Origin of the sequence: Actinoplanes cyaneus, from assembly GCF_016862095.1 — a bacterium.
GTDB lineage: Bacteria > Actinomycetota > Actinomycetes > Mycobacteriales > Micromonosporaceae > Actinoplanes > Actinoplanes cyaneus.
In genome coordinates this window covers 1-57,671 of the sequence record NZ_BOMH01000007.1, presented here as the reverse complement: position 1 = coordinate 57,671, position 57,671 = coordinate 1, and the positions used below count along the sequence as shown (strand labels likewise).

Sequence of the window (57,671 nt, the reverse complement as noted above, 5' to 3'; positions counted from 1 at the left end):
CGCACCGGCACCCCGGCGAGTTCGCCGCGCGGGTGGCCGGCCTGCTGTTCGTCTCGACCACCGCCGAGGGCCACACCCATACGCGGTACGGCCTTCCGGAGAGCCTGGCCGGTGTCCTGCGCGTCGGCGAGACGCTCGGCGCCGGCGTGCTGGCCCGCTCCGGCGCGTGGCGTCCGCACCGGGCCGTGCTGCCCGCCCTGGCCCCGGCGCTGCGCTGGCTGCTCTTCGGCGACCGGTGCGCCGACGAGGCGCTGGGCCTGACGCTGCGCAGCGTGGGCCGTGCGCCGCTGCGCTCGATCGGCGGCTTCCGGGCCTCGATCGGCGCGCAGCAGCGGCTGGACACGCTCGCCTCGATCGGCGACGTGCCGGCCGCGGTGCTGGTCGGCGACCGGGACAGGCTGACCCCGACGGCATGCGCCGAGTCGATCGCGGCCGCCCTGCCGCACGCCGCGCTGACCGTCTGCCCGGGCGCCGGCCACATGTTGCCGCTGGAGCGTCCGGACGAGGTGTCGGCCGCGCTGGTCGAGATCGTCCGCCGCGCGAACCGTGCCACCCGCAAGGCCGGCCGGCGCACGTCGTACCGCAAGGCGGCCTGACACGTCGTACCGCAAGCCGGTTGGGCCCGTCGTGCCGCAAGGTGCTTGGGCACGTCGTACCGCAAGTTGGTTGGGCTCGTCGTGCCGCAGGGCGGCTTGAGCGGAACAACAGCGCGCCCCCGGTCGTTTCTGTAACGCTCGAACGATGCGGTGAAACGGCGGGGGTCTGTCGTGCGGATCGGACACGGGGTCGCGGCGTGGTCCCGGTGACGCCTGGCGCCGGCCGGACACCACCTCCGGATCTCGCCGGAAGTCGCGATCCACGACACAGACCCCGGGCCGCTTCGCCGCTTGTTGCGGGGCAGGAGTAAGTTCGATTGCCCCCTTCGCGTGAGCGCTGGCGGTGCGCATGAAAGGGAGAACGACCGACTTGAGCGACGCCACCGTCCTGCAACAGGAGATCGCGGTCGAGCAGCAGCATGTGGACCGGGTCTACGCCCGTCTCGTCGAGCTGCGCAAGGACGCGTCCCGCGCCGAGAAGGAGGGCTATCAGCTCGCCGGGGTCGGCACGTTCGGCGCTCTGGTCGAGCGCGACGCGATGGTCTTCCACGCGGCCCGCCGCCGGCACGCCCTGGACACCGAGTATGAGGGGCTGGTCTTCGGCCGTCTCGATCAGTTGGACGGCGCCACGCACTACGTGGGCCGCATGGGTATCCGCGACGACATGTCGAAACCGCTGGTCGTCGACTGGCGCGCGCCGGCCGCCGCGGCCTTCTACCGGGCCACCCCGGCCGAGCCGCTGGGTGTCGTCCGGCGCCGGATGATCCAGTCCAGCCGGGAGAAGGTCACCGGCATCGAGGACGATCTGCTCGATCCGGAGGCGGCTCCGCCCGGGATGCGGGTGGTCGGCGACGGCGCTCTGCTGGCCAGCCTGTCGAAGGCGACCGGCCGCGGGATGCGCGACATCGTCGCCACCATCCAGCGCGAGCAGGACGACGCGATCCGCTCCCCCGCGGGTGGCGTGACGATCGTCACCGGCGGCCCCGGCACCGGCAAGACCGCGGTGGCCCTGCACCGTGCGGCCTACCTGCTCTACTCCGACCGCAGCCGCTTCGCCGGCGGCGGCGTCCTGGTCGTCGGGCCGTCCGGCGTCTTCGTGGAGTACATCGCGACCGTGCTGCCCTCGCTCGGCGAGGACACCGCAACGCTGCGCTCGCTCGGCACGCTGGTCCCGGGCTGGGACGCGACCCGGGTGGACTCCGGCGAAGTGGCCGCGATCAAGGGCTCGCTGCGGATGCGCCGGGTGCTGGAGCGCGCCTCGCACGACGCGGTGCCAGGCGCGCCGACCGAGCTGCGCCTGCTCTACCGGGGTGCGCTGCTGCGGCTCGACGCGGCCTCGCTGGACAAGATCCGCCGCTCGGCGCTGCCGCGTGGCGCGCGCCGCAACGAGGTGCGCGGGCACGGCTTCGACCGGGTCTTCGACGCACTCTGGGCGCAGGCGCGCGACCAGAAGCTGTCCGGCCTGCCGGAGAAGCGCGAGTTCGAGGCGGAACTGGCGGACCGCTCCGACTTCCGGGACTTCCTGAGGGCCTGGTGGCCCCGCTTCACCCCGATGCGGGTGCTGCGCTGGCTGGCCGATCGGGGGCGGCTCCGGTCGTACGCCAATGGGGTCCTGTCCCGTGACGAGATCGAGACCCTGCAGGGCTCCTTCGACGGGCTGGACGAGCTCGGGCCGACCATCGCCGACGTGGCGCTGCTGGACGAGCTCGACGAGCTGATGGGCCGCCCGCGCAAGCCGCAGAAGAAGAGCAAGAACCCGTTCCATGTACGGGACGGGGTCCAGGAGGTCAGCACGTTCGCGGACCGTCAGGCGGCCGCGCGCACCGCGCACGCCCAGCGCGAGGACGACTACCGTGACTTCGCGCACGTCGTGGTCGACGAGTCGCAGGACGTGTCACCGATGCAGTGGCGGATGGTCGGCCGCCGCGGGCAGTACGCGTCCTGGACCATCGTGGGCGACCCGGCGCAGACCGCGTGGTCCGGTGACCCGGACGAGCTGGACCGGGCCCGGGAGAAGGCGCTCGGCTCGCGCAAGCGCAACAGTTACGCGCTGACCACGAACTACCGGAACTCGTCGGAGATCTTCGCGGTGGCCGCCGGGGTGATCCGCGCGATCCTGCCGGACCTGCCGCTGCCCTCGGCCGTGCGCTCGACCGGGGTCGACCCGGTGGATCTGGTGGCCGGCGCCGGCGCGCTGCCGGCGACGGTCCGCGAGCTGACCGAGAAGCAGCTCGCCGACGTGGACGGGACGATCGGCGTGATCACCCCGGTGCCGCGCCGCGACGAGATCGCCGGGTGGGTGACCGGCCTGCCGGAGCGGGTCCAGGTGGTCACCGCCCTGGAGGCCAAGGGTATGGAGTACGACGCGGTCGTGCTCGTCGAGCCGGGCGAGATCGCGATCGACCGGGCCGGCGTCCGCACCCTGTACGTCGCGTTGTCCCGCGCCACCCAGCGGCTGACCACGGTGGGCACGAACCCCGACTGGCATCCGTGACGGACCCGGCCGACCGGCTCCCGGGGCTGCCGCGACCCGCTTGAAGCACCCCAGGGAGCCGGCGTCCCGCTGGAAGCCACCTCTGACAGCCACCGTGAACCCGGCGGCGTCGGCGTCGGCGTCGGCGTCGGCGTCGGCGTCGGCGTCGGCGTCGGCGTCGGCGGACAATCGCACGGCTGGGTGATTGTGCTGATCAAGCCGGGCGCCTGGCACGCCACGACGGGCGTGCCCGTTACCGTCACCGCGAGAACGCGGCCGCGCGACCCGCAATCGATTGCACATATTGCGATGTACGCATACCTTAGCGGCGACGCGATCGACGACGGAAGGTGGAGACATGGGAGCCGGTCACGACCACGGCGCCCGGGCACTGCACGCCGGCGCCCGGCACCGCGCCCGGCTGTGGTGGGCGGCCGGGCTGCTCACCGGGTTCATGCTGGTCGAGGCGGCGGCCGCCGGGCTGACCGGCTCGCTCGCGCTGCTCTCCGACGCCGGGCACATGTTCACCGACGTGCTCGCCATCGCGATGACCCTGGCCGCGATCACCGCCGCGGGTCGCGCCGGGTCCGATTCGGCCCGCACGTTCGGGCTCTACCGGCTGGAGGTGCTCGCCGCGCTGGCCAACGCGGCCCTGCTGACCCTGGTCGCCGGGTTCGTGGTGGTCCAGGCGGTGCGCCGGTTCACCGGCCCGCCGGAGGTGCCGGCCGGCGCGATGCTGCTGGTGGCGCTCGGCGGGCTGGCCGCCAACCTGGTCGCGTTCGCGCTGCTGCGGTCGGGCGCGAAGGAGAACATCGGCGTCCGCGGCGCGTACCTGGAGGTGATCGGCGACCTGCTCGGCTCGGCCGGCGTGATCGTGGCCGCGGTGGTGATCTGGCTGACCGGCTGGGCGTACGCGGATCCGATCGTCGCCGTCGGCGTCGCGCTGATGATCCTGCCGAGAACGTTCGCGCTGGGCCGCTCGGCGGTGCGCATCCTGGTCCAGGCCGCTCCGCACCACGTGGACGTGGGCGCGGTCCGCGAGCGGCTGTCCGCCGTCCCGGGTGTCTGTGACGTGCACGACCTGCACGTCTGGACGCTGACCGAGGGCATGGAGGTCGCCTCGGCGCACCTGCGCCTGGAGCCGGCCGCCGAACTCGGCGCGGTCCTGACCGTGGCGCGCGAGGCGCTGCACGACGAGTTCGCCATCGAGCACGCCACGCTCCAGGTGGAACCGGCCGGCGCGGGAGGGCACTGCACCCCCACCGGCTGGTGACGGTATGGCGATCATCACCTCGATCGCGGAGGATCCGGTGATGAGGGTTCGACACCGGCCTCGTGCCGTCGGGAAGGGCCGGGATGCGTCGCTGCTCGCCCATCCGGAGCTGAGCCCGGCGGTCGGCCGGCTCACCGAGCCGCGCCACGTCCCGGAAGCCCGCTGATCGCGCCCGCGCCCGGCCGGCTCGGCGAGACACGGCCTGCCGCCGGGAAACGTCGCTTCTGTTCTTTTTGCGATCCCCCACGCCGGATGCGCAAAAAGATGAGAATGCGAGTCATGAGTGACGGCCGGGTCATGGTCTTCGCGCCGGCTCCCCAGCTGACGGTGACCATCGAGCAACACCACGACGAGCCGGAGCTGCACGTGCACCCGGGTGGCCAGGGCATCTGGCAGACCCGCATGATCACGTCGCTCGGCGCCCAGGTGACGCTCTGCACCGCCGCGGGCGGCGAGGTCGGCCGGGTGCTGGCCCCGCTGATGTCCGAGCTGCCCGGCGTCACGATCCGCCTGGTCCGCCGCGAGAACGGCACCGGCTGGTACGTCCACGACCGCCGCAGCGGCAGCCGCGAGGAGATCGCCGAGCGCCCCGGCGTCCCGCTCTCCCGGCACGAGCTCGACGAGCTCTACAACCTGAGCCTGGCCGAAGGCCTGCGGGCCGGCATCGCGATCCTCAGCGGCCCCGCACACCCCTCGGTGATCAAGCCCGAGGTGTACGGGCGGCTCGCCGCGGATCTGCGCGCGAACGGCTGCCGCGTGATCGCCGACCTGTGCGGGCGCTACCTCGAGGAGGTGCTCACCGTCGGGCTGGACGTCGTCAAGATCAGCCACGAGGAGCTGATCAAGGATGGACTGGCTGCCGACGGATCCACCCGGGAACTCGTGAATGCCCTGGTCAAGCTGAACGCGGACGGAGCCGGGGCGGTCCTGGTCTCGCGCGCCGACGAGGGAGCGCTGGCCCTGATCGACGACGAGATCTACGCGGTCACCCTGCCCCGGCTGACCGCCGCCGAGCACCGCGGCGCCGGCGACTCGATGACCGCCGGAGTCGCCGCCACCCTGGCCGCCGGCGGTTCGATGACCGACGCGGTCCGCACCGGCGCGGCCGCGGGCGCCCTCAACGTCACCCGGCACGGCCTGGGCACCGGGCACGTCGACGCCGTCCGGGTACTGACCGAACGAGTCCGGCTGACCCCGATAAAGAAGGCAACATGACCCCTCGCGACCTGCGCATCCTGATCACCAACGACGACGGCATCGAGGCGCCGGGCATCCGCTGGCTGGCGCGGGCACTCGCGCACGCCGAATACGACGTGGTCGTCGCGGCGCCCCTGAGCGAATCGAGCGGCAGCAGCGCGTCCATGACCGCCGTCGTGCAGGACGGGAAGATCGTCTCCGAGCCGCGGGAGATCCAAGGCGCCAAGAACATTCCCGCGTACGGCGTAGCCGCCTCCCCCGCGTACATCGTCCTGCTCGCCCTGCGGGAGGCGTTCGGCCCGCCGCCCAACCTGGTCGTCTCCGGCATCAACCGGGGTGCGAACGCCGGAGCGGCAGTGGTTCACTCCGGCACCGTCGGCGCCACGCTGACCGCCTCCCACGCCGGGCTGCGCGGCCTGGCGGTCTCCCTGGACGTGCTCACCCCGGCCCAGGCCACCGCGGCCAGCGGAGGAGCCGCCATCGACGCGCTCCACAAGGCCGACGAGGAGAAGCACCACTGGGCCAGCGGCGCCGAGCTCGCCGTCCGGATGCTGCCCACGCTGCTGCACACCCCGCCCGGCACGGTCTTCAACCTGAACGTCCCCGACCTGCACGTGGACGGCATCCGCGGGCTGAAGCAGGCGTCACTGGCCCGTTTCGGCCAGGTCCAGATGAGCATCGCCGAGGCCGGCGACGGTTACGTCCGCACCGCGGTCCAGGCCGCCGAGGAGGAGCTCGACCCGGGCACCGACCTGGCCGCGCTCGCCGACAACTTCGCGGTGGTCACGCCGTTGCGGGCTCCGCACGAGGACACCGCCATCCGCATCAACGTCGACGGCATCCGCATACAGACCCCGGCGATCTGATCCGTCACCGGATCACGGCCCGAGAGCGGCGGCTCACGGCTGCGGGCGGCGGCCTCCGAGCGCCGGGCGGCGGACAGCGCTGGGCCGCGGACAGCGCGCTGAACGACGGGCGGGACGCGGCGGGCAGGCGGGCGGGACGCGGGACCGTGGGCTCCATCACGACGAAGGCCCGGCCCCGCGAGCGGGACCGGGCCGTTCCGAGTCTGGTGCTGCCTCAGGCGCCGGAGAGCGCTGCGTCGTCCTGGTGGGGCTGCGGGTTGCCGAACAGGCCGAGAAGGCCGGTGACCCACAACTGTTTGTGCGCGAATCGGCTGGGCCGGGTCACGACCACCTTGACTCCGCTCACGCCGGCGAGCTGGAAGGCCGCCACGAGGGCACTGATGCCCACGGAGTCGATGAAGGTCACGTGCTGCATGTTGAGCTCGATGCGAGCCGGAATGCCCTCGCCGAGCTGGGCCGCGACGGCCTCACGGATCTCATACGCGTTCTCGACATCGATCTCACCGCGCGGCGAGACCTCGACGGCACCGTCAGCGAGCGTCGACGTCGTTATCGACAGCGTCACGCCTCTTCCCTCCAGCCGCCCGGGCCATCCCGAGCGTTGTTCCTCTGTTCGTGAGTCGTCACGACCACCCTGGATGCAGGGCGGACGGACTACCCCCGGAAGGTTCGGTGAAACTGACCGAAAGGTTAGGCCCCGAACCTGTTAGACACCTGAGTGGCCCGTGTGAGCGTGGTCAACAGTACTGCGGACCGTCAAATCGTTTTGGAAATGTGATGCCGCTGGAACTGTGATGCCGTCCATACCGGACGTTTGCCGTGACCCCTCCCGGGGCACGAATCTTCAGAGCTGGGCGAGCGCAGGAGGTAACCGACGATGTTCGCGACAAGGAAGAGCCAGACCGAACGGACAACCGCGCAGGCCTGGGAATACCTGTCCGCCGCCATGGCGACGGCCGGCGAGGCCGCCCGGGATGCCGGCAAGCAGGCGGCCACCACCGCCGACCGGGCAGGCCGGGGCACCCAGGAACTGGCCGACCGCGCCGCCCGCCGGAGCCGGCGGCTGGCAGATCGTAGCCAGAAACTGGTGGGTGACGTGAGTCACCGCGGGCAGGAACTGGCCGATCGGACGAGCCGGCGCAGCCGCAAGCTCGCCGCCAAGGCGGACAAGCGGAGCCAGAAGCTGGCCCGGAAGGCGAGTAAGAAGGGTCACAAGGTGGCCGGCCGCGCGAGCGGCGTCGCCGACGAGGCCTGGTCACGCGCCAGCGCCGCCGCGAACGCGCTGGCCGGGCAGAAGCCGGGCCGCCCGTGGGGCCTGATCGCCGGTTTCGGCCTGCTGGGGCTGGCCCTCGGCTGGGCCGCGGCCACGACCGCGCGCGCCGCGGTGGAGCGGGAGGCCGAGAACGAGCAGGTCGAGCTGGCTGAGACCGCGCTGGTGGTCACCCCGACGTACGACGGGAAGTAACGCGGAAGAAGGGTGTGGCGATCCTCCCGGGTCGCCACACCCTTTCCCGATGCCGCCGTCGCCCGGCGCATCGACGAACGCGACTCCCGGGCCGCCCCCACTCCGCCACGAGCACAGCGGGTGGCGCGCAAGCAAAAGCAGCGCCGGCGGACCGTGACGGCGTCTTTCCCACGAGCAAGCGGTACCGGCCTGGTCCGGCGCCGCGGAGACCGCCCGCATCCAGGCCGGACCCGCCTCACCGGAGTGGTTCTCAGCACAGTCGCCAGCCGGTCCGTGCCCTGTCACGCGCCGGGTGCCCAGCGCGCAGCGCGTGGACATCCGTGAACACCGTCCTGCCCAGCTCATCGCCGATTCCGCGGCCTGGCGACGGGTGCCGCCGCTGACCTCCCCTTGATCGGTCCGGCTCTGTACTCTTGAGCGGCGTTATGGTCGATCAGAGATCGATCCGAAGTTGATCAAAGATCGATCAGAACTCGTCAGCGGCCCGGCCGCCCGATCAGAAAAGGTCCACCTGGTGCTCAGTGCGGGACATCTCCTGGACAACCGCTACCGGTTGGACGAACGGATCGCGACCGGTGGCATGGGTGACGTGTGGCGTGGCACCGACGTGGTGCTGGGGCGCACCGTCGCGGTGAAGGTGCTGCGCACCGCGATGCTGGACGATCCCGAGTTCGCCGCCCGGTTCTACGGCGAGGCGCGGATGATGGCCGCCTTCCGGCACCCGGGCGTCGTCGAGGTCTACGACTACGCGGAGGCCGGCGACTCCGGCGGGCCGGAGAAGGTCGCCTACCTGGTGATGGCGTTCGTCGAGGGCGAGCCGCTGTCCAACCGGGTGAAGCAGGGCCCGATCCCGGTGGCCGAGACCCTGTCGATCGTGGCGCAGGCCGCCGACGCGCTGCACGCCGCGCACGAGGCCGGCATCGTGCACCGGGACATCAAGCCCGGCAACCTGATCGTGAAGCCGTCCGGCGCGGTCATCCTGATCGACTTCGGCGTCGCCCGGTCAAACGCGCTGACCAGCATGACGGGGCTGAACGCGATCGTCGGCACGGCTCTCTACATGGCTCCCGAGCAGGTCGCCAAGGGCAACCTGACCCCGGGGACGGATGTCTACGCCCTGGGCGCCGTGGCCTATCACTGCATCGCCGGGCGCCCGCCGTTCGACGGGGACAACGCGCTGCAGGTGGCGCTGCGTCACCTGGAGGACGAGCCGGATCCGCTGCCCGACCACGTGCCCTACGAGGTGCGCGAGCTGATCGCCCGGGCGATGGCCAAGCAGCCCGCCGACCGCTACCAGAGCGCAGCCGAGTTCGCCGAGGCGGCGTACGCCACGGTCGGCAGTCCGCAGGACTGGAAGCGGCTCACCGGCACCGCCCTGATCGCGCCGAGGAGCCCGGTGCCGGTCAGCCCGTCACCGGTGCCGGCGCGGACGCCGTCCGGGGCTTATCCGACGATGCCGGTGACCGGCTCGCAGCAGCCGGTGACCCGCCCGCGGATGTCGCCGTCCCCGCCGCCGATGCCGCCCCCGGTCTACACGCCGGAGAAGCCGTTCGCCCAGCGCGGCCTGATGATCGCCGTGGTCGCGCTGTTCATCGTCGCCGGCGGGCTCGGGATCGCCTGGGCCCTGTCCGACAAGGATGAGCCGGCCAAGGCCGGCACCGACGGCGGCGGCAAGGAGAATCCGGCGGTCACGCAGGTGGACCCCACCGACGCGCCGTTCGATCCGCAGAGCGAGGCGCCGGTGGTGGTGCAGTCCAGCCACGCGCCGTCGAGTTCCAAGCGGCCCCCGTCGAAGGCTCCCAGCGCCTCGGCGTCGCCGTCCGTGACGTCGGCGTCGCCCAGCGCCAAACCGTCGTCCTCGGCTCCGTCGTCCGCCCCGCCCAGCAGCGCGACGCCGAGCAGCCCGCCGCCGCCGGAGACGTCGGTCGCCCCACCAGTGGTTCCCGACACGCAGAACTGACCCGCACGCGGGCAGGGTCCACCGGCCCTGTCCGCTCGCCGGCACCGGAAATGCAACTCGCGGCAGCCGAATCCTCAAACGGGCCGGGTCGCGGCCGATGAACCCGGATGGCACGGAACTGCACCCGAGCCGCTACCGGAAAGGCCGCACCATGACCGTCCAGACGCCGCGTGACGAGTACCCCGCCGACTACCCGGTCTCACCGCCGTGGGCGCAGGAGACGGAGACTCCACCGTGGGCGGACGGCCATCACGCCGAGGCCCCGGCCTGGCCGGGCAACCATCAAGCAAGCGGCTACCCCGCCGAGACCCCCGCCTGGCCCGGCCGGCAACAGACGACCGGGCACCAGGCCGAGGCCCCGGCCTGGCCCAGCCAGCAGACGACCGGTCCCCACGCCGAGGTCCCGGCCTGGCTGGCGGGACATGTCCAGGAGGCCGGGACCGAGGAGCTGGAGCCGCTGCCGTTCGGCGGCGCGGTCCCGCCCTACGGTTCCCCGGAGAACCGGCACGGCCAGCTCCTGGTCCGCTTCCCGCACGCGGTGCTCGGCGAGGCCCGCCCGGAGGCCCCGTCCTGGCGCCCGGTCGTGGCCTGGACGTTCTTCCTCAGCGTGCTCGGTGTCGTCCCCGCGATGCGCCGCTCGTCGCGGGCCAGGGCGTACGGGCGGCCCCGCGCCCCATACTGGATCGCCTTCGTGGCCACGCTGGTCGCCGGCGCCGCGTTCTGGTCGTTCCTGATCGCCGACGTGGTGGTGCCGATCCAGCGCAGCAGCGCGGAGAGTGCGGCCACCGAGGCGGTGCAGTCGAAGGTGCTCGGCGACGGCCGGATCGAGGAGGCGGTCGGCACGAAGGTGAAGTCGGGTGGTTGCGCGCCGGCCGGGGTTCGGGACGACGACGGGCTGCGGCCCTACAACTGCACGTTCCAGCTGGCCGACGGGCGGTCCGCGTCCGTGCACATCAAGGCGGACAGCCGCGGCAACTGGGAGACGGTCCGGTGACGTACCCCAGGGGCGCCTCTGACCGAGAAAGGCACCCCTGGGGACGACACATCGTCAGAACGTGACCGGGACGCCCTCGCGGACCAGCTGCCAGTTCTTCACGAAGAAGTCGGCCGGGTCGATCTTGCCCTTGGCCTGCGCCCAGTCGATCAGAAGCTGGCGGATCTCCTTCTGCTCGTTGTAGACCTGGGTCTTCACGATGCCCGGGAACGCGCCGCCACCGGACCGGCGGTAGTTGTTGACCGCGACGACGAACTGCGCGTCGGCGGCCACGTCGGCACCGTTGATCTGCAGCTTCGTGATGCGGCTGCCGATCGGCTTGCTGATGTCGATGTCGTAGTCGACCCCGGAGAGGATGTCGTAGTTGTAGTCCGGGATCGTGGTGTCGCTGATGTCGGCCGCGACGACCGGGGCGCCCGGCGCGAGGGTCTTGAAGAACTTCGCCGAGTACTCCAGGTACGCCTTCACCTCGGCGCCGGTCAGCACGACCGCCTCCAGGGTGTTGTCGTAGATGTAGAGCCCCGCGACGTCCTTGATCTTGACGTCGCCCTTCGGGAACACCGCGGTACGGCTGAACGGCGCGGCGATCGACAGGACCGGCAGGCTCGCGTACTGCGTGCCGGCCAGGGCCTTGGTCACCTCGTCGGTCTGCACCTTGTTGATGTAGTCGAGGATCGGGGTGTCCTCGTACCGCGAGGTCGCGGCGGAGAGCTCCGCGGTGGAGGCGGCCACGACCTGGTTGACGTACGCCACGGTCTTGTTGTGCTGGCTCCTGGTGACGGCCAGCACCTTCGGGTCGGCCTCGACCGTGTTGGTGTTGATCGTCGCCGACGCCTTGGTCGTGATCTTCCAGTGGCCGTGCTCGCGGACCAGGTCGAAGTCCATCTTGGTGACCCGCTGGCCCCACTTCGACGGCTCCGAGGTCAGCACCTGGACACCGGTCTTGGTGTTGGTCACGAACCGCTGCGCGACCTCCGCGTGGGCGTGACCGAAAAGGATCGCGTCGATGCCGGGGACCTGCTGGGCGATCAGCGCGACCGGGTTCTCGTTCGGCAGCTCGGAGCCGTAGCTGGAGACGCCGCTGTCGCCACCGTGCGCCACGACGATCACGATGTCGGCGCCGCGACGCCGGATCTCCGGCACCCACTTCGCCGCGGTCTCGACCATGCCGAGGAAGTTGAGCTTGCCCTCGACGTTGCCCTTGTCCCAGATCGTGACGCCCGGGTTGGTCAGGCCGAGGATGCCGACGCGCAACGTGGGCGCGTGCTTCCCGAGAGAGACCTTCTTGATCACGTACGGCGTGAAGGCGGGCTTGCCGTTCTTCGCGCTCACCGCGTTCGCGGCCAGGGCCGGGAACCCGAGCTGGCGGATCCAGAGGTTCAGCAGCGGCAGGCCGTAGTTGAACTCGTGGTTGCCGAGCACCACCGCGTCGTACTGCAGCACGTTCATCGACTTGGCCATCGGGTGCTTCTCACCGGTGGTGGTGATCGGCTCCTGCTTGGCGTAGTACGTGGCCAGCGGGGTGCCCTGGATCGTGTCGCCGGCGTCGAGCACCAGCGTGCCGCCGGTCGCCTCCTTGCGCAGCTTGTTGATCAGCGCGGCGGCCTTGGCGACGCCGACGTCGTTGTGCGCGGAGTCGTCGTACTCGGCGTCCTTGTAGTAATCCCAGTTGTAGATGTTGCCGTGCAGGTCCGAAGTGCCGAGCACGGTCAGGTGATACGTCTCCGGAGCCGGCGGGGGCTTCGGGTGGCCCTTGCCACCGGCCTGGGCCGCGACCGGGAAGGCGAGCGGTGCCGCGGCCGCGGCCGCCGAGACGGCCAGCACGCCGCGCCGCGACACGCCGTTGGGAAGCGTCATAACGAGCCTTTCGCAGTTATATGCGCGCCTCGTGGGCGCAGCAAACACTGCACCCTAACGGTGGATCAGCCGATGGGTCGATCGACGGAAGATTGCGTGCTTATCAAATTTGCTCAAATCTCCTCCGGAGCCGCGATACCCAGGAGAAACAATCCGGTGTGGAGGGTTCGCGCGGTGAGGGCGGCCAACCCCAGCCGGCTCCCCCGCACGTCCGGTCCGGCCCGCAGCACCGGGCAGCGCTCGTAGAAGACCGAGAACGCCTGGGCCAGATCGTGCAGGTAAACGGCGAGCCGGTGCGGTTCGGCCTGCCCCGCGGCGGCGGTGACGGCGGCCTCGAAGCCGAGCAGCGTGATCGCGAGCGCCCGCTCGGCCGGCTCGACGACGGCCGGCTCGCAACCGGGCCGCGCCACCGTGAGCGCCGGTTCGAGCCGCCCCGCCGTGAGCGCCTGCTCGGTGACGGCCGCCGGGTCCGGCTCGCTGCCCGCCTTCCGGAAGATCGAACAGATCCGGGCGTACGCCATCTGCAGGTACGGACCGGTGTTCCCGGTGATGGCGAGCATCCGGTCGAGGTCGAAGACGTAGTCGCCGCGCCGGTCGCCGGACAGGTCCGCGTACTTGATCGCGCCGATCCCGATGGTCGGCGCGGACGCCCGGAGGACCGCCTCGTCGAGCAGCGCGGCCAGCTTCACCGTGTCGCCGGCCCGGGTCTTGAGCATCTTGCCGTCGGCGCCCAGGATCGAGCCGAACCCGATGTGCTCGGCGCTCACCCCGTCCGGCAGCCAGCCGGCCGCCCGGGCGACGGCGAAGACCATTGCGAAGTGGACCTGCTGCGGGTTGCCCACCACGTAGAGCAACCGCTGCCCGCCGAGCGTCCCGGCCCGGTGCCGGATCGCGGCCAGGTCGGTGGCGGCGTATCCGTACCCGCCGTCGGCCTTGCGCACGATCAACGGCAGCGGCACGCCGTCCCGCCCGGTGAACCCCGCCGGGAACGCGCAGAGCGCGCCGTCGCTCTCGGTCAGCAGCCCCTTCTCCCCGAGCTCGGCCACGATCGCGTCCAGATCGTCCTGATACCGGCTCTCCCCCGCGAAGTCGTCCGGGCCGAGGGTCACGCCGAGCCGCTCGTAGACGTCCAGGAAGTACCGCTCGGACTGCGCCACGAGCGTGCGCCACAACTCCCGCGACCGCGGATCGCCGGACTGCAACGCCACCACCCTCAACCGAGCCCGTGTCCGGAAATCATCATCGGTGTCGAACTTGACGCGTGCCGCCTGATAGAAAGCGGTCAGGTCACTGATCGAGTGCTCGGCATCACCGCCCGAGTCCAGGAGGTGCTCGACCAGCATCCCGAACGGCGTGCCCCAGTCACCCAGGTGATTCACCCGGACCACGTCATGACCCAGCCACGCCAGCATCCGGGCCAGCGCGTCGCCGATGATGGTCGAGCGCAGGTGGCCGACGTGCATCTCCTTCGCCACGTTCGGCCCGGAGTAGTCGATCACCACCCGCCGCGGCGCCGCGGCCACCGGCACGCCGAGCCGCCCATCGATGGCGAGCTCCCGCAGGGACGCCGTCAGCAGCTTGTCGGAAACGGTCAGATTCAGGAAGCCGGGACCGGACACGGCGATCTCGGCGACACCGGCCAGCTCGGCCTCCGCGAGCGCGGCCACCTCCGCGGCGATCTCCCGCGGCGGCCGCCCCAGCTCCCGCGCGAGCGCCAGCGGCGCCCCGGACTGGAAGTCGGCGTGCGGCGACGACCGCACCGCCGGATCGACGGGATGCCCGGCGACCGCTTCCAGCGCGGGCGCCAGCCGATCCTGCAGAAGAGATTCCAGATTCACTGTCACACCCGATTTCCTCGTACGGACGAGGCGGGTCGACCGGAGACACATCCGTCGCCGGCGGGATCGACCCGCCGGCGGAGAGCACAGATCAGCGGCGGCCGTGAAGACGCCGGCGTCGCTCGCTGAACACGCTGTGCATGACCGCGACTATAGCGGGCTCAGTCGTCAGCGGCCTCAGTCATCAGCGGGCTCAGTCGTCAGCGGGCTCAGTCGTCGTGGGCGATGTGCTTCATCTGCGGCCAGAGCGCGATCAGGAAGACCAGCGCGCATATGAACGCGACCCGGAAAGGGGCGGCCACGCCGTACCGGGAAGCCAGCACTCCGCCGAAGGCGGCGCCGATCACGAGACCGCCGTAGACGCAGATGACGTTGACCGCGCCGACCCGGCCCTGGAGCTGGACCGGCACGGCCCGCTGCCGGATCGTGGTCGCGGTGCTGCGCCAGACGAACTCGTGCACCCCGAACAGGAAGAACGTCGGCAACGCCACCCACGCCGACCGGGTGACGCCGAGGATCAGGTGGGTGCCGGTCTCGATGATCAGGCCGATCCGCATCAGGTTGCCGAGGCTGATCCGGGCGGTGAGCCAGCCGTAGGCCAGCGTCCCGAGGATCCCGCCGACCGCCCCGACCGTGGTGATCAGGCCATAGCCGACCGCGCCCAGCCCCAGCCACTCGGTCGCGTAGAGCACCAGCACCGACCAGGCCGCCCCGAACGCCAGGTTGAAGATCAGGACGGTCAGGGAGAGCGTACGGACGGCCGGGTGCCGGACCAGCCAGCGCACCCCCTCGATCACCTCGCGGCGGGCGCTCGCCGCGGGCTCGTCGCGTCCGTGCGGCGGCAGCGTCACCCGCGCCACCAGCAGCGTCCCGGCGCAGAGCAGCAGCAGCTCGGCGGCGAGCGGCCACGCCCGTCCGGCGGCGAACAGGGCGGCGCCGATCGGCGGCCCGGCGAGCTGGTTCAGGGTCACGAAACCGGCGGTCAGCCGGGCATTGGCCAGCGTCAGGTCCTCCCGGGCGACCAGCATCGGGGCCAGCGTCCCGGTGGTGTTGTCGGCGAACACCTCGGCCGTGCTCAACAGCCCCAGCCCGAGCAGGGCGAACTCCACCGACAGCCGCCCGGTGGCCAGCATGCCGACCAGGCCGGCCAGCACCAGCATCCGCACCGCGTTGGCGATCAGCACGATCCGGCGCCGGTCGTGGCGGTCCGAGAGCACCCCGGCGTACAGGCCGCAGATCAGGGGTGGCGCCCACGAGAGAAGGGCGGCGAGCGAGATCAGGAACGGGTCGCCGGTGAGCGAGGCGACCAGCAGCGGGCCGGCCGCCGCCGAGATGCCGTCCCCCAGGTTCGTGGCCCAGGACGAGGCGACCAGCCAGCGGAAACTCGGGCCCAGGCGTGGGGGCAGCACGGTAGCGATCACAAGGCGTGCACCTTACGGAATAGCATCCTGGACCGTGACCGAATTTACCGGCTGGGAGCCGGACACGCCCGGCGTGCTGCGGTTGCCGTCCGGGCGGCTCGTCCGCGGCCGTGGGCTGCGTGCGGCCATGCCGACCGGGCACCCGCCCCGATTCGGGGTGTACCTGCTGGGCTCGCCGCCGCCCGAGTTCGGGTGGGAGAGCCGCTGGGTGAAGTGGCCGGACTTCTGGCTGCCGGCCGACCCCTCGTACGCGAGATCGGTCCTGCTCGAAGCCCTGCGCCGAGCGGAGGGTGAGCGGGTCGAGATCGCCTGCTTCGGCGGCGTGGGACGGACCGGAACCGCGCTGGCCTGCCTCGCCGTGCTCGACGGCGTGCCACCGTCCGAGGCGGTCGCCTGGATCCGCGAGCACTACCACCGGCACGCGGTCGAGACGCCGTGGCAGCGCCGCTTCGTCGCCCGCTTCACCGGCGTCGAAGCCCTCCCCTAAGGTTCCGGCATGTCGATTCTCGCCACCGACGACCAGCACGTCGGACATCACCTCTGGCCACGGGTGCGACGGTGGATCGCCGTGCTCGTGGTGGCGTTGACCTTCGCCGCGCTGCTGGCCGCGGGCGGAGCCTGGCTCGGCTGGCGGAGCGCGCCGGCGCTGCCCGGCGATCGACAGGCGCGGGAGCTCGTCGCGGCGTTCGTCCCCGGGATGTCGGTGGACGCGGCCGACCGGAACGACATGATCTTCGGCAGTGCCGACCCGCAGGTCGGCGAGCTGATCGGCGGAGTGGACGAGTACGACCCCGGCTGGGTGTCGCTGTATGCGGCCTGGCCAGGGCCGGACATCGCGGCAGCGCGGGTGGCCCTCGATCAGGGCGGCTGGGAGACCCGGGAAGATCCGGCGACGGGCGCGGTGACCGCCCGGCGGGACTCCCTGGAGCTGAGTGTGTACAGCGACGGCGTCATCTTCCACCGCCCGGAGCCCGCCCTCGTCCCGATGCTGGCGCTGATCGGGTGGGGCGGCGGTCTGTTGCTGGGCGGGTGGGTCGCGCTGCGCTTCAGCCGCCGGTCGCAGCCGAGCCAGGCCCGGTTCCTCGCGCGCACCGGCACGGTCCTCCTGCTGCTCTGCACGATCGAGGTCACGGTGGGGCTGCTGCTGCCCTGGCCCGCGCCGACTCCGCCGGACGGGCCGAGCGCGCTCTGGGAGCCGTACATGTCGATGCTGGTCAGGCCGTTCGCGCTGGCCGGGCTGCTCTGCTGGGTGCTGGCCGGCGTGCTGCGCTGGTCGCCTCGGGCCGCCCGCTCGACTCGTGAGTGGACACACTTTCTGTTCGGCTGAGATGCACCGACTGTCCGGGTGAGATGCACCGGGCCGGCCGGGCGGGCATGCGCCGGGTCCCGGCTGGTTCTCATGGACGTTATTCGTTCCTCATAACGTCCATGAGAACCAGCTAGGAGCGCGGGTCGCGGCACATGCTGTAGTGGCAGCGGCCTCGCGAGCGTGCTCGGCGTGCAGGCGCACTCGGCGTGCGAGCGCGCGGGGGCTAGGCGTGCGGGCGGGCTCGGCGTGCGGGTGCGCGGGGGCTCGGCGTGCGGGGCGGGCGGCTCGGCGTGCGGGGGCTCGGTGTGCGGGGGCGGGCGGCTTGGCGTGCGGGCGTGGGCGGGCCGGCTGTCGTTCGGGGCAGCTGTTTATCGGTCGGCTTTTTGTTTTCAAGATCGACGTCCATCGAAACTCGCCATTAAGCGGCGGGTAACAGGCCAGAAATCGATACATCTAAGACTGGCGTTGCCCTGGACGGCATCGTTGCCGGTCAGCGCGGTGCAACGTCCGGCTACCCCGGCGGCATGGATTCCTTTTGCATTTTTGCGAATGTCGAGCCGAAAAGGCTAGGAGACTTCATGTTCAGGATTCCCGGTCGCCGGTCGGCGGCCATTGTCGCGGCCGTGGCGGCCTTCGCGACCCTCACCGCCTGCGGCGCCAAGACCACCGACTCGGCGACGACGTCCGGAGCCGGCGCCACGATCGACACCTCCGGCTCCTCCGTCAAGGTCGGCCTGCTCAACTCGCTCTCCGGCACGATGGCGATCAGCGAGGTGACCGTCCGGGACTCGCTCAAGCTGGCGATCGACGAGATCAACGCGGCCGGCGGCGTGCTCGGCAAGCAGATCGCGCCGGTCAGCGAGGACGGCGGGTCGGACTGGCCGACCTTCGCCGAGAAGGCGCAGAAGCTGATCAGCCAGGACAAGGTGGCAGCGGTCTTCGGCTGCTGGACGTCGGCGTCACGCAAGGCGGTCAAGCCGGTCTTCGAGAAGAACAAGTCACTGCTCTTCTACCCCGTGCAGTACGAGGGACTGGAGCAGTCGCCGTACATCTTCTACACCGGCGCCACCACGAACCAGCAGATCGTGCCGGGTCTGGACTACCTGAAGGCGCAGGGCAAGACCTCGTTGTACCTGGTCGGCTCGGACTACGTCTTCCCGCGCACCGCCAACAAGATCATCAAGGCGTACGCCGAAGCCAACGGCATGAAGGTGCTGGGCGAGGACTATGCGCCGCTGGGCTCCACCGAGTTCTCCACGATCGTCAACAAGGTGAAGGCGTCCGGGGCGGCGGCGGTCTTCAACACGCTCAACGGTGACAGCAACGTCGCGTTCTTCAAGGAGTACAAGTCGGCCGGCCTGACCGCCGCGTCGATGCCGGTGGTCTCCGTCTCGATCGCCGAGGAGGAGGTCAAGAGCATCGGCACGCAGTACCTCGCCGGCCAGCTCACCGCGTGGAACTACTACCAGACCACGCCGGGCGCGGCCAACGAGAAGTTCGTCAAGGCGTACAAGGCGAAGTACGGCGCGGACAAGCCGACCAGTGACCCGATGGAGGCCGCGTACACCTCGGTCTACCTGTGGAAGGCCATGGTCGAGAAGGCCGGCTCGTTCGAGGTGGAGAAGGTCAAGGCGGCCTCCGCGGCCGGCGGCATCACCTACGACGCGCCCGAGGGCAAGGTCACCGTGGACGGCGCCACCCAGCACATCTTCAAGACCGCGCGGATCGGCAAGGTCGGCGACGACGGCCTGATCACCGAGGTCTGGAACTCCGGCGAGCCGATCAAGCCGGACCCGTTCCTCAAGGGCTACCCCTGGGCGACCGGGTTGTCCTGACCCGCACCAGGCGCTGGAAGGGACCCACCGTGACTCTCGTCCTCAGTCAGCTCTTCACCGGGATCAGCATCGGCGCCGTCCTCCTGCTGATCGCTCTCGGACTCTCGCTGACCTTCGGTCAGATGAACGTGATCAACATGGCGCACGGCGAGCTGATCGCGGCCGGCGCCTACACCGTCTACGTCCTGCAGAAGGTGCTCAGCGGGGCCGGGCTCTCCCTGCTGATCGCCCTGCCGGTGGCCTTCGTGGTGGCCGGGCTGCTGGGTGTCCTGATCGAGGTGCTGCTGATCCGCCGGCTCTACGCCCGCCCGCTGGACACGCTGCTGGTCACCTGGGGCGTCTCGCTGATCCTGCAACAGGTGTTCCGGGACGTCTTCGGTGCGCCGAACGTGCAGACCAGGGCTCCGTCGGCGCTGACCGGCAGCATCCACGTCACCGACGATCTGGTGATCTCCAGCAGCCGGGTGTTCATCCTGGTGCTGGCGCTGGTCGCGGTCGCAGCCCTGACCGCGGGCCTGCGGACCACGCCGCTGGGCCGCCGGATCCGTGCCGTCGTGCAGAACCGTGACCTGGCCGCGGTCTCCGGGCTGGCCACCGGCCGGGTCGACCGGCTGACCTTCTTCATCGGCTCGGGACTGGCCGGGATCGCCGGGGTGGCGCTCACCCTGGTCGGCCCGATCGGCCCGACCATGGGCACCAACCTCATCGTGAACGCGTTCCTGGTCGTCGTCGTGGGCGGCATCGGCCAGCTCAAGGGCACCGTGATCGTGGCGTTCACGCTGGGCATCGTGCAGTCCATGGTGGAGTACACCACCACGGTCAGTGTCGCCAGCGTGATCGTCTTCGTGGTGATCGTCGCGTTCCTGCAGTGGCGCCCGCAGGGTCTGTTCACCCTCCGGACAAGGAGCCTCGCGTGAGCGACTGCACCGCAGCGAAGCAAGGGCCAGGAGGGCACGCCGTGGGAGGCTCAGCGTGACGACACTTCAAGATCCGGTGATTGCGCCGGACCCTACGATTCAGCCGGCCACGCGCCGGTTCGGGGCGGGCACCGGCTCGCGCGCCGTGATCGGATTCGGTCTCGCGGCCGTGGCACTGTTCGGGCTGGCGCCGGTCGTGCTCGGCGACTTCCGGCTGGGGCTGCTGGCGAAGTACCTCTGCCTGGCCATCGTCGCGGTCGGCATCGGCCTGGCCTGGGGTCGCGGCGGCATGCTCACTCTCGGCCAGGGCGTCTTCTTCGGTCTCGGCGGCTACGCCATGGCGATGCATCTCAAGCTCACCGACGCGGGTCCCGGCCAGTTGCCGGACTTCATGCAGCTGTACGGGCAGCTGGACACCCTGCCCTGGTGGTGGAAGCCGTTCGCCAGCCCGGCGTTCGCACTGGCCGCCACGGTCCTGCTGCCGATGCTGGTGGCGCTGCTCCTGGGCCTGCTGATCTTCCGCCGCCGGGTGCGCGGGGCGTACTTTGCGATCCTCTCCCAGGCTCTCTGCGCGGCCCTCGCGATCTTCCTGATCGGGCAGCAGGGCACCACGGGAGGCACCAACGGCCTCACCGACATCCAGGGCTTCTTCGGGTACGACCTGAACGACCCGCTCAACCGCCGGACCGTCTACTTCGTCGTGGCGGCCGCGCTGCTCGCCGTGCTCGGCATCGCCTGGCAGCTGATGCGCAGCCGGTACGGCGAGCTGCTGGTCGCGGTCCGGGACGGCGAGGAGCGGGTGCGGTTCCTCGGCTACGACCCGGCGAACGTCAAGCTGGTCGCGTACGTCGTCGCGGCCGGGATGGCCGGGCTGGCCGGGGCGCTGTTCGTCCCGGCGGTGGGGATCATCTCGCCGGCGATGATCGGGGTGGTCCCGTCGATCGAGTTCGTGATCGGGGTGGCGGTCGGTGGACGGGCCGGCCTGGTCGGGCCGGCGCTCGGCGCGATCGCGGTGGCCTGGGCCCGGACGGCGCTCTCCGAGCGGCTCCCGTCCGCGTGGACGTACTTCGAAGGCCTGCTCTTCATCCTGCCGGTCGTCTTCCTGCCCGGTGGGCTGGCGTCGCTCGCGGTGCTGCTCCGGCGTCGTACGGCGAAGAAGGAGGTCGCGGCGTGACCGGATTGACCGTACGTGATCTGAAGGTGGTCTTCGACGGGTTCGTCGCCGTCGGCGGTGTCGACCTCGACGTGCCGGCCGGCGACGTCCGGTTCATCATCGGGCCGAACGGCGCCGGCAAGACCACCCTGGTCGACGCGATCACCGGCCTGGCCCGGGCCACCGGGACGGTCACCTTCGACGGGCAGGAGCTGCTCGGCCGCAAGGTGCACCGGATCGCGCGGCTCGGGGTCGGCCGGACGTTCCAGAACTCCACGGTCTTCGAGGAGCTGACCGTCCTGCAGAACCTGGACATCGCGGCCGGCTGGCACCGCGGCCCGCTCACCCTGCTGCGCCGCCGCACGTCGATCCCGCCGCGGGTGCAGGCCGCGCTCGAGACGATCCGGCTCACCGCGGTCCGCGACCAGCTCGCCGGGACCCTGCCGCACGGGCAGAAACAGTGGCTGGAGATCGGCATGCTCCTGGTTCAGGACGCCAAGCTGTTCCTGCTCGACGAGCCGGTCGCGGGCATGAGCCACGAGGAGCGCGACGCGACCGGCGAGTTGCTCGGCGAGCTCAGCAGGGACCACACGGTCGTGGTGATCGAGCACGACATGGACTTCCTGCGGCGCTTCGCCCGGACCGTCACGGTCATGCACGCCGGCCGGATCCTGTCCGAGGGGACGGTCGCCGAGGTCCAGGCCGATCCCCGCGTCCAAGAGGTCTATCTCGGCCACTCCGTGGAGGCTTAGATGCTTCAGATCAACGACCTGCATTGCGGGTACGGCCGCAGCACCGTCCTGCACGGCGTCTCGCTCGACGTCCCGGCCGACGGGGTGGCCGCGATCCTGGGCCACAACGGCGCCGGCAAGAGCACGCTGCTCCGCGCCGCCGTGGGCCTGCTCCGGCCCAGGTCCGGCACGATCCTGCTCGACGGCGAGGACATCACCCGCCTCGCGCCGCACGAGCGGGTGGCGCGCGGCATGGCGTACGTCCCGCAGGGTCAGCAGAGCTTCCCGCACCTGACCGCGTGGGAGAACCTGCGACTGGTCGCCGACGGCCGCAAGGACGGCAAGGCCGCGACGGCCGAGGCGCTCGAGGTGTTCCCGGCGCTCAGGGAGCTGCTCGGGCGGCGGGCCGGCCTGCTCTCCGGCGGTCAGCGCCAGCAACTCGCGCTGGCCCGGGCCCTGATCACCCGGCCGCGGCTGCTCCTGCTCGACGAGCCGACCGAGGGCATCCAGCCGTCGGTCGTCGCCGAGATCGAGCAGACCGTCCTGGCTCTGGCGGGCCGCGGCGGGATGTCGGTTCTCCTGGTCGAGCAGCACGTCGGCTTCGCGCTGCGGGCCGCCGGGCGCTATTACGTCCTGGAGGCGGGCCGGGTCACCTCGGCCGGCGACGGCGGGTCCGGCGCCGAGGCCGGAGTGCGGCAGGCCCTCACGGTCTGAGGCGACCTCGCGTGACCCGGTCCGCCGGCCTTCCGGCCACGGTGGACCGGGTTTCGGGCATGTGCGAGTTAGGTGACCGCCTATATACTCCTCGTGAGCGACCTGCCGTCGACCGCTCTGGCGCATCTACGACCGTCACCGTCACCCGGTGTCGCCACGACTGGGAGCACCCGCTTGCCGGATTACTACTTTTTTCTCAGCTACGCGCGCGGGGACGACCGGGAATCGGTCAAACAGTTCTTCAACGACCTTTCCGCCGAGGTCCGCACGTACGCGGGACTGCCGACCAACGCGGTCGTCGGTTTCCTCGATGTGGAGATGCAGGTCGGTGAGGCCTGGGCGCGCACCCTGATGGGTGCCCTCGGCAACTGTCGCGCCTTCGTCGCCTTGATCTCTCCCCGTTACCTGCTCAGCGAGCCGTGCGGCCGGGAGTGGACGATCTTCGCGGACAGGTTGAGCGCCCTCGAGGTGGGCGAGCCGGTGGTGGAGTCGCCGCCACTGATCCCCCTGCTCTGGCTGCCACCGCGCCGGCTCCCCGCCGTGATCGAAGCCCGCCAGTACCTGAACCACGGCATGCCGGACGTGTACGGCCGGAACGGGCTGCGGCAGATCATCCGGCTCCAGCGCTACCGGGACGACTATCTGGAGCTGCTGACCCGGCTGGCCCAGCAGATCGTGGAGGCACACGACGCTGAACGGCAGTTGCCGCGATACCCGAGCACCCTGCCGTTCGACCAGGTCCGGAGCGCGTTCCACGACACGACCACGTCGCCGCTGCCGGACACCGGGCCGGCGGATCAGGTGGAGTTCGTCGTCGCGGCGCTGTCCCGCGCCGACCTCGGCGGTCACCTCCTGCCCGGCGTCGAGCGGGAGTCCCGGTTCTACGGTGAGCTGCCCGAGCACTGGGCGCCGTTCCGTCCCGACCTGGACGCGCCGATCGCCGACCGGGCCCGGCAGGTGGCGCTGGAGCACCAGTTCCAGGCGCTGGTGACCGATCTGAACGGCCTACGGGAACAACAGGGTCAGGAGGACGACGCCGTCCGGATCGTGGTCCTCCTGGTGGACCTGTGGGTGACCGGCCTGACCCGCCACCGGACCGCCCTGGCCAGGTTCGACGAGGTAAACGCCGAGGAGCAGGCGTCGGCGGCGGCCGTGCTCGTGCCGGCCGGCCACGACGACGAGCAGACCCACACCCACCTGGGTCAGCTGATGGCGGCGCTGGGCCAGGTGTTCGGGCGCCGGATGAACGCCCGGCTGGACAACACGTTCCGCAGCGCGATCCTCAGCCCCCAGTCGTTCGACGCCGACCTGGGAGTCATCCTCGAGCGCTCCCGCAATCGCATGTTCCGCACCAATCCGGTGCACCGCCAGCTGCCCGGCCGTCCCGGGCCGCGGCCGATCCTCCGCGGCCCCTGACCGCCGTCGTCCAGCAAGGGAACCGTCATGACGCGATCCCCGCACGCCCGCGAAACCGGCCACATCCTGACCTTCTACTCCTTCAAGGGTGGCACCGGCCGCACCATGGCCGTGGCCAACGTGGCGTGGATCCTCGCGGCCAACGGCATGCGGGTCCTCGTCGTCGACTGGGATCTGGAGTCCCCGGGCCTGCACCACTACTTCCGCCCGTTCCTCGCGGACAAGAAGCTCCGGCATTCCCGCGGCGTGATCGACATGATCCGGGACTTCGCGGCGGCGGCCGTGGACCCCACCGCCGACCCCGGTGAGCCGGACTGGTTCCACCGCTACGCCGACGTGGAGCGTGAGGCCGTCTCCCTCTCCTGGCAGTTCCCCGGTCGTGGCCTGATCGACCTGCTCCCCGCCGGGCAGCAGAACGCGGCCTACTCCGGCACGGTCAGCACGTTCGACTGGGCGGCGTTCTACGACCGGCTCGGCGGCGAGCAGTTCCTGCTGGCGCTGCGGGAGAACATGGCGCAGGGGTACGACTACGTGCTGATCGACAGCCGCACCGGCCTCAGCGACTCAGCCGGCATGTGCACCGTCATCCTGCCGGACACCGTCATCGACTGCTTCACCCTCAACGAGCAGAGCATCGACGGGGCGGCCGCGGTGGCGAGCTCGATCGTGCGGCTCAGCAATCGGCGCCCGGTCCGCATCCTGCCCGTGCCGATGCGGGTCGAGGACGCCGAGCTGTTCAAGCTGGAGACCGGGCGGGATCACGCGAGGCAGCGGTTCGAGCCGTACCTGCGGCTGGATCCGGACGCCGCCACCACGTACTGGGGTGACGTGGAGATCCCCTACAAGCCCTTCTTCGCGTACGAGGAGATCCTGGCGACCTTCGGCGAACGCGCCCGTCAGGAGCACTCCCTGCTCTCCTCCTTCGAACGGCTCACCGCGATCATCACCGACGGCGCCGTGACCGAGCTGCCGATCATGGACGAGCGGGAGCGACGGCGCTGGCTGTCCTCGTTCGAGCGGCAGAAGCCCGCGTTCAACCCGCACACCGTGATCAGCTACGCGTCGATCGACCGGACCTGGGCCGACTGGCTCGCCGGCGAGTTGGAGCAGATCGGCCAGTCGGTCACCCTGCAGGAGATCGAGCTGGCAGGCACGGCCGCGGCGCTGGGTGGCGAACCGGCATCGACCGGCAGCCCGGGCGCCCGGCTCCTCGTCCTGATCTCCCAGAACTACCTCGGCTCGGTTGCGGCCGGGTGGCTCTGGCAGCAGACCGGCGAGCGGGACTCCGCCGGGGGCAACGTCATCCGGGTCCGTATCGACAACAGTCGGCTCCCGGCGTCGTTCGCCGAGCCACGGGCCCGGGAACTGGACCTGTTCGGCCTCGACGAGGAGCAGGCCCGCTCGGCCCTGCTGAACGCCTTCGACCAGGCTCACCTGGAGCCGCCCGCCACCGCGGACCGCGCGGCGCAGCGATCCGGCTCCCGGTTCCCGGCGAACACCCCGCCGGTCTGGAATCCCCCGCAGCGCAATCCCACCTTCACCGGGCGCACCCGGCTGATGGAGGACCTGCGCGATCGCCTGCCGATCAGCACGACCGCCACCGCCCCGCAGGCGCTGTTCGGCCTCGGCGGCGCCGGCAAGACGCAGCTCGCTCTGGAGTTCGTCCACCGGTTCGCCGCCAACTACGACATCGTCTGGTGGATCCCGGCCGAGCAGCCCAGCCTGGTGCGTGCCTCCCTGGCCGAGCTGGCCCTGGCCCTGGATCTGCCCACCGCGCCCACGACGGCCGAAGCGGTCGACAACGTGCTGGACGCGCTGCGCCGTGGCGAGCCCTATCGGCGCTGGCTACTGGTGTTCGACAACGCCGACCAGCCCGAGGAGATCCGGCAATACCTGCCCAGCGGGCCGGGACACCTGCTGATCACCACCCGGAACGTGGCGTGGAGCCGGTTCGTGACCGCCACCGAGATCCCGGTCTTCTCCCGGGTCGAGAGCATCGGCCTGATCCGGCGCCTGGTGCCGGCGATCTCCGAGTCGGACGCCGGAATGATCGCCGGCAAGCTCGGTGACCTGCCGCTGGTGATCGAGCAGGCCGCCGCCTGGCTGGCGGTGACCGGGATGCCGGCAAGCGCCTACTCCGAGCTGCTGGACACCGAGCTCCCCCGGATGCTGCAGGAGAACCCGCCACCGGGGTACGAGCAGACCCCGGCCGGCGCCTGGCGACTGTCGCTCGAACGCATCCGGGCCGACCTCCCGGCCGCGGCTCGCCTGCTGGAGGTGTGCGCGTTCTTCGCCCCGGAGCCGATCCCGATGCGTCTGCTCTACAGCAACCAGTTCGTGAAGCTGCTGGAGGAGATCGACCCGACCCTCCAGGACCCGCTGCTGATCGGACGGCTGGTCCAGGAGATCGGGCGCTACGCGCTGGTGCGCTTCGACGCCACCGAGGACACCATCGAGATGCACCGGCTGGTCCAGACCGTGGTCCGCTCGGAGATGACGCCGGAGGACCGGGAGCAGACCAGCCGGAACGTGCACGACGTCCTGGCCGCGGCCAACCCCAAGGACCCCGACGAGGCGAGCACCTGGCCCGACTACCGGCTCATCCGCCGCCACCTCGAACCGACCGGCGTGCTGAGGTCGACGATCGCGCCGGTCCGCCACCTGGTCATCGACATGGTGCGGTACCTGTGGCAGATCGGTGACCTGCAGGACAGCCAGGAACTCGGCGAACGGGCCCTGGCCGCCTGGCGGGAGTCCGGTGGGCCGGACGACTCGACCACCCTCTGGCTCCGGCTGCACCTGGCGAACCCGATCCGCTCCCAGGCGCGTTACACCGAGGCCCTGGAGATCGACAACGAGGTGCACCAGTCGTTGCTGGAGCAGCTGGGGCCGGACCATCCGTACATCGTCATGAGCCTCAACGGCCTGGCCGCCGACCTCAAGGGCCTGGGCCGTTACCGGGAGGCCCTCGACCTCGACAACGAAGCGCTCGCCCGGGCGACCCGGGTCCTGGGCCCCGAAGCCCGCCGCACGAACTTCGCGATGAACAACGTGGCCCTGTCCCTGCTGTTCATCGGCGACTTCCGGGGCGCCGCCGAGGTCGCCGAGCGGGCCAACGCGCTCGCCGGCCGTCTGCGCGAGCCGCGCCCCTACGCCTTGACCATGGCCCGGAACCTGGGCCGGTGCTACCGGGACCTGGGGCGGTTCAACGACGCCTACCGCCTGCTGAGCCGGGTCCTGCAGAAATCCGAGGAGGTCAACGGGCCTGCGCACGCCGAGACGCTGGCGATCACCCGGCTCCTCGCGGTCACCCTGCGCAAACTCAGCGATCTGCAACAGGCCGACCTGCTGACCCGGGACCTGCGTCCCAAGCTGGAACGCCGGCTGGGCCGCAGCCACCCGGAGACTCTCGCCTGCCTCAACGACCTGGCCAACGTGCAGTCCGCGCTCGGCGACGACCAGACCGCGCTCCGGACGGCGGAGACCGCCCTGCGACAGCACGAGGCCCGTCTCGGCACCGACCACCCCTCCACCCTGGCGTGCCGGAACAACGTGGCGATCTTCAAACGGCGCCTCGGCGACCACGTGACCGCCCGGGAGATCAGCGACCAGGTGATCGGGCGCTTCCAGGAGCTGCTCGGGCTCAATCATCCGTACACGCTGGCGTGCCTGGTCAATCGCGGCAACGAGCTGTTCGACGGGGGTGAGCCGCACGAGGCGCTCGCCAGCGACCAGGACGTGTGCGAGCGGCTGGTGCAGGCCCTCGGCACGGACCACCCCGACACGATCGCCGCGCGCAACAACCTGGCGATCACGCTGGCCGAGCTCGGTCACCAGGAGTCCGCCCGGGAACTCACCCGCGAGGTGCTCGGCCACTCCATCCGGGTCCTCGGGGAGAATCACCTGAACACCGTCGCCGTACGCGAGGGAAGGCGCCTGAACTGCGACATCGACCCGCCGCAGATGTGACGTCAGGCCCCACCGGCGGACGACCGGGCGCGTCCACGCCGGGGAATCAGGCCGGCGCCACGCCGTCCGGTGTCACCTGACGGTGGCGGGCAGGGCGGGCCGCAGGTCGGCGAAGACCCGGTCGCGGATGTGGTCGATCAGCCGGAGCTGGTCGGCGCAGTACACGGTGGGATTGCCGAAGTCGGCGGGCGCGCGGAAACGGTGGGCGTAGTGCCCGCCACCGCAGACCCGCACCGCCGGGCAGCGCCGGCAGGACTCGGCGAGCCCCTCCAAGCCGACCTGCCGGGCGCGCACGCCGGGGTGGGCCAGCGCCTCGTCAAGGGTGTTGTCGAAGACGTTCAGCCCGGTCCCGGCCGCTCCGTCGGCGGCGGTCTTGAGCGCGTCGGACTGCTCGATGGCGCCGTCGGTCTCGATCGTCACGTAGTCCACCGGGTCGAGACCCGTCGCCTCGTAACCGCTGCTGCCGCCGAGCAGCAGCGAGATGATCGAGCTGAAGAGCCGGATGTCGGTCCGCTGCGGGGCGTCGTACCAGCGGTCGAAGATCGTGACCAGCCAGTCGCCGTACGGCGTGGCGGGGTCCCCGGGAACGCGGAACGGCGGCGGGTCCGTCCAGTTGCCGTGCGGGAGGAGCAGATCCATCGTCGGTGGCTCGAACGCCAGCAGCGCCTCGTACACCTCGATCGGATCGTTACGGACGTCGATCGTGCAGAGCAAACCGCGGTAGAGGTGCCGGAACCGGTCCGCGCGCAGCCTGTCCAGCCCGGCCGCGACGTCGGCGTGACTTCCCGCGCCGTGCGCGTAACGCCGATGCCGGTCGTTGGCCTGCGCCGGCCCGTCCAGGCTGACCCCGACCCCGATGTCGTGCCGCCGGAGAGCCTCGAGCATCGGCTGGTCGAGCAGGACCCCGTTGGTCTGGACGGTGAACCGGGACGCGACAGCGCCACCCAGCGCCTCGCGGACCGCGCGGGTGACCGCCCCGACCGCCTCCGGGCCGGCGAGCAGCGGCTCACCGCCGTGCAGCACCACGGCGATCGCGTCGATGCCCCAGGACCGCACATGTTCCGCCACCCGGTCCGCCGCGGCGGCGATGACCTCGGGCGACATGACCTTGGGCCGGGTGCGCCACGACTGATCCGCGTGCTGATACACGTAACAGTAATCGCACGCCAGATTGCACCGGCTGTGCAGCTTCAGAAGCACCTGGCGGAATGGACGTGCCGGCACATCGGCCATCGATTCAACTGACGAAGTTGGTGAAATACGCCGTCGTCAGGTCCGCATTGTTGTCGACCCGGTCGAGGATGGCGAGGAGAACCGGACGATCGACCTTCTTCCGGTCGACCAACTTGCGTGTGCCGTCGGCGAGGACGTACGCGTCGTCCTCGGGCTGCGCAGCCGGCTTCATTCCCACCCCTCTGAATAGAGCGGGGGAAGCGTAGCATCCGCCAAGAGCGCCTTATCGGGGAACACGAGCCGACGGGCATTGTTCGCCTGCCCGTGAACGGTAATGCACTCGTGAGCCTGAAGGCACGTGTCCACGGCCCGGGAGTCATGACGGCTCCGGCGCCGTGGCCGGGCCGGATCAGTCCTGTGGCGGTTCGAGGTCTACGAAGGTTCTCCCTCCGGCGAGCAGGGCCACCACCTGGGGATGGTTCTCGGCGAACACGCCACCGGCGAGCCGCAGCGTCTCCCGGCGCAACTCCTCGCCACCGGCTTGATCACCGGTCGCCAGCCGGCTGGCCGCCAGGTTCGCGGTGGCCGCCAGAACCGTGGGATGGCTCCGGCTGTGCAGCCGCTCCCGCAGTCGCACGAGGGCCGCCGCGTCCCATTCCAGCGCGGTCTTCGCGTCACCCGATTCGAAGAAGGCACTCGCCAGGTTCATCCGGCAGATCGACACGTACGGATGCGACTCGGGGAAGGTCACCTGCAGCGCGGTCAGGGTCCGGTCGAGCAGCGCCACAGCCTCTCTCGGCTGACCGTTCGCGGACAGCCGGGCGCCGAGGTTGTTCGCCACCATCAGAGCGGACGGATGGTCCTCGCCCACGATCCGGGAGTAGCCCGCCAGCACCTCCTCGGTGCCGGCCCGGGCCGCCGCGTGATCACCCTGGGCGGCCTGGATGTTGGCGACCTCCAGCCGGCAGGAGAGCGCGTGCACGTGCTCGGGGCCGACCGTCTGGCCGAACATCTCCACCGACCGCTCGGCGAGCTCCCGCGCCTCCGCCAGGGAACCGAGACGCCGTAACGTCGTGGCGAGTTCCCGCTGCGTCAGCAGAAGGTAGTCGTCGGTCTGATCCAGCGACTCCCGGCAGGTGGCGAGCGTCTCCAGCAGCAGGCCCTCCGACCTGCGCAGGTCGCCGTCGGCACGCAGGGACCGTCCCAGGTTGCGGCGGAACAGCAACGTCCACCGCGCGGCCGGCCCCAGAGCCGTCTCCGCCATCACGACCACCTGCTCGCCGATCTCCCGGGCCCGCCCGGAATCGCCGGTCAGCAGCAACCAGTTGGCGTAGTTGTTCCGGGCGGCGAGGGTCCGGCGGTGGGTGTCGCCGACCGTGGTCTGCCAGTGGAGAACGATCTGCTCGCCGAGTTCCACGGCGCGCTGGTACCGCCCGAGACCCGCGTACGCGGCGGCGGCCCCGCTGAGCGCGATCAGCGCGTACGGATAGGTCTGGCCCCGCTGCGCGATCATGCGCTCGGCGGCGTCCTCCTGGATCGCCAGCGCGGCCTGGTATTCACCGTGGGCCAGCAGGATGTTGCCCAGTTCGCTGCGCATCCGCAGCAGTGACAGGTGCTCGGGGCCGAGACGGGACTCCCAGGTCTTCATCGTCTGCTCGGCGAGGCGCCGGCCGCCGGCCAGGTCGCCGCGGTACCGCAGGTATCGCACCATGTCGATGGCCAGCTGATGCACCTCCGGATTGTCCGAGTCGAGCGCGCCGGACGGCTCCAGGTGAGTCAGGATCCCCTGGTACGTCGGCCAGCTGTCCTGGTCCGAAGGTTCGCCCCGCTGGGCCTTCGCCAGGATCACGTGCATCTGCTCCCGCCTGCGCCTCTGCTCCTCAACGGCGAGGTCGCTGATAATGACACTTTGCACCAGGCGATGCATGCGGAGCGCGTGAACCGCCGAATCCACCCGGGCCAGCCCGAATCGGCTCGCCTCCCGCACCAACGAGTTGCGCATCAGTTGGTCGCGGAACATCGGGTCGTACTCCGCCAGGGCGTCCGCCATCCCTGGGCTGTCCATCAGGGCGGTCGGAATCGGCTCCGGGGCCATCACCGCCAGCAGTTCGACGAGGAAGGCGGCAGCCGGGTTGGCCTGCCGCAGACGCTGCTGGGAAAGCCGCCAGGTCTCGGCGGCCGGGTGGCGGTAACCGGGCGGCGGCGGCTCGTTGAGGATCCTCGGCAGTTGTTCCTCGAGAAGATCGAGATAGTTGCGGGCACGCATGCCGGTGGTGACGAGCCAGGCGGCCGCCTGCTCGACGGCCAGGGGCAGGTCGCCCAGCTTGGCGGCGATCTCCTCGGCGTCGGCGTCGGAGAGCCCGGCCACCCGGCGGGTCAGCAGGGCCCGGCTCTCCGAGCGGTCGAAGACGTTGATGTCCAGCGTCCAGGCTGTCCGGGACCATTCCTGCCCGGGTGTGGTGACCACGACGTCACCGGGGCCGGTGGGGACGAATTGCCGGATCTGCTCCGGATCCTCGGTGTTGTCGAAGACGACGATCCACTTGGGCGACGGGGTGCCCAGCCGGAGCGCCTCCAGCACCGCGGCGGCCTCCTCGTCGGCCCGGGCGGACCCGGCGAGCGGCAGGCCGAGCTCCCGCGCCAGGTCGGACAGGGCGGTGACGACCAGCGCCGGCTGGTCGGCGGAGATCCACCAGACGATGTCGTAGTCGGCGTTGAACCGGTGCACGTACTCGACGGCGATCTGGGTCTTGCCCACCCCGCCGATGCCCTGCAGGACGACCGGGCCGGTCTGCGCCGTGCTCGCGTTCAACTGCTCGCGCAGCACTTCGAGCGTCGCGTCGCGACCGGTGAAGCCGGGGTTGCGGGCCGGAGCGCGCCAGACCCGGGCCGGCTCGAACGGGAACCGGGGATTCGGCCCGCCGGAGATGCCGAAATACCCACCGGCCGGGTCCCGGATCTCCAGACGGGCCAGCAGCGAGTCGCGGGCCGTGCGTTCCGGCACGTTGAACATGTCCACCGGCTCGCGCTCGGCGAACGGCTCCGGCGGCCGGAAACCGTCGACCCGGACCGGCACCAGGAACCGGCCCCGCCCGGGAGTGTCACGCCGGACGGTGAGCCGCCACCAGGTCTCCATCTGCGGGACCCGGACGGACTCCTGCGAGAGCAGCAGGATCGCGCAGTCGGCCCGGGACAGGACCTCGGCCACGTCCACCGGCGCGTTGACGTCCTGGAGCACGTTGCGTTGCCCCGCCAGCCGCAGCTGATAGGAGATCCACTCGGCCCAGATCCGGTCGCGCGGGGTGTAGCAGATCAGCGCGGGCCCCGGGCTGACCGCGCCCCGCTGCTCGAACTCGGACAGCCAGCCCAGGCGGATCGCCTCGGAGATCTCCGCGAGCTCGCACCTCTCGCCGACCAGCTCACCGGCCAGCCGCTCGTACGCCGCGAGCAGGTCGTTCTCCTGATGGGGCCGGTCGCCGAAGGTGGCGAGGGTCTCCTCGTACGCATAGAAGGGTTTGTACGGCTGCTCGACCTGACCCCAGTACTTGCTGGGGTCGGCATGGCCCAGTGCGCTGACGAACTCGCTGAACTTCTGCTGGGCGAGAACCCGGCGCTTGTTCAGCTTGGCGGCCTCGCCGTCCTCGACCCGGCTCGGCACCGGGAGGATCCGGATGTCGTTGCCCAGGCGGCGGATGTCGTTGGCCACCGCGACGGCGCCCTCGATGCTCTGGTTGTTGTAGGCGAAGCAGTTGACCACCGTGTCCGGCAGGGTGACGGTGCAGATGCCGGCGTTGTCGCTGAGACCGGTGCGGCTGTCGATCAGGACCACGTCATAGTGCTCCCGCATGTCCTGGGCCAGGCTGACGAGGAACTCCGCGCCGTTCAGCCGGGAGTAGAACGTCTCCCAGTCGAAGTTGCTGACGGTGTCGGAATACTCCGGGGCCTGCCGGCCGGACGGGACGAAGTCGATCGAGCCGCCGCGGGGGAACTCGTAGCGCTCCAGGGAGGTCGCGTACTCCTGGATCCGGGTCAGCCGCCGGATCTCCTCGGATCGCAGTCCCTCACCTCTCGACTCGGCCTCACCGGCCCGGCGCTCGAACCGGGTGATCATGTCGATGACACCGGGTGACTGGCGCAGGTCGCGGTCGGCCAGGAACGGTGAGTAGTACCGGTGCAGGCCGGGTGACTCCAGGTCCCAGTCCACGGTCAGCACCCGGCGCCCCGTGCCGGCCAGGATCCAGGCCACGTTGGCCAGCGCCATCGTCCGCCCGACGCCACCCTTGAACGAGTAGAAGGTGATGATCTGCCCGTCCCGCCCCGAGGGTTCCATGATCACCGTCTCACCTCGACTGGTCGTGTCGCCGGACGTCACGGTCCCCCGCGGGATCGCCTGTCCGCCATTGTCCAGCAGCGGTCAAGCACCTCGCATCCGAGTCCACTGTGGCCTGACGGTGCTCGGCCCGCCCTCGCCGCGATCGCGCCGGCGTGCCTGCGCGGGCCCTCGTCAAGGCCCCTCCAGCACGGGCCGGCGGGCACCGGGCCGGGCCGCGCCCGGCCGTGGGGGCGGCCAGGTCCGGCGGGACGCCCGGCGCTGCGCGGCGGCGATCGCCACCGACAGATCGGTGTCGAAGTCGTCGGGTGAGTCGACGCCGATCCGGAACAGCGCGTCATGCCACGAGGACCGGCCGGGAAAGCTCTTGAGCACCTCGCCGCGCAGCTCACCCTGCCGGGCCGAGGTCTCCCCGTCGTCCGGGCTGGCCGGCATGAGCACCGCCACGGTCTCGTCGTCACGCATCCCGATCTCCCGCAGCGCCCGCTCCAGGTCGCCCACGCGCGTGGCCCAGGCGTCGACCAGCAGCACCAGGATGTCGCGCCGGAGTCCCTGCCGCAGCCGCTCGGGCACCGATTCGATCGGCACCACCTCGGATCTCAGGCGACGGCCGGAGACGACCCCGCACGCCCGGGCGGCCAGCGATTGAGCGGCGACCGGCTGATAGGGCGCCCAGTCCTCCCGGCGCCGCCCGTAGAACCGCAGATCGTTGCGGATCGCCCCCATCTGCTCCCGGGTGCCGGCCGCCACCACGACGTAGACCTTCGACTGCTCGTCCTCACCGCGCCGGCGTCGCTGCTCGAACGGGTTCACCGCGGTGTCCAGATCGATACCGGGCGGCGCCGGGGGCAGGCGATGCGCGTGCGCGGTCTCGACCACCCGGTGCGCGAGCGAGGCGACGAAGGCGGCGTACGCCGCGCGATGCGACCGCAGCCGCATCATGACCCGCAGGTCGTCACCGTGCGGGGTCCGATGTGGCCGGACGCCGAGATCGGGCTCGTGGAAATCGCTCTCAGTGACGCCGTCGGCGGCCCAGAGCACCGGGATCAGCGCGCCGGCCGCGCCGGCCGCCCCCGCGTCGTCCTTGTGGATGCGGTCGACGAAGATCCCCCAGCGCCGGCCGCACCGATCACTGGCCAGGTATCTCGACGAGCACAGGGCCACGAAGGTCTGGCTGGTGCTCAGCGCGGCCCGGGCGTCGGCCGGCCAGTTGCCGCCCTTGCTGTCGTCGAGATATCCGACGACCTGCTGCGGCTCGGCACCGATGCGCCGGGCGATCTCCGCGGACAGGTCCTCGAACAGCCGGTGGATGAAGATGTCGTCCTCATCGGACGCGTAGCTCAGAAAGAAATACAGCATCCGGCCTCCCGACGGCCACCAACGGGCCCAGCGGTCACACGGGCCGCACGAGAACCCGCGCATGAGGCTTTTGCTACCTCTGGGCCGGCAGACGGCCACATTCAGGCGACCGCCCAATGAGGGCTTTGTGTCATTAGTACCGCACCGGGACATCGGAGGGTACCCCCTGAGAAGCGCCTCCCTGGCCTCCGTACGGCCCATGGGCAGGTGTGCAGGCGTGCACCGGTTCCGCCGTCACGCAGCCGGCGGACCCGGTGGCAGATCCGCGGCCACCCGCCGGGCCGCGTGCCGGACCAGAGCCGCGAGATCGGCGCAGTACACCGACGGATTGTCGAATCCGGTGAGCGCGCGGAATCGATGGGCGTAATGTCCTCCGCCGCACACCTCGACGAGCGGGCAGCGACGGCACTCGGCGCCGAGCCCGGCCAGGCCGGCCTGCCGGGCCCGGGCACCCGGATGCTCCAGGTACTCGTCGAACGAGTTCCACCGGACGTGCAGACCGGTGGCCGGCGCGCCCGGCGCCACGGTCTTCAGCGCGTCGCCCTGCTCCAGGGTGCCGTCCGTCTCGACGGTGACCAGATCGACCCGGCCGAGCCCGAGCCCCTCGATGCCGCCCGGCCCGCCGAGCAGGAGCGAGACCAGCGACTCGAACAGGCGCACCCGGGATTCCGGCGCCGGCGACTCGTACCACCTGTCGAAGATCGGCACGAGCCAGTCCGCGTAGGGCGTGCGACCCTGATCCGGGACCCGCGCCGGTGGCGGGTTGTCCCAGTTGCCGTGGGGCAGCAGGAAGTCGATCTCCGGTGGCTCGAACTCCAGCAGATGGTGATAGACCTCGACGGGATCGTTCGTCACGTCCACCGTGCACAGGATGCCGCCGAAGAGCGGGCGGTGCTTGGCCTCGTTGAGCCGGCGCAACGCGCGGGCGGCGCCCTCGTGCGTGCCCCGGCCGTCGGCGAACCGCCGGTGCCGGTCGTTGGCCGCCTCCGGCCCGTCGAGACTGACACCGACCCGGATCCGGTGCCTCGCGAAGAGCGCCAGGTACGTGTCGTCCAGCAGCAACCCGTTGGTCTGCACCCCGAACGCCAGCTTCGTGTGGCTGGTGACGGCGCCGCGCACGGCACGCACCACGTAGTCGATCGTGTCCGGGCCCGCCAGCAACGGCTCTCCCCCGTGCAGGACGACAGAGAGGAACGGCAGGTCACGCTTGCCGGCGTGCTCCGCTATCCGGGCCGCGGCGAGGTCGATCGTCGACCGGGACATCACCCGCGGGCGATCACGCCAGCTCTGATCGGCGTGCTGGTACACGTAGCAGTAGTCGCACGCGATGTTGCAACGGCTGTGCAGCTTCAGCAGGACCTGGCGCACCGGCGCTGGCGCGACGTCCGTGAACTCCCGCACCCCTACCGGGACGGCTCGGCGGGATGGCAGTCGCCGATGTAGTTGGCGAAGACACCCGCGTGCCGGGACTCGTCGAGCGAGTGCCGCAACGACGGCCGCCTGCGCAGCAGAACGGCACGCCGGGTCTCGCTCAGCGCCGCCGACCGCAGTGCGGTGATGGAAACGTCACTCTCACGTGCCATGCCGCCAACCTCGCATCGCCGGAAACGTGATCCTTCACGGCGGGGAGGCCACCGGTGCCGTCATCGTAAGACGTCGATTCGACTACGTACAGTGTCCATCTCCGCACCCCTCGCCTTCAGCGGTCCCGGTCGCCACCTCCGCGAGCAGCCGAGGGGAGGCTCTGCGACTGTTCCGGCGGTACGCGATGGCTGGTCAGCCAGTCGCGGGCGAAGCTGACGGCGGCCGGCAGGTCGAGCAGGTGGGTGCGGGCCGAGCCGACCGGGGCGGTCGTCACCGCGCCGGCCCGTTCCAGGCCGGCGCCGACGTCGGCGAAGTCGGAGGCGTCCAGCAGAACACCCCGGTACGGAACCCACGAGCGACCCTCCGCCGTGCTCATCACGCAGGCGTTGTCGCGCGGGGTGCGCCACGGCAACCGGTACTCGGCCAGGTGGAACGCCGTGCAGCGGTCGAACCCCACGCCCAGCAGGACGATCCGGGCACCGGCCGTCTCCAGGGCGGCCAGCGGGGACTCCTCACCCAGCTCACTGGGCAGGTCGTGCCGGCTCATCAGCGCCGCCGCCCGCGCGCCGATCGCCGCGAACGAGGTCTGCGGGTGAGGGCTTCGGGACGCGCCCGGCCAGCAGCGGACCGTCTCGGGGATCAGGCCCAGCGCCCGGCACGGGGTGACGCCCGGGTCGTACGCCGGCATGCTCTCCCTGATCACGGGCCACCAGGACGACGGGATCTCCGGGCCGGCCCAGCGTGCCGGGTCGCGGTTCTCGGTGGCGAAGGCGGGCACCACCAGGGTGCCGGCCGGGCCGAGCACGTCGAGGAACGCCCGGACCACGGCGACCGCGCCGCCGCACACCCAGCCCAGCGAGCTGAGCGAGGAGTGCAGCAGGACGGTGTCGCCCGCCGTGAGCCCGAGGACACGCAGATCCCGGGCCAGGGAATCGGTCGTACGCGGTCCGGCTCCGATGCGTCCGGCCAGGTCCATGGCCACCTCTCGTCGATGTGTGGTCCCGCCGGTGGCGTCGGCCACTTCTGGCCGCGTCCCGGTCCCGGAGGCGGGCACGGTGGAGAAGGCTGGGGGCATGTGTGCCGCCTGTGGTCAGACCACGCACGTGCCCGCCGCGCCCCGCCGGTTCGCCGCGCTGCGGAACCGCGACGCCCGGCCGTACCTGTTCGGGGCGGCACTGGCCATGATGGCCGACAACATCGAGCACGTGATCACCTATTGGGTGCTGTGGGAGAAGTTCCACTCGCCGGTGCTCTCCGGGTTCCAGGTGATCAGCCACTGGGTGCCGTTCCTGTTCCTGTCGGTCTGGTTCGGCTCGCTGGCCGACCGGTACGACTGCCGCCGGGTGATCCAGGCCGCCCAGGCCCTGTTCGCGCTGGTCTCGGTGGCCTGGGGTGTGCTGTTCCTGACCGGCACGCTGCAGATCTGGCACGCGTGCGTGCTGCTGGTGCTGCACGGCATCGCGGGCGCGCTGTGGGGTCCCGGCGAGCAGCTGATGCTGCACGACTTCGTCGGTGACGAGGAGCTGCCCAGCGCGGTCCGGCTCAATGCCACGTTCCGCAGCCTGGGCGTGTTGTTCGGGCCGGCCGTCGGGTCGGCGCTGCTGCTCGGGCTCGGGCCGACCTGGGGCATCTTCGCGAACGTCGCGTTCTACCTGCCGCTCACGCTGTTCCTGTTCGTCACGAAGTTCACCGGGCACAGCCGGGACGGCGGGGTGCCGCGGGTCCGGCAGCGGGTCGGGATCACCGACTCGATCCGGGTGCTGCGCCAGGTGCGCGCCGATCACACCCTGGTCAGCATGATCATCCTGGGCGGGCTGGGCTCGTTCTTCGTGGGCGCGTCGCTGCAGTCCGCCATGCCGCTGTTCGCGCAGGACCTGGGCAGTGGCAACGCCGGAACGGCGTACGGCATCCTGCTCTTCGCCAATGGCGCCGGAGGCGTCCTGGGCGGCCTGGTGCTGGAGGCGACCGGGTGGATCAGGCCGACGGTGCTCTCCGCGGTGATCAGCACCGGGCTGTACGGCCTGTTCACGTTCTTCTTCGCGATCACCCCGAGCTATCCGGTCGCCGTGGTGCTGCTGGTCGCGGGCGGGGTGGCGAACCTGGCGTCGATGTCGGTCGGGCAGACCGTGGTCCAGTTGATGGCGCCGCCGGCCGATCGCGGGCGGGTGATCGGGGTGTACGGGATGTCCGCGAACGGCCTGCGTTTCGGCAGCGGCATCACGGTCGGCCTGTTCGGCGCGGTCGTCGGGATCCACTGGTCGCTCGGGCTGAGCGCGGCGGCGCTGTGCGTCGGCACGCTGCTGGTTGCCCGGTACGCCCGCTGAACCGCCGTGCTGACGAGCACGCCCGAGCGCCGCTACCGTGACAGCGAGTCGCTCTCCCGACGGGCACTCTCCTGCATCGCGGTGGAGGCCTGCTCGAGCCTGTGCTTGAGCACCTTCGCGAACGGCTTCTCGATCAGGCGGTGCAGCAACCACGCCGACACCAGCAGGATCCCGATCGTCAAGACCAGCACCAGCCACGGGTCGAGCGGTCCGTTCATACCGTGGATGAGCGACCAGCCGATGCTCTGGTGCAGCAGGTAGTACGGGTAGGTCAGCGCCCCCGCGAAGGTCAGCCAGCGCCACTGGATCCGGGCCGTCCAGCCCAGCGCGATCACGGCCAGAATCACGAAGAACAGCGTCACCACGATCATGCCGATCTTCGGGTCGAGCTCGACCTTGTTGGCCTTGGCGGCGGAGGCGACCCGCTTGGTCACGTTGTGCATGGCCAGCATCCAGGAGAAGCCGATCGCACCCCAGATCTGCAGGTTCGAGCCGAATCTGTGGATCAGGAAGAACGCGATGCCGGCCACGAACAGCGGGGCGTAGAGCGGCTGGAAGATCAGGTCGAGCAGGGGCAGCTTGCCGGCCGCGGCCACCACGGCGGCGATCAGCCAGCCGTAGCAGAACAGCAGCGTGCGGTGCAGGGTCAGCCCACGCCACAGCATCGCGACACCGAACAGGACGTAGAACCGCAACTCATACCAGAGCGTCCAGTACGCGGAGTCCACACAGTCGACACCGAACGCCTTGTTCACCATCGTGAGGTTGAGGATGATCTTGTCAATCGACAGGTGGTGGGTGGCGACCGGCCACAACGCCACCACCGCGGTGGTGATCAGCACCGCCGGCCAGTAAGCCGGGAACAGCCTGACGACGCGGGACCGGAAGAACTGCCCGGGCGTACGTCCCCAGCAACTCATGCAGATCACGAAACCGCTGATCATGAAGAACAGCTCGACGCCCAGCCAGCCGAACGAGGCGTACGGGAAGAGGTGCGGGAAGACGGTTTGCGGGTCGGCCTCCCAGGCCTCGGACGCGGGGAGATCGCCCGCGAGGTGGAAGAGCGAGACCGAGAGGGCGGCCACCAGCCGGAGACCGTCCATCACCGCAATACGGCTGTTCCGGCGCTGCGGGGGATTCGGCGCCGGGGAGGGGGATCCCGGCGAGCGCCGCTGCTGCAGCGTCGTTGTCATGGCGCGGAACAATACCTACCGCGTGGTCCCTCGGCCCACCGGCGTGGAAGATCAGCTCGCCGCCAGCGGGGCGTGATAGCACTTCAGGTCCCAGGCGACAGCGTGCGACGGCGCGCCACGCCGGGCCTTGCGGTGGCCCGCCGCGAAGGTGACGGCCGACGAACCGGCCAGGTAGCACCAGACGTCCATCTCCTCCTCGTTGCCGTAGTAGAAGAACTCGTAGGCGACGACCCGGTCCCCCGCGACGAACGGCTGTTGCAACCGCTGCTGGGCCTCGGCGGGCAGGTTCCCGAGGAAGCCGCGCATGCTCTCGCTGAGCCCGAGATCCACCGGGGGCGGCCCGGAGGCGGTGAGGCCACCACCCGGGCCGGCGTCCGACGGCCGCTGACGCACGCGCGTGTCGGTGAGGGAGCGGCGCACCCAGCGATGCGCGGTCAGCCGCTCGGGGGTCCACACCACCAGGGCGTTCGCCCCCAGGACCACGGCGTACGGCAGGTCGTCCCCGCCGTAGGCGTACCACTCGACGGTCGCGCCGGCCGAGGCGGCGATGCGCCTGCGGGCCTGGTCACTCAGCCGGCCCCACCAGTGATCGCGGTCCTGGGCCGGCGCCAGGCCGAGCTCACCGGCCGCGTGCAGCGGGACGGAGGCGGATCTCCCGGGCAGGAAACTCATGGACGTCAGACTATGCGTCTCACCAGGTGAAGTCGCCCGGATAGGTGACGTCGGCGAGCTCGTTCTGACCCTTCAGGTTCGGGTGGAAGAAGTCGAACGTGTTCAGCAGGTCGATGCTGAACCGGACGTCGTGCACCCGGCCGTCGTCCCAGTGGCACCGGCTGCCGTACTCCTGGCAGGCCTCGCGCAGCTCGTCGTTGTAGGCGTCGATCCGGTCCCGCACCGCGCGGCGCCGCTGCTCGTCCGCGGCCGCGCGGGAGGCCGGGGCGGTCAGCATCGACGGGCAGACCCCGCCGGCCCGCCACACCCTCACCACCTCGGCGTCGTCCCGGCCCACCTGCCACAGCCGGTACAGATCCGGGATGCTGGCCACCAGCACGCGCGCCTTCGGCAGGCCCTTCTTCAGGCGGCGCAGCGCGGTGTCCACGCCGTCGCGGAACCCCGCGACCGAGGTCATGCCGCTGACCGACGCGGCGCAGGCGTCGTTCGCCCCGATCAGGACGGTCACGTAGGACACCTTCGCGTCGACCGCGCGGGTGGCCTGCGCGGCCAGCGCGCTCGCCTCGGCGCCTGGCTCGGCGAAGTTGTGCGCGTGCCCCTTGATCTTCGGGTTCTTCGCCCGAATCCGCTGATAGTGACTCTCGACGTCGTCGCCGGCGCCGGTCGACCAGGAGTTGCGGCTGCACGCCAGGTAGGCCAGGCAACTGCCGACCCCCGCGGTGATCGAGTCGCCGAGCGCGGCCATCGACGCCGGATAAGCACTGGTGCCGGTGGGCGGGGGTTTCGTCTTCGTCCTGGTCGGCTCCGGGTCGGCCGCGCCGGCACCACCCTCGCAGGCCAGCGCCATGACCGCGAGCAGGGCCAGGACGGCGAGGTGCCAGCGGCGCAGCATCATTCCGCCCAGCCTAGGTTCTGTTGCCGGGATTCGGTTGCCGCTGCCCGCAAGTGGGTGTGCCGAAATCGCGTACAACCTATCCGGGATCGATCGCGTCGGATAAGCGGAAGAGGCCTTCACACCGGAAGCGGAGACCATGTCGGACGGGCTGGACAGTGAGTACCTGGCGTACGTGCACGGACGTGTCCAGGAGTTACGCCGGACCGCGTACCTGCTCAGCGGCGATCGGCATCAGTCCGACGACCTGGTGCAGGAGACGCTGACCAAGTTGTACGCCCGGTGGCCGCGCATCCGCGGGGTCGACAACGTCGACGCGTACACGCACACGATGCTGGTCCGCGCGTTCCTCGACGACCGGCGGCGCGGCTGGTGGAAGGTGCGCCTGCTGAACTGGACGCCGGAGCCCGCGCCACCCGACCAGGGCGAGCCGGAGGACCGGGCCGTGGTGCGCGCGGCGCTGGCCCAGCTCCCGCCCCGGCAGCAGGCCGTGCTGGTGCTCCGCTACCTGTGCGACCGCCCGATCAAGGACGTCGCCGAGCTGATGCGCTGTTCCGAGGGCACCGTGAAGAGCCAGACCGCGCACGGTCTGCACCGGCTCCGCGAGGTGCTCGGCCCCCGTTTCCCGCAGAACGACGTCGCCCGGAGCCGAGGATGAACGACGAGACCATGATGATCGACGACGAGGGCGCCGTCCGGCTGCTCGCACCGCTGCGGGAGGAGCCGGATCCCCGTACGGCAATCGATGTCTCCCGGGCCATGGCGGAGGGACTTCGCCGCCGCCGGTTGCGCCGCTGGTCGTCGGGGGTGGCGGCGCTGGCGGTGACCACCGTGACCATCGGCGGCGGCACGCTGGCCGTCTCCGCCCTGCACGACGACCCGCCGGAGCCCGCGCCGAGCCCGACCGCGACGAGCACCGTGGCGTCCGCCCCGACCGCCGCGGCACCGGCCGGCGTCACCGCGTGCACTGTCACCCGCCTGCCCACCGGCGGGGTGAAGAAGGCCGTCGCCACCGCCGGGGACCCGAGCGGGCGCTGGGCGGCCGGGCGGCTCTACTCCACGCAGGGCCACCCGGTGAAGACGGTGATCTGGAAGGACGGCGCGATCCACCAGCAGCTCGCGATGCCCGGTGCCGACGCCGACGTGGTCGACCTGACCAGCACGGGAACCGGGATCGCGAACGGATACGACGCCGGCGACCACCAGCTGGCGTTCCGGTACGACAACGGTCGCTTCACCCGGCTGCCCGGCACCGACGTGTCCGCGCGGGCGATCAACGAGAGCGGGGTGATCGTCGGCACCCTCGGCACCGCCGAGCAGGATCCGCTGCCGATCCGCTGGACGTCGGCGAGCGCGGCCCCGGCGAAGCTTCCGCTGCCGGCCGGGGCGACCCTGGGCTCGGTGGCCGACCTCGCCGAGGACGGCACCGTCGTCGGGGCGGCCGGCCCGCGCACCAACGCGACGACCGGGTACCTGTGGTTCCCCGACGGCACCGGCCGGTACCTGCCGCTGCCGACGATGCGGGACGGGAAGCGGGCGACCTCGTTCGCGCCGGACGCGATCCGCGACGGCTGGGTGAGCGGCGACGCCGTTCTCGAGACGAAGGAGTCGACCTCCTTCACCCCGATGCGCTATCGGATCGCCACCGGCGAGTACGAGATGCTGCCCTCCGGGATCGGCGGCGCCTCGGCGGTCTCGTCCGAGGGGTGGGTCGCCGGCGAGGGCCGGTACTCCGGAGCCCTGGCCATCGGCTCGAAGCTGGTGGAGCTCCCGGCGTACGGCGCGAAGAGCACGACGCCGGGCGCCGTGACCTACGACATCCGCGCGATCAGCGCCGACGGCCGCGTCGTCATCGGTTACAAGGCCGGAGACAACCTGGGCAACGACCCCCTCAGGTGGACGTGCACCTGAGAGTGACGGGGAGGCCGGCCGGTGCTCACGGGCGCCGGGCGGCCGGCGCGGCGGTGATCGTGTGGATCTCGGCGAGCCCGGCATCGGTCGTCGTGGCGGAGACCGCGGTGATCGTGAAGCGCAGGCCGGTCACCGTCCGCGGAGCGAACGTGAGGAGCAGCGGGGCGCCGTCGTCCGGCAGCGGCCCGACCGTGATCCGGCTGCCGTCGGAGAACCGCAGGACGCCCGCCGTGATCCGGTTCGCGGGGTCCGGCCGGTCGTGCAGGACGATCCGGTCCAGCCGCTGCGGGGCCGGCCAGCGCAGGTCGAGCCAGGCCCCGGCGGTCTCGCCGGCGGTGACCCACTCGCCGATCAGGTCGGCGCCGAGCCTGCCGTCGACCGCCTTGGCCGGCACCTGCACGGTCGCGGCGTTCCCGGAGGACGCGGTGACCCGGGCCTGGGCGGCCACGTTGCGGCCCGGCCCGGTCGGTGGGCCGACAGTGACGTTGCGCCGCAGGTACGCGCCGTAGGTCCCGCGCGTGCACCAGTCCACGGTCTGGCAGACCACCGGGTCGTGCGGGGCGTACGTGAGGAAGTAGCCGAGCTTCGTCTCGTACTGCGCCGCGGTGAGGTTCGCCGGCTGCCGGTCGACCGGATAGCCGAGGTGCCCGATCGTCCGGTGCGGGGTCCGATAGCGCCGCTGGGCGTCCCAGAGGAAGTAGGCGGCGGTGTGGTGGTCGTCGTGGTCGCCGTCGCCGTACGCGCCCCGGAAGTCGAGCGTCCGGATCACCCGCGGCTGCTGGATCGTCAGCAGGGAGCCGAGCACGCCGAGCAGGCCCGCCCGGGTGTAGGCCGGCCCGTCGTCGAGCGGCCGCACCTGGGTCGACGGGTCGAGCCAGAGCAGTTGCAGGGTACGGTCCGGCCAGCCGCCGACCCGGTCGGGCAGCCGCAGGAAGAGCAGGGTGATCGGGGCGCCGTCGAGGGTGGCGCGGTGCACGGTGTGACCGTCGGCGGTCAGCGTGTCCTCGGTCCAGCGCGACGGTCGCGCGGCCATCCGGGCGTACGCCGCCATCTCGCCCTCCTCACGCCCTCGCCAGTACGCCGGGCCGCGGGCGGCGTCGCCGGACGTCACGTACAGCGTCGTGACGCAGCGACCGGCGCTGATGTCGTCGCTGATCTCCGGGTTCACGAAGAGCAGGTCGTCGTCCTCGTGCGCCACGACGGTCATGGTGCTGACGCACGCCACGGGGGTGGTCATGGCGGGGTCCGGCACGGTGGCGGGTGTCAGGGCGAGCACGGTGGCGGCGATTCTGGTCAAATTCGGACGAAACAGGCGCACTTCGGTCGAAACGGTCGAGGACCGGCTCCGGTGATGACCTCTGTACGACAGAAAGAGAATTCATTGGGTGCATGAAGTTACGTTCTCTTTGCAAGGACTTGCATAGCGCCGTCAGCGCCCTAGGCTGAGCGTGCCCTGTCCAAAGAGGATGGTTCCGGCTTGCCGGACATCACCAGGTACCTCCAGGAGAGCTATGCGTTCGCTCAGCAAGGTGCTGATCGCCCTGATCGCCGGATTCGCCGGAGTTCTCGCGGCGGTCAGCCCGGCCACCGCGGCGTCCCCGGCGCCCCAGCAGCTCGGCGGGCTCGACATCGGCGCCTACTGCCGCTCGATCGGCTACACCGACGCCGCGCTGACCGGTTCGACCGCGTACGACTGGCACTGCGTCGCCGGTGACGGCAGCCGGCACGACCTGACCTTCGAGGCCGCCTGCCGGTGGACCTACGGCACCGACGCCGCGGTCGACCGGATCGGCAGCTTCACCGACCCGGCGTCGGTCCGCTGCTGGCGGGTCACGTCCACGGTCATCACCCCGGCGATCGACGACTACTGCACCTCGACCGGCCACAGCGCCGCCGCGCTGCTCGGCACCACGGTCTACGACTGGCACTGCGTCAACTACAGCCGGGTCGACCCGGTCTACTTCGACGTCAGCCTGCCGGCGGTCTGCCGCTACACGGTCGGCGGCTCCGCCACGATCGACCGGTTCGCCGACTTCCACGACGCGAGCACCTGGCAGTGCCGGATCTGAGCTGACAACCTCGCGGGCGGGTGGTCCTGCCCGCCCGTGAGGGCGTCACACTATGGCATGCCGCCGGCTCCGTTCCAGACCCGACAATCGATCGCCGCCGCCCTGCGTGCGCTGGGCGTGCCCCGCGGCGGCGTGCTGCTCGTGCACAGCTCGCTGAGCGCGTTCGGCTGGGTCAGCGGTGGCAGCGTGGCCGTCGTGCAGGCGCTGCTCGACGTCCTCGGACCGGACGGCACCCTCGTCGTGCCGAGCTTCACCACGCCGAACCGGGAGCCGTCCCGCTGGGACCCGCCGCCGCCGGAGTCCTGGTGGCAGGAGATCCGTGACTCGCTGCCCGGCTTCGACCCGGCGATCACTCCCAGCAGCGGCGTCGGCGTGATCACCGAGCAGGTCCGCACCTGGCCCGGCGCGATCCGCAGCGCGCACCCGCAGACCTCGTTCGCGGCGCTCGGCCCGCGCGCCGCCGAGCTGATGGCCGATCATCGGCCCGACTGCCACTACGGCGAGGACTCGCCACTGGCCAAACTGGAACGTGCCGGCGCGCGGACGCTGCTGCTCGGCGTCGGGTTCGCCCGGGCCACCGCGTTCCACCTCGCCGAGTACCGGATCCCCGGGGCGGCCCCGCGGACGTACGGCTGCGCGGTCCTCGACCCGGACGGCGGGCGGCGCTGGATCGAATACCAGGACGTGTCCCTCGACGACGGTGACTTCGCCCGGCTCGGCGCCGACTTCGAGCGGGCCGCCGGACACGTGATCAGCAAAGGCTTCGCGGGCCTGGCCCCGTGCCGGCTCTTCCCGATCACGGACGCCGCCGCCTACGCCGAGAAGTGGCTGGCCGAGCACCGCTGACCGGTCGCCCTTCACCCCCTTCGCCGTACGCCGTCAAGCGCGCCACACCAGTGGAAACCACCCGCCGGGCCCGGTAGCGTGCCGTTCATGCAGCCCGTCTCGAAACTGGAGAAGCGGGTGGTGACCGCTGCCGACCAGGCGCTGACGCGTCAGGGGCACGTGAGCCCGCTCGACGTCCTGTCCGGCATCGGCTGGGTGCCGCCCGGCCTCGTGACCGACTGGCGGCAGGGCCGGGTGCCGCACCTGGAAGCGGTCGCGGCCGTCTCCGCCGACCGGCTGGCCGACGCGCTGGAGGTGTTCCGCCGCTGGGCGCAGAGCCGTGACCTGCGCGCCGGCGAGATCGACTACGTGAGCGCCACCCGTGACCGGCGGCCGTTGCGCTTCACCGCGGCCGGGGACCCCGAGCTGGAGCTGGCCTACCGCACCCACTGGATGCCGGCCGACCTGCCCGAGCACCGGCGCGAGAAGATCACCACCCGGCAGAGCAAACCGCCGGACCTGGTGGTCGTCATGCCGCTGCGCGAGTTCACCTGCGCCGCCTGCGGGCAGGAACGCGACGACATGCTGACGATGGACACCGCCGGGCCGCTCTGCCTCGGCTGCGCCGACCTCGACCACCTGGTGTTCCTGCCGGCCGGCAACGTGGCCATGACCCGCCGCGCGAAACAGGCCAGCCGGCTCTCCGCCGTCGTGGTCCGGTTCAGCCGCTCCCGCAGACGCCACGAACGCCAAGGGCTGCTGGTCGAACAGGCCGCCGTCGAGCAGGCCGAGGAGCAGTGCCTCTCCGACGAGGAGGTCCGCGCCCGCCGCCGCGAACGCGACCAGGAACGGCGCGCGGCCTGGGACGAGACGTTCACGGCGGAACTGGCCGAGGAGATCGTCCGGCTGTTCCCGGCCTGCCCGCCGGACCGCGCCGCGGCGATCAGCCGACACGCGGCCGTCCGTGGCAGCGGGCGCGTCGGGCGCAGCGCCGCGGGCCGCTCCCTCGACCCGGACGCGGTCACGCGGGCCGTCATCGCCTCGATCCGGCACGAGGACACCCCTTACGACGAGCTCCTGATGACCGGCGTCCCCCGCGACGAGGCCCGCACCCGGATCCGCCCCCAGATCGACACCCTCCTCACCCACTGGCGCCACCAGGCCGGATAGGCACCGCGAGGAGCTTTCGACCGCGGCGGGGCGGGATCGCGTACGGCGAATGCGGTTCTGATCGTGAAGGACGGTGTCAGGGGGCGTAACCGCGCAGGGTGAAGGCGATCGTCTCGTCCAGGCCCTGGTCGATCTCGTCGTCGGAGAAGCCGCCGCTGAGCGCCAGGTCGGTGATGCCCTGCAGGATCGCGGCGAGCGGGACGGCGAGCAGGATCACCGGCCCCTCGCGGACCTCGCCGCGGCGCTGTCCGTCTTCGATCAGGCCGGTGGCCAGCGCCATCAGGCGTTGCATCGCCTCGATCAGCTCGGCGGGGGCGTCGGGCTCGTGCTTGCGGGAGAACATCAGCTCGAGCAGGGCCGCGTTGCCCGTCGCGAACGTCACATAAGTCCTGGTGAGGGCGCTGAGCCGCGGCCCGAACGCGTCCCCGGCACGGTCCAGCGCCCCGGCCATCACGGCGCCGAGACGGTCGAAACCGGTCACCGCGAGCGCGTCCAGCAGCGCCTGCTTGGTCTTGAAGTGACGGCTCGGCGCCGCCGGGCTGACCCCCGCCTCGCGGGCCAGCTCGCGCAGCGACAGCTCGCCGGGCCCGCGCTCGCGCAGGGTCTCCTCGGCCAGGGTCAGCAGGGCGGCACGCAGGTCCCCGTGGTGGTAGGGGCGGGTCTTCATGAGCCCAGCCTACCGTGATGTAAGCGACGAACACATTGTGATCGTTGCCTACATTGTTATCACCGCTTACATTGAGCGCATGCCCTCCACCATCGCAGCCCAGATCGGCGGCAAATCGACCGGCGCCCGCCTCGCCCGCGTCGAAGCCTCACCCCAGTTCTCCGGCGGCAGGTTCCGCAACAACGTGCCCACCCAGTCCTCGGTGTCGCTGACCGCCCTCCCGCGGATCGCGGTCGCCGCGTTCACCGGGACGTCCGCGCGCCGCCCGCACCAGGCGATTCCCCTGGTCAGCCCGGCCTTCCAGGAAGCGGGCAGCCTGCACCTCACGTGGCTCGGCCACTCCACGGCGCTGATCGAGATCGACGGGCGCCGCGTCCTGCTCGACCCGGTCTGGAGCGAACGCTGCTCCCCCACCCAGCTCGTCGGCCCGCGCCGCCTGCACGAGCCTCCGCTGCCGCTGCACGAGCTGCCCCCGATCGACGCCGTGGTGATCTCCCACGACCACTACGACCACCTCGACATGACGACCGTCCAGCATCTGGCCGCGCACCACCGGGCGACGTTCGTGGTGCCGCTCGGCGTCGGCGCGCACCTGGAACGCTGGGGCGTCCCCCTGACCCGCATCGCCGAGCTCGACTGGAACGAATCGCACCTGGTCGGCGACCTGGAACTGATCGCGACGCCGGCGCGGCACTTCTCCGGCCGCGGCCTCAGCCGCGACGAGACGCTGTGGGCCAGCTGGGTGATCAAAGGGCCGGCCCGCCGGGTGTTCTACTCCGGCGACACCGGCTACTTCCCCGGCTTCGCCGCGATCGGCGCCGAGCACGGCCCGTTCGACGCGACGCTGGTGCAGGTCGGGGCGTATGGGAGCGACTGGCCGGACATCCACATGGTGCCCGAGGACGGCATCGCGACCCATCTCGACGTACGCGGTGGGCTGCTGATCCCGGTGCACTGGGCGACCTTCGACCTGGCGACGCACCGGTGGGCCGAGCCCGCCGAACGCACCTGGGCCGAGGCGAAGGCCCGCGGCGTCCAGCTGGCGATCCCCCGGCCGGGCGAGCGCGTCGACGTGGACGCCCCGCCGGAGATCGACCCGTGGTGGCAGCAGGTCGCCTGACCGAACGGCGTGGCGGCGTCAGCCGGCGGATACCTCTTCCAGGGGCGGCTCCCCACCACTTCCCGCGAGCACGGATAGGGTCGCCGCATGGATTCGCGCCCCCTCGCCGAGGATGCCGGCACCGCCGACACGGCACGCCTGGCCCGTGATTGTGTCTTCGCCGATCAGGCGCGCCGGCTCGCGCTCTGGGTCGGCATCACCGGCCGCCCCGTGACCGCCGGTCAGGTGCTGCGCCGCTCCGACGTCACGGCCGCGGGCACCCTGCTGGGTGTGCCGGTGCCGGCCAAGGTGCGGACCGCGGCGGACGTGCTGGTCCTGCGCCGGCCGTGGAGCTTCGCCCTCGGCTCCGGCATGTTGACGATCGACGGCACGACCGCCACGGCCGAGCCCTTGGCGGAGCAGTGGTCATCGCTGGGCGACGCCGAGGTCCTTGACGCGTGGCGGGCCGGTTTCCGGGCGGTGTGCACGGCAGACTCCGATCCACAGCACCAGCGGGCCGTGTCCGTCTTCATGACCGCGTTCCTGAAGGCTCTGGTCACCCGGGACGACTCCGAACAGGACTACTTCTGGCATCGGGTGATCGCCGCCGTCGAGGAGTCGCAGGAGGACGTGGACTGGGCCGACCGGGTGCCGCTTCACACGCTCACCGAGTATCAGGATCGGGATTCCCCGGACCGGTTCGCACGTTTCGTCGAGCTGGCGCGGCACCTCGGTGTCGTGACCGGCGAGGACAGCGCGACGGCCACTGTCACTTCCCTGGGTCACTGGTGGCTGGCCGCGTCCCGGGCCGGCCAGCCACGCATGATCAGCGCCGACATGCCCGCCGGCACGGTGGCCGAGATGCTGGCGGATTGCGTACGCCAGGGCAAGGATCCGTGGACGGCGGCGCAGCGATGGTTGCAGCCACGACCACCGGCCGACGCGGCACGCGAACTGCTGCCGCCGCAGACCTCTCGGCGGCGGCCCGGGTCGCCGCCGGCGACATAGCCGACGACCTGGGTGAGCGGGCAATCGCGGCGTGGCAGGCGGTGGCAGATGTTCCGAACCTGCGCGTGCCTGCCCAGGTGACCCTGTCCTACCACCGGGGCAAGCCCTTCGTGTTCTCCCCCGCGGACGCCCGCTGGCTGGCTGTCGAATTCGCCGCCGCCGCGCTGGACGGGCCCGGCCCGGACGAGGCGCTGGCGCTGCTCACCGACCGTTTCCCCGACGAAACCGTGGAGGCCTGCCTGGCCGCGGTGGCCGGCTCCGATCATCCGGACGCCGACCGGGTTGCCTCGGCGGTGCGGGCGTTCGTGGACTCCGGCGCGGTCGCCTCGATCAACCAGGTGTACCAGCTCAAGGTCGCGCTGACGCGCTGGCGCCCACCGATCTGGCGCCGGGTGCGGGTGCCCGCGACCATGACCCTCGGCGACCTGCACTCGGTGATCCAGATCCTGTTCGGCTGGGACGGCGACCACCTGCACCAGTTCCGGGCCGGCACCAGGCATTACAGCGACCTGAACTTCAACCTGGAAGACGTGAACCTGGACGAATTCACCACGCGCCTGCGCTCGGTCCTCGCCGGAACGACAAAGAAGATCCAGTACGAGTACGACCTCGGCGCGAGCTGGTGGCACGAGATCACGCTCGAGCAGGTCCTGGAGCGCAAGCCCGACACCACCTACCCGGTGTGCACCGCTTTCGCCGGCGACTCCCCGGTCGAGTACTCGTACGAGGAGGACCCGCGGGAACCCGAGACCTTCGACCTCGCCGAGGTCAACCGTCGCCTTGCCGGAACCCGGGAAGATCTGTGAGTGCCCGGGAAAGGTACGCCCGGAGCGCGGTCAGCTGATCGACGGTGACGAAGGAGGGGTTGCCCGCCTGCGGCTGCCGCAACACCTCGAGAGTGGTGAGGCCGCCATCGGCCAGCAGGCTGTCCCGGTGCACGCGCTGATCCTCGTCGAGCCAGCGCAACTCCAGCGGCACGCGCAACTTGCCGTCCGTCACCGCGGGCGGGCCGGTCAGCTCACCGACCGCCCAGATGCCCGGGGACACCCGGCGGCGGTCGCCGCTCACCCAGAAGATCACCGGCTGCCCGGCCGCCATGAGCCGCGTGCGGTAGCCGGGCTGCACACACCACCGCCGGACCGGCTCCCGGCGCGCCGCCACCTCGGCGATGTCGGAGGTCACGCCGTTGGCCTTGAGCAGCCAGGCCCCCAGATTCTCGACGGTCACGGCCCGCGTCATCCCGCCACGGTACGCCCGGCTCTGCCGGCATCCGATCAGCCGGCCCGGGCGTCGAGGAAGTCGACGGTGTGCCGCAACAACTCTCCCGAGTCGGTGAACCACAGTGCATCGGTGCCGGCCACCAGCCGCAGACGGGCGGCCGGCAGGTGGGTGGCCAGGTAGGACGCGTGCCCGACGTCGACGTTGAGGCAGTTGCGGCGGTGCAACACCAGCGTGGGCGCGGTGACCTCGGGCAGGCGATGACGTACGTCGGTGGTGGTGGCGACCGTACGGACCGCTGTGGCGACCGCGGGGCCGGCCGCGCGGCGGCCGAGGCGATTCCACCACTGCCGGAACTCGTCGTCCGCGGCGGTGCTCGGAGCCGCCTGGGCGACGGAGTCCACGCCGTGCGCCGGGTCGGCGGGCGAGACCGTGTCGCGGATCAGAGTCTCGGTCGTGCCGCGGTCCATCCCGTAGGGATAGTCGTCGCCGCGGGTGTACCGGGGATAGCACTGCGCCAGGACCAGCGAGCGCACCCGGTCGGGGTGACGGGCGGCGAACTCCAGCGCGACGAGCCCGGTGTCGAAGTTGGCGAACAGGTCGGTCCGGTCGATCCCGAGGTCGTCGAGGACCCGACGCACGTCGGCGACCCACTGGTCCGGGGGCGCCTCGCGTGGGTCGAGCGGGTCGGAGAGCCCGATCCCGCGCCGGTCGAGACAGACCACCGCGGCGTGATCGGCGAGAACGGCCAGCGCCGCCCGGGCGTGCGCGCCGTCGAGCAGGCCGTCGATGGTGAGCAGCGCCGGATTGAGCACGACGAGATCGCGGCCATCGCCGGAGAGCCGGGCGTACGCGGTCGAGCCGCCGACGCCGGTCGCATAGCGCACCGGCACCGCGACGGTCGCGGCCGGTGCCGGCCGCGCGACCGGCGCAAGCGGTGAGCGCAGCACTTCGGCCTGCACCTCGCGCAGCGCGGCTGACGGGTCGAGGCCGACCTCGACGAGCGCGGCACGGGCCTCGGCCACGGCACGCAGAGCCTCGTTCTGCCGACCGGCCCGGTGCAGGGCCCGCACGAAATGCACCCACAGCGGCTCGTCGAGCGGATCGGCGATCGTCAGCTGCTCCAGCTCGCCCAGGGCCGACCCGGGGTCGGCGCCCGCCGCGAGGCTGCCGAGATGCTCCTGCACGAGAAGCCGCCGCTCCTGGTCCCAGCCGCGCCGCAGCGCCGCGGCGGCGGCAGTGTGCGGCAACTCAGGGCCGGCGCCCCACAACGCGCGGGCCTCGGCCAGCACCGCGGCGGCACTGTCGGGACGGCCGTCGGCGAGCAGGCGGCGGGCCCGGGCCCGGGCGGCGGCGACCAGGCCGACGTCGGTGCGCCCGGACGGGACGGCGAGACGGTACGCGTCACGTCCGGCCCGCTCGACGTCGGCGCCGGGGCCGGCCGCTCGCAGCGCGGCGCGAATGCGGGACAGATGGGCGCGCAGCGTCTTGACGGCGGAGGGCGGCGGATCCTCCCAGAGCAGCCGGGCGAGCTCGTCGAGGGTCACCGCGGCCGGAGCGTGCAGGGTGAGGATGGTCAGCAGCTCGCGCGCCTTGCGTTCCAGCCCGGGTGCCGGGCTGCCCGCGGCGTGGACGCCGGCCGTTCCGAGCACGCGCACGATCACACCGTCAGCCTAGGACCACATCCGGAGCACATCCGTTTCCCGCCGGGTGCCGCATAACTTCCGGCACATGACGAGATACCACGTCCCACTCCAGGACATCGGGCTCGGACGCCGGTTCGGCGGGGCCGTGTTCCGGCCCGGCGAGGTGGGTTACGACGAGCACCGGCTCGGCTGGAACCGGACCATCGACTCACGACCGGCGCTCATCGCCACGGCCACGACGGCCACCGACGTACGAACGGCGATCCTCGCCGCACGTGAGCATGCTCTACCATTCGCGGTGCAGGCGACCGGTCACGGCACGGTCGTCGCCGCGGACGGCGCCCTGCTGCTCAGGACGACCGCGCTGAACAGCGTCGACATCGATCCGCACCGCCGGGTCGCGCGCGTCGGCCCGGGTGCGGTGTGGGCGGACGTGAACCGTGCCGCCGCCCGGTACGGCCTCGCCGGGCTCGCGGGCAGGTGCTCGACGGTCGGGGTGACCGGGTACACGCTCGGCGGTGGGCAGTCATGGTTGTCGCGGACCTTCGGGTTCGCCGCCGACAGCGTGGTCAGCGCCGACGTCGTCACCGCGGACGGGACCGCGGTGACCGCGACCGCACGACGGCATCCCGACCTCTTCTGGGCGCTGCGCGGCGGCGGCGGGAACTTCGGCGTCGTCACCTCACTGGAGTTCCGCCTCCATCCGGTGGCCCAGGTGTACTCCGGCATGTCCCTGTACCCGCTGGAGCACGCGTTCGGCGTCCTCGCCGCGTACCGGCAGTGGGCCCTCGACGAGCCCGACGCCATGAACACGGCGGTGCTGCTGCTCCGCCTCCCCCCGTCGCCGCTGATCCCGGAGCCGCTCCGAGGCAAGCGGGTGCTGGCCATCCGGGCGTTCCACCACGGCGACGACGGGCCCCGGGTCCTCGCCCCGCTGCTCGAGGCCGCGGGCCCGCCACTGCTCGACGCGTTCGGGACGCGCACGTTCCCGGTCGCCAGTGACGCCACCAACGGCCCCGACGCGCCGCCGATGGCCAACCGTCAGGAGATCGAGCTGTTCCGGGACCTGCCCGACGAGGTGCTGCACGCGATCGTCGAGGCCGGCGCCGCCGATTCCCCGCTCGCCTTCGTCGAGGTGCGGCACTGGGGCGGCGCGATGGCGAACCCCGGCGCGGACGCCGGCCCGGCCGGGCACCGTGACGTGCCGTTCTCGGTCATGGCCGTCGCCCCGTACCCCGCCGCCGGCCGCACCCCGGCCGACACAGCCCTCGACCACCTGGCGGGCCGGTTACGCCCGTACGCGACCGGCGGCTCTTTCCTCACCCTGCTCACCGACAGCACGAAGACCCGCACCGCGTTCACCCCCGCCAACTACGCCCGGCTCACTGCCGTCAAGCGCGACTGGGACCCGGCCAACATCTTCCGCCTCGGCCACAACATCCCGCCGGCCACCGACCGAAAGGCAGCCTCATGACCCGCATCCTCGTCACCGGCGCGACGGGTGCCGTCGGCGCCCACGTCGTCCGCGCGCTCCAGGACCACTCGGCGGACATCACTGTTCTCGTCCGCGACCCCGCAACGGCCAAGACCCGGCTCGGCGACGTCAGGCTCGCCCCGGGTGACTTCGACGACCCGGGGTCGCTGCGACGCGCCCTGAGCGGAGTCGAGCGCGTGTACCTCAGCGCAGCCGACGGCCCCCGCAAGGTCGCCCACGAAACTGCCGTGATCGACGCCGCAGCCGAGGCCGGCGTCCAGCGGATCGTGAAACTCTCGGCCATGCACGCCGACCCCGCGTCGACGTTGCCGGCCTACCGCTGGCACGGCGAGATCGAGGAGCACCTCCGGCGTTCACCGGTGCCCGCGGTGATCCTCCGGCCGGCCTTCTTCATGACGAACCTGCTCATGGTCGCCGCCGGTGTCGCGTCGACGGGCCTGCTGCACGCGCCCACCGACGGACGACCGGTCGCCATGATCGACATTCGCGACATCGCCGAGACAGCCGCCGTCACGCTCCTCGCCGACGGCCACACCGGACGGACGTACGACCTCACCGGCCCCTCGGCGATCACCTTCGCGGACGTGGCGGCGGCGCTCACGGACGCCACCGGGAGCCCCGTCCGTTCCGTCGACCTGACCGGGGAGCAGGCGCGGCCCCGGTTCGAAGGCAACGGCCTGCCCGACTGGCTCGCCGCTCACCTGGCCGGCGTCTTCGGCGTGATCCGTGCCGGCGGCTTCGCCACGACGACCGGTCACGTCGAGGCGATCACCGGCCACCCCGCGCGCGGCATCGCCGCCTTCACCCGCGACTTCGCGGCAGCGTTCACCCCGCCGGCAGTGCCGGCCGGCCAGCACGGATGACAGGCCCGGGCCCACCGTATCAGGGCGGTGGCCTGGTTACGGCTGCGCGGCAACTCTCCGAGTTGCCCGGACGACAGATAAGTGGAAGACTTCTTCCAAGTTGAAGATGTATTCCACTTACGGCCTGCAATGACGGCCCGCCCACCGAAAACCGAGGAGCACCTGTTGAAGACCGTCGTCACTGACCTCGTGGAGCCGTACCCGATCGCGGTTCCCGACGAAGAACTGCAAGACCTGCTGAGCCGCCTCGCCGCCACCCGGTGGCCGGACCGCGAAACCGTCCTCGACGCCGGCCAGGGCCCCCAACTGGAGCGCATCCGCGCCCTCTGTGACCACTGGGCCACCGGCTACGACTGGCGGCGCACCGAGCGGGACATCAACAGCTTCGGCTCGTCCCGCACCGTGCTCGACGGGATCCCCATCCATTTCCTGCACATACGCTCGGCCGAACCCGGCGCGGCACCGCTCCTGCTGTGCCATGGCTGGCCTGGGTCGATCCTGGAGTTCCGGCATCTGATCGGCCCGCTGACCGATCCGGTCGCCCACGGCGGCAACGCCGAGGACGCCTTCCACCTCGTCATCCCCTCGATGCCGGGGTTCGGGTTCTCCGGCAAGCCCACCACGACAGGCTGGAACATCTCCCGGGTCGGCAACGCCTGGATCACCCTCATGCAGCGCCTGGGCTACGACAACTGGTTCGCCCAGGGCGGCGACTGGGGAGCAGCCGTCGTCGAGCAGATCACCCGCACCGCGCCCGAGCGGTGCCGGGGCGTGCACTTCAACTTCCCCATGGTGTTCCCCACCCCGCAGGAGATGAGCGAGGCCACCACTGAGGAACAGCACATGATGGCGCGCGCCCAGCGCTACCAGAGCGAACTGGACGGATACGCCCGGGAGCAGGCAACCCGGCCCCAGACGATCGGCTACTCCCTCGCGGACTCACCAGCCGGACTTGCCGCCTGGATCTACACCCTCTTCCAAGACGTCACCGACAACGACGGCAACCCGGAGAAGGTCATCGACCGCGACGAGATCCTCGACGACATCATGCTCTACTGGCTGCCGAACGCCGCCGCGTCCTCCGCCCGGCTGTACTGGGAGGAGAGGCAGAACAACGCCATGAACGCCGGATCCGGCGAGCCCAACCCCGTACCCGCGGGCTTCAGCATCTTCCCCGGCGAGGCCGTCCAGGCATCCCGGCGCTGGATCGAACGACGCTACGAAACAGTGCTTCACTACGCCCAGCTCGAACACGGCGGACATTTCGCCGCCCTCGAGCAGCCCGGCGTCCTCACCGAGCAGATCCGGACAACCTTCCGGCCCGTACGAGTCTCCTGACCGTCCCGAGGAACAGCATGCGAGCCGCCGCCCCGCTTCCGGCGTGGTGGTTCGTATGCAGACGACATGCCGTTAGCCGGTCCGAACCGATCCTGTTCCTCGGCGTCGTTCGACCACCGCTCAGGCAGCTTCACCGCGCGGCTCGAAACCCACCTTGAGGCTCACGTCGAGCGCCGTCGCCAACCGCTCCAGCACCGGCAAGGTCGGCACGGTCCCGCCCGCCTCGAACCGAGCGACCGCCGACTGAGTCATTCCCGCTTCCTTGGCAAGTTGCGCCTGGCTCCAGCCTCGTCGTTCACGAAGCTCGCGAACAGAACGACCCAGCTCGAACGCCAAACGCGCCGCATCGTAAGCCTCGGCAGCGCCCGGTTCAGCCAACCGCCGCTCCCGCATAGCGGCCCAACCGCCACTCTCGCTCATGGCCTAGCCCTCCTCGCCCACAACCTGGTGCGCCTCGTCGATGCACCGCGCCAATGCCCGGCGCGCTCGGTCGATCTGTCGCTCGTCGCGCATACGCGTCTTGCAGAAGACCGTCAGCAAGATGATCCTCCTGTCTGATGCGATCCAGTACGTGATCCGGACCGCTTGCCTACCAAGGTGGAATCGCAGTTCACGCAGCTTCCGATCAAGCTGCTTGGTGTACGGCTCACCCAGCAGCGGCCCTTGCTCAGCGAGTAGATCGACGGAGAACGCCGCGTGGGCGAACTAAGCGGTAGGCAGACTTTCCAGCCACTTCTCCACCTCCGGTTCGAGCTCAACAGCACCCCATGCCATAGCAACGATGCTATACCCATGAGTACAGAGGCCTCGACGGACTAGATGTCCCCGTGGCTTGCGGTCGAGTCCGCCTT

49 protein-coding genes and 1 pseudogene (1 of these 50 running past the window's edge) are annotated in these 57,671 nt (G+C 71.2%); 30 read left to right on the top strand and 20 right to left on the bottom strand.

The annotated features are described in order from the left end of the window. The 6 genes from Acy02nite_RS04690 to surE form a co-directional block, all read left to right on the top strand. Positions 1–596: the 3' portion of an alpha/beta fold hydrolase gene (locus Acy02nite_RS04690; RefSeq protein WP_203738540.1), read on the top strand. It extends 346 nt beyond the left edge of the window; the window shows 596 of its 942 coding nt (coding positions 347–942); its start codon lies off the left edge, out of view; it ends in the stop codon at positions 594–596. Positions 597–966: 370 nt separating this feature from the next. Beyond that, positions 967–3,090: a HelD family protein gene (locus Acy02nite_RS04685; protein ID WP_203738539.1), complete on the top strand. Its 2,124-nt coding sequence runs from the start codon at positions 967–969 to the stop codon at positions 3,088–3,090. Between the two features lie 337 nt (positions 3,091–3,427). Beyond that, positions 3,428–4,342, top strand: a complete 915-nt coding sequence (locus Acy02nite_RS04680; protein ID WP_203738538.1) for a cation diffusion facilitator family transporter — start codon at positions 3,428–3,430, stop codon at positions 4,340–4,342. 40 nt (positions 4,343–4,382) lie between these two features. Then, complete coding sequence (locus Acy02nite_RS47140; RefSeq protein ID WP_264653255.1) at positions 4,383–4,508, top strand: hypothetical protein; 126 nt, start codon at positions 4,383–4,385, stop codon at positions 4,506–4,508. A 113-nt stretch (positions 4,509–4,621) separates the two neighbouring features. Next, a complete protein-coding gene (locus Acy02nite_RS04675; RefSeq protein ID WP_239174224.1) occupies positions 4,622–5,557 on the top strand; it encodes a 1-phosphofructokinase family hexose kinase in 936 nt (311 codons plus the stop codon). Next, positions 5,554–6,405: a 5'/3'-nucleotidase SurE gene (gene surE, locus Acy02nite_RS04670; RefSeq protein WP_203738537.1), complete on the top strand. Its 852-nt coding sequence runs from the start codon at positions 5,554–5,556 to the stop codon at positions 6,403–6,405. Before Acy02nite_RS04675 ends, surE begins: the two co-directional genes overlap by 4 nt. A gap of 214 nt (positions 6,406–6,619) precedes the next feature. Here surE and Acy02nite_RS04665 read toward each other — a convergent pair whose 3' ends face one another. Next, positions 6,620–6,970, bottom strand: coding sequence for an STAS domain-containing protein (locus Acy02nite_RS04665; protein ID WP_203738536.1), 351 nt, complete (start codon positions 6,968–6,970; stop codon positions 6,620–6,622). Positions 6,971–7,282: 312 nt separating this feature from the next. Between Acy02nite_RS04665 and Acy02nite_RS04660 the strand changes: the two genes are divergently transcribed. From Acy02nite_RS04660 to Acy02nite_RS04650, 3 genes are all read left to right on the top strand, one after another. After that, the gene (locus tag Acy02nite_RS04660; protein ID WP_203738535.1) at positions 7,283–7,870 is read left to right on the top strand and encodes a hypothetical protein; all 588 of its coding nucleotides are present in this window, start codon (positions 7,283–7,285) and stop codon (positions 7,868–7,870) included. A gap of 451 nt (positions 7,871–8,321) precedes the next feature. Further along, on the top strand, positions 8,322–9,830 hold the full coding sequence (locus tag Acy02nite_RS04655; protein ID WP_425548150.1) for a serine/threonine-protein kinase: 1,509 nt from the start codon (positions 8,322–8,324) through the stop codon (positions 9,828–9,830). A gap of 151 nt (positions 9,831–9,981) precedes the next feature. After that, a complete protein-coding gene (locus tag Acy02nite_RS04650; RefSeq protein ID WP_203738534.1) occupies positions 9,982–10,824 on the top strand; it encodes a hypothetical protein in 843 nt (280 codons plus the stop codon). Between the two features lie 54 nt (positions 10,825–10,878). On the opposite strand, the gene Acy02nite_RS04645 is transcribed toward Acy02nite_RS04650, so the two are convergent. From Acy02nite_RS04645 to Acy02nite_RS04635, 3 genes are all read right to left on the bottom strand, one after another. Further along, positions 10,879–12,681, bottom strand: a complete 1,803-nt coding sequence (locus Acy02nite_RS04645) for a bifunctional metallophosphatase/5'-nucleotidase (protein ID WP_203738533.1) — start codon at positions 12,679–12,681, stop codon at positions 10,879–10,881. 113 nt (positions 12,682–12,794) lie between these two features. Further along, a complete protein-coding gene (gene argS / locus Acy02nite_RS04640) occupies positions 12,795–14,519 on the bottom strand; it encodes an arginine--tRNA ligase (protein ID WP_203738844.1) in 1,725 nt (574 codons plus the stop codon). A gap of 209 nt (positions 14,520–14,728) precedes the next feature. Then, a complete protein-coding gene (locus tag Acy02nite_RS04635) occupies positions 14,729–15,940 on the bottom strand; it encodes an MFS transporter (RefSeq protein ID WP_239174222.1) in 1,212 nt (403 codons plus the stop codon). Positions 15,941–15,974: 34 nt separating this feature from the next. On the opposite strand from Acy02nite_RS04635, the gene Acy02nite_RS04630 reads away from it, so the two are divergent. The 9 genes from Acy02nite_RS04630 (at position 15,975) to fxsT (Acy02nite_RS04590) (ending at position 27,984) form a co-directional block, all read left to right on the top strand. Then, positions 15,975–16,427 (top strand): protein-tyrosine phosphatase family protein, encoded by a 453-nt coding sequence (locus tag Acy02nite_RS04630; RefSeq protein ID WP_203738532.1) that lies wholly within the window; start codon positions 15,975–15,977, stop codon positions 16,425–16,427. 9 nt (positions 16,428–16,436) lie between these two features. Beyond that, the gene (locus Acy02nite_RS04625) at positions 16,437–17,267 is read left to right on the top strand and encodes a hypothetical protein (RefSeq protein WP_203738531.1); all 831 of its coding nucleotides are present in this window, start codon (positions 16,437–16,439) and stop codon (positions 17,265–17,267) included. Positions 17,268–17,827: 560 nt separating this feature from the next. After that, complete coding sequence (urtA, locus tag Acy02nite_RS04620) at positions 17,828–19,084, top strand: urea ABC transporter substrate-binding protein (protein WP_203738530.1); 1,257 nt, start codon at positions 17,828–17,830, stop codon at positions 19,082–19,084. A gap of 29 nt (positions 19,085–19,113) precedes the next feature. Then, the gene (urtB, locus tag Acy02nite_RS04615; protein ID WP_203738529.1) at positions 19,114–20,001 is read left to right on the top strand and encodes an urea ABC transporter permease subunit UrtB; all 888 of its coding nucleotides are present in this window, start codon (positions 19,114–19,116) and stop codon (positions 19,999–20,001) included. A 145-nt stretch (positions 20,002–20,146) separates the two neighbouring features. Further along, complete coding sequence (urtC, locus tag Acy02nite_RS04610) at positions 20,147–21,175, top strand: urea ABC transporter permease subunit UrtC (RefSeq protein ID WP_239174220.1); 1,029 nt, start codon at positions 20,147–20,149, stop codon at positions 21,173–21,175. Further along, positions 21,172–21,906 (top strand): urea ABC transporter ATP-binding protein UrtD, encoded by a 735-nt coding sequence (gene urtD / locus Acy02nite_RS04605; RefSeq protein ID WP_203738527.1) that lies wholly within the window; start codon positions 21,172–21,174, stop codon positions 21,904–21,906. The genes urtC and urtD overlap by 4 nt, the downstream gene beginning before the upstream one ends. Beyond that, positions 21,907–22,599 carry an urea ABC transporter ATP-binding subunit UrtE gene (urtE, locus tag Acy02nite_RS04600; protein ID WP_203738526.1) on the top strand — a complete coding sequence of 231 codons (693 nt, stop codon included), beginning with the start codon at positions 21,907–21,909 and terminating at the stop codon, positions 22,597–22,599. Positions 22,600–22,773: 174 nt separating this feature from the next. Next, positions 22,774–24,015 (top strand): TIR-like protein FxsC, encoded by a 1,242-nt coding sequence (locus Acy02nite_RS04595; RefSeq protein ID WP_203738525.1) that lies wholly within the window; start codon positions 22,774–22,776, stop codon positions 24,013–24,015. A gap of 27 nt (positions 24,016–24,042) precedes the next feature. Beyond that, complete coding sequence (fxsT, locus tag Acy02nite_RS04590) at positions 24,043–27,984, top strand: FxSxx-COOH system tetratricopeptide repeat protein (protein ID WP_203738524.1); 3,942 nt, start codon at positions 24,043–24,045, stop codon at positions 27,982–27,984. Positions 27,985–28,056: 72 nt separating this feature from the next. On the opposite strand, the gene Acy02nite_RS04585 is transcribed toward fxsT (Acy02nite_RS04590), so the two are convergent. From Acy02nite_RS04585 to Acy02nite_RS04555, 7 genes are all read right to left on the bottom strand, one after another. Next, positions 28,057–29,217, bottom strand: coding sequence for an FxsB family cyclophane-forming radical SAM/SPASM peptide maturase (locus Acy02nite_RS04585; protein WP_203738523.1), 1,161 nt, complete (start codon positions 29,215–29,217; stop codon positions 28,057–28,059). Between the two features lie 4 nt (positions 29,218–29,221). Further along, the gene (locus Acy02nite_RS04580; protein WP_203738522.1) at positions 29,222–29,389 is read right to left on the bottom strand and encodes a hypothetical protein; all 168 of its coding nucleotides are present in this window, start codon (positions 29,387–29,389) and stop codon (positions 29,222–29,224) included. A 177-nt stretch (positions 29,390–29,566) separates the two neighbouring features. Then, on the bottom strand, positions 29,567–33,487 hold the full coding sequence (gene fxsT, locus Acy02nite_RS04575) for an FxSxx-COOH system tetratricopeptide repeat protein (protein WP_239174295.1): 3,921 nt from the start codon (positions 33,485–33,487) through the stop codon (positions 29,567–29,569). A gap of 174 nt (positions 33,488–33,661) precedes the next feature. Then, positions 33,662–34,846 (bottom strand): FxsC protein, encoded by a 1,185-nt coding sequence (fsxC, locus tag Acy02nite_RS04570; RefSeq protein ID WP_203738520.1) that lies wholly within the window; start codon positions 34,844–34,846, stop codon positions 33,662–33,664. A gap of 234 nt (positions 34,847–35,080) precedes the next feature. Continuing rightward, a complete protein-coding gene (locus Acy02nite_RS04565) occupies positions 35,081–36,247 on the bottom strand; it encodes an FxsB family cyclophane-forming radical SAM/SPASM peptide maturase (RefSeq protein WP_239174216.1) in 1,167 nt (388 codons plus the stop codon). A gap of 2 nt (positions 36,248–36,249) precedes the next feature. After that, positions 36,250–36,429 (bottom strand): hypothetical protein, encoded by a 180-nt coding sequence (locus tag Acy02nite_RS04560; protein WP_203738519.1) that lies wholly within the window; start codon positions 36,427–36,429, stop codon positions 36,250–36,252. Between the two features lie 116 nt (positions 36,430–36,545). After that, the gene (locus tag Acy02nite_RS04555; RefSeq protein WP_239174213.1) at positions 36,546–37,505 is read right to left on the bottom strand and encodes an AAC(3) family N-acetyltransferase; all 960 of its coding nucleotides are present in this window, start codon (positions 37,503–37,505) and stop codon (positions 36,546–36,548) included. Here Acy02nite_RS04555 and Acy02nite_RS04550 point away from each other — a divergent pair. Beyond that, a complete protein-coding gene (locus Acy02nite_RS04550) occupies positions 37,486–38,754 on the top strand; it encodes an MFS transporter (RefSeq protein WP_239174211.1) in 1,269 nt (422 codons plus the stop codon). The two genes, Acy02nite_RS04555 and Acy02nite_RS04550, sit on opposite strands and share 20 nt — an antisense overlap. A 32-nt stretch (positions 38,755–38,786) precedes the next feature. Here the strand turns inward: Acy02nite_RS04550 and Acy02nite_RS04545 are convergent, their stop codons facing one another. Genes Acy02nite_RS04545 through Acy02nite_RS04535 form a run of 3 tightly spaced genes read right to left on the bottom strand, consistent with a single transcriptional unit; the run spans position 38,787 to position 41,511 of the window. Continuing rightward, positions 38,787–39,947: an acyltransferase family protein gene (locus Acy02nite_RS04545; protein ID WP_203738518.1), complete on the bottom strand. Its 1,161-nt coding sequence runs from the start codon at positions 39,945–39,947 to the stop codon at positions 38,787–38,789. Positions 39,948–39,998: 51 nt separating this feature from the next. Then, positions 39,999–40,619 (bottom strand): hypothetical protein, encoded by a 621-nt coding sequence (locus Acy02nite_RS04540; protein ID WP_203738517.1) that lies wholly within the window; start codon positions 40,617–40,619, stop codon positions 39,999–40,001. A 19-nt stretch (positions 40,620–40,638) separates the two neighbouring features. Beyond that, the gene (locus tag Acy02nite_RS04535) at positions 40,639–41,511 is read right to left on the bottom strand and encodes a GDSL-type esterase/lipase family protein (protein ID WP_203738839.1); all 873 of its coding nucleotides are present in this window, start codon (positions 41,509–41,511) and stop codon (positions 40,639–40,641) included. 139 nt (positions 41,512–41,650) lie between these two features. Here Acy02nite_RS04535 and Acy02nite_RS04530 point away from each other — a divergent pair, with 139 nt between their 5' ends. Both Acy02nite_RS04530 and Acy02nite_RS04525 read left to right on the top strand, forming a co-directional pair. Continuing rightward, a complete protein-coding gene (locus tag Acy02nite_RS04530; protein WP_203738516.1) occupies positions 41,651–42,169 on the top strand; it encodes a SigE family RNA polymerase sigma factor in 519 nt (172 codons plus the stop codon). After that, a complete protein-coding gene (locus tag Acy02nite_RS04525; protein WP_203738515.1) occupies positions 42,166–43,422 on the top strand; it encodes a hypothetical protein in 1,257 nt (418 codons plus the stop codon). The genes Acy02nite_RS04530 and Acy02nite_RS04525 overlap by 4 nt, the downstream gene beginning before the upstream one ends. 25 nt (positions 43,423–43,447) lie before the next feature. Here Acy02nite_RS04525 and Acy02nite_RS04520 read toward each other — a convergent pair whose 3' ends face one another. Next, on the bottom strand, positions 43,448–44,719 hold the full coding sequence (locus Acy02nite_RS04520; protein WP_203738514.1) for a DUF7402 domain-containing protein: 1,272 nt from the start codon (positions 44,717–44,719) through the stop codon (positions 43,448–43,450). Positions 44,720–44,933: 214 nt separating this feature from the next. On the opposite strand from Acy02nite_RS04520, the gene Acy02nite_RS04515 reads away from it, so the two are divergent. The 3 genes from Acy02nite_RS04515 (at position 44,934) to Acy02nite_RS04505 (ending at position 47,486) form a co-directional block, all read left to right on the top strand. After that, positions 44,934–45,491 carry a hypothetical protein gene (locus Acy02nite_RS04515; protein ID WP_203738513.1) on the top strand — a complete coding sequence of 186 codons (558 nt, stop codon included), beginning with the start codon at positions 44,934–44,936 and terminating at the stop codon, positions 45,489–45,491. A gap of 57 nt (positions 45,492–45,548) precedes the next feature. Next, complete coding sequence (locus Acy02nite_RS04510) at positions 45,549–46,337, top strand: AAC(3) family N-acetyltransferase (RefSeq protein WP_203738512.1); 789 nt, start codon at positions 45,549–45,551, stop codon at positions 46,335–46,337. Between the two features lie 87 nt (positions 46,338–46,424). Further along, positions 46,425–47,486 carry a DUF2293 domain-containing protein gene (locus Acy02nite_RS04505; protein WP_203738511.1) on the top strand — a complete coding sequence of 354 codons (1,062 nt, stop codon included), beginning with the start codon at positions 46,425–46,427 and terminating at the stop codon, positions 47,484–47,486. Positions 47,487–47,562: 76 nt separating this feature from the next. On the opposite strand, the gene Acy02nite_RS04500 is transcribed toward Acy02nite_RS04505, so the two are convergent. After that, positions 47,563–48,153 carry a TetR/AcrR family transcriptional regulator gene (locus Acy02nite_RS04500; RefSeq protein WP_203738510.1) on the bottom strand — a complete coding sequence of 197 codons (591 nt, stop codon included), beginning with the start codon at positions 48,151–48,153 and terminating at the stop codon, positions 47,563–47,565. A 79-nt stretch (positions 48,154–48,232) separates the two neighbouring features. Between Acy02nite_RS04500 and Acy02nite_RS04495 the strand changes: the two genes are divergently transcribed. The 3 genes from Acy02nite_RS04495 (at position 48,233) to Acy02nite_RS04485 (ending at position 51,066) form a co-directional block, all read left to right on the top strand. Further along, complete coding sequence (locus Acy02nite_RS04495; RefSeq protein WP_239174209.1) at positions 48,233–49,273, top strand: MBL fold metallo-hydrolase; 1,041 nt, start codon at positions 48,233–48,235, stop codon at positions 49,271–49,273. A gap of 87 nt (positions 49,274–49,360) precedes the next feature. Further along, complete coding sequence (locus Acy02nite_RS04490) at positions 49,361–50,260, top strand: hypothetical protein (protein WP_203738508.1); 900 nt, start codon at positions 49,361–49,363, stop codon at positions 50,258–50,260. 41 nt (positions 50,261–50,301) lie between these two features. Then, positions 50,302–51,066 (top strand): plasmid pRiA4b ORF-3 family protein, encoded by a 765-nt coding sequence (locus Acy02nite_RS04485; protein WP_203738507.1) that lies wholly within the window; start codon positions 50,302–50,304, stop codon positions 51,064–51,066. Here the strand turns inward: Acy02nite_RS04485 and Acy02nite_RS04480 are convergent. Together Acy02nite_RS04480 and Acy02nite_RS04475 are read right to left on the bottom strand one after the other, a co-directional pair. Further along, the gene (locus Acy02nite_RS04480) at positions 51,029–51,499 is read right to left on the bottom strand and encodes a hypothetical protein (protein ID WP_203738506.1); all 471 of its coding nucleotides are present in this window, start codon (positions 51,497–51,499) and stop codon (positions 51,029–51,031) included. The genes Acy02nite_RS04485 and Acy02nite_RS04480 overlap by 38 nt on opposite strands. Before the next feature lie 35 nt (positions 51,500–51,534). Then, a complete protein-coding gene (locus Acy02nite_RS04475) occupies positions 51,535–53,142 on the bottom strand; it encodes a bifunctional AfsR/SARP family transcriptional regulator/alpha/beta hydrolase (RefSeq protein WP_203738505.1) in 1,608 nt (535 codons plus the stop codon). 67 nt (positions 53,143–53,209) lie between these two features. Here Acy02nite_RS04475 and Acy02nite_RS04470 point away from each other — a divergent pair, with 67 nt between their 5' ends. From Acy02nite_RS04470 to Acy02nite_RS04460, 3 genes are all read left to right on the top strand, one after another. After that, on the top strand, positions 53,210–54,598 hold the full coding sequence (locus Acy02nite_RS04470; protein WP_203738504.1) for an FAD-binding oxidoreductase: 1,389 nt from the start codon (positions 53,210–53,212) through the stop codon (positions 54,596–54,598). Next, positions 54,595–55,482: an SDR family oxidoreductase gene (locus tag Acy02nite_RS04465; protein WP_203738503.1), complete on the top strand. Its 888-nt coding sequence runs from the start codon at positions 54,595–54,597 to the stop codon at positions 55,480–55,482. The genes Acy02nite_RS04470 and Acy02nite_RS04465 overlap by 4 nt, the downstream gene beginning before the upstream one ends. A gap of 165 nt (positions 55,483–55,647) precedes the next feature. Continuing rightward, positions 55,648–56,820, top strand: coding sequence for an epoxide hydrolase family protein (locus tag Acy02nite_RS04460; RefSeq protein WP_203738502.1), 1,173 nt, complete (start codon positions 55,648–55,650; stop codon positions 56,818–56,820). 120 nt (positions 56,821–56,940) lie between these two features. Here Acy02nite_RS04460 and Acy02nite_RS04455 read toward each other — a convergent pair whose 3' ends face one another. Further along, the gene (locus Acy02nite_RS04455; protein ID WP_203738501.1) at positions 56,941–57,240 is read right to left on the bottom strand and encodes a helix-turn-helix domain-containing protein; all 300 of its coding nucleotides are present in this window, start codon (positions 57,238–57,240) and stop codon (positions 56,941–56,943) included. Between the two features lie 3 nt (positions 57,241–57,243). Then, positions 57,244–57,501: pseudogene (locus Acy02nite_RS04450) on the bottom strand (type II toxin-antitoxin system RelE/ParE family toxin); the annotation flags it as partial. Positions 57,502–57,671 lie beyond the last annotated feature (170 nt).

Bases quoted from the DNA above. Each gene is read 5' to 3' on its own strand.
- Acy02nite_RS04680 (WP_203738538.1), top strand. From the start codon at position 3,428: ATGGGAGCCGGTCACGACCACGGCGCCCGGGCACTGCACGCCGGCGCC.
- Acy02nite_RS47140 (WP_264653255.1), top strand. From the start codon at position 4,383: ATGAGGGTTCGACACCGGCCTCGTGCCGTCGGGAAGGGCCGGGATGCG.
- Acy02nite_RS04675 (WP_239174224.1), top strand. From the start codon at position 4,622: ATGAGTGACGGCCGGGTCATGGTCTTCGCGCCGGCTCCCCAGCTGACG.
- surE (WP_203738537.1), top strand. From the start codon at position 5,554: ATGACCCCTCGCGACCTGCGCATCCTGATCACCAACGACGACGGCATC.
- Acy02nite_RS04660 (WP_203738535.1), top strand. From the start codon at position 7,283: ATGTTCGCGACAAGGAAGAGCCAGACCGAACGGACAACCGCGCAGGCC.
- Acy02nite_RS04650 (WP_203738534.1), top strand. From the start codon at position 9,982: ATGACCGTCCAGACGCCGCGTGACGAGTACCCCGCCGACTACCCGGTC.
- Acy02nite_RS04645 (WP_203738533.1), bottom strand. From the start codon at position 12,681: ATGACGCTTCCCAACGGCGTGTCGCGGCGCGGCGTGCTGGCCGTCTCG.
- Acy02nite_RS04625 (WP_203738531.1), top strand. From the start codon at position 16,437: ATGTCGATTCTCGCCACCGACGACCAGCACGTCGGACATCACCTCTGG.
- urtA (WP_203738530.1), top strand. From the start codon at position 17,828: ATGTTCAGGATTCCCGGTCGCCGGTCGGCGGCCATTGTCGCGGCCGTG.
- urtE (WP_203738526.1), top strand. From the start codon at position 21,907: ATGCTTCAGATCAACGACCTGCATTGCGGGTACGGCCGCAGCACCGTC.
- fxsT (WP_203738524.1), top strand. From the start codon at position 24,043: ATGACGCGATCCCCGCACGCCCGCGAAACCGGCCACATCCTGACCTTC.
- Acy02nite_RS04585 (WP_203738523.1), bottom strand. From the start codon at position 29,217: ATGGCCGATGTGCCGGCACGTCCATTCCGCCAGGTGCTTCTGAAGCTG.
- Acy02nite_RS04580 (WP_203738522.1), bottom strand. From the start codon at position 29,389: ATGAAGCCGGCTGCGCAGCCCGAGGACGACGCGTACGTCCTCGCCGAC.
- fxsT (WP_239174295.1), bottom strand. From the start codon at position 33,487: ATGGAACCCTCGGGGCGGGACGGGCAGATCATCACCTTCTACTCGTTC.
- fsxC (WP_203738520.1), bottom strand. From the start codon at position 34,846: ATGCTGTATTTCTTTCTGAGCTACGCGTCCGATGAGGACGACATCTTC.
- Acy02nite_RS04560 (WP_203738519.1), bottom strand. From the start codon at position 36,429: ATGGCACGTGAGAGTGACGTTTCCATCACCGCACTGCGGTCGGCGGCG.
- Acy02nite_RS04555 (WP_239174213.1), bottom strand. From the start codon at position 37,505: ATGCCCCCAGCCTTCTCCACCGTGCCCGCCTCCGGGACCGGGACGCGG.
- Acy02nite_RS04545 (WP_203738518.1), bottom strand. From the start codon at position 39,947: ATGACAACGACGCTGCAGCAGCGGCGCTCGCCGGGATCCCCCTCCCCG.
- Acy02nite_RS04540 (WP_203738517.1), bottom strand. From the start codon at position 40,619: ATGAGTTTCCTGCCCGGGAGATCCGCCTCCGTCCCGCTGCACGCGGCC.
- Acy02nite_RS04535 (WP_203738839.1), bottom strand. From the start codon at position 41,511: ATGCTGCGCCGCTGGCACCTCGCCGTCCTGGCCCTGCTCGCGGTCATG.
- Acy02nite_RS04530 (WP_203738516.1), top strand. From the start codon at position 41,651: ATGTCGGACGGGCTGGACAGTGAGTACCTGGCGTACGTGCACGGACGT.
- Acy02nite_RS04525 (WP_203738515.1), top strand. From the start codon at position 42,166: ATGAACGACGAGACCATGATGATCGACGACGAGGGCGCCGTCCGGCTG.
- Acy02nite_RS04515 (WP_203738513.1), top strand. From the start codon at position 44,934: ATGCGTTCGCTCAGCAAGGTGCTGATCGCCCTGATCGCCGGATTCGCC.
- Acy02nite_RS04510 (WP_203738512.1), top strand. From the start codon at position 45,549: ATGCCGCCGGCTCCGTTCCAGACCCGACAATCGATCGCCGCCGCCCTG.
- Acy02nite_RS04505 (WP_203738511.1), top strand. From the start codon at position 46,425: ATGCAGCCCGTCTCGAAACTGGAGAAGCGGGTGGTGACCGCTGCCGAC.
- Acy02nite_RS04500 (WP_203738510.1), bottom strand. From the start codon at position 48,153: ATGAAGACCCGCCCCTACCACCACGGGGACCTGCGTGCCGCCCTGCTG.
- Acy02nite_RS04495 (WP_239174209.1), top strand. From the start codon at position 48,233: ATGCCCTCCACCATCGCAGCCCAGATCGGCGGCAAATCGACCGGCGCC.
- Acy02nite_RS04490 (WP_203738508.1), top strand. From the start codon at position 49,361: ATGGATTCGCGCCCCCTCGCCGAGGATGCCGGCACCGCCGACACGGCA.
- Acy02nite_RS04480 (WP_203738506.1), bottom strand. From the start codon at position 51,499: ATGACGCGGGCCGTGACCGTCGAGAATCTGGGGGCCTGGCTGCTCAAG.
- Acy02nite_RS04470 (WP_203738504.1), top strand. From the start codon at position 53,210: ATGACGAGATACCACGTCCCACTCCAGGACATCGGGCTCGGACGCCGG.
- Acy02nite_RS04465 (WP_203738503.1), top strand. From the start codon at position 54,595: ATGACCCGCATCCTCGTCACCGGCGCGACGGGTGCCGTCGGCGCCCAC.
- Acy02nite_RS04455 (WP_203738501.1), bottom strand. From the start codon at position 57,240: ATGAGCGAGAGTGGCGGTTGGGCCGCTATGCGGGAGCGGCGGTTGGCT.